The following is a 57,671-nucleotide window of genomic DNA, read 5'->3' as shown; positions in this document are numbered from 1 at the left end:
GTTGGCTTACCGAAATCCACCGTATCATCGGATTCAGCAGTATCATCAACAGGGTTATCAGAATCTGCCGTACCATCAAACCCAGCTGAATAGGCATCGTCATTAGAATCATTCGTATTCAGAGAATCGGCAGAATCCTCATCCGCACTTGAATCCAGATTTTCTTCATCGCTAGAATTTGAACAAGACGCTAAAATGAGTAAAAGCAGAATTGCCAAAGCAATGTTATATTTACTGAACATCATTCTTTTCATATTTTCTTTATTCATGAATCCTCCTTAGTAAAATGATGGTTTCTCCCAATCCGTTCCCGGTTCACTTACGCCGACACTTTTGTCAATAAACTGATCGCTTGTATCAGTTAAAATATCGACAATCAATCGAGCTACAGCTTCTCGAGTAACCTGCGCACCAATGAACTCTTCCCCTTTTTGAGTAAGGCTGTATTTTTCATTACCTTCTTCATTATAAAGCCAGGTTAATCGGAGTAAGGTATAATCTAGGTCCGAATTTTCCACTGCTTCTGCGGAGTCCTTCTGCGCTTGCATTCTTGGACTGCTGCCAATCATTGCCTGATTCCATTCTCCAAAAGCTCCGCAAACTTCATTATAAATTCCTAAAATAGATGCACCAATGAAGCGTTTTACTTGGGATGCTTTCATTGCTTTGATAACGGTTTTTACAGCTTCTGTATTTCCCATATCATTTAGGTAGACTGCGTCTACGCCAGTTAGGACTTCTTTTAATGCTTTTTCATTTAAGAAATCCCCTTCTACGATTTCCTCCCTTGTTTCGACTTTCAAAGTTAAACGTTGATGGGCATTTCTTGCATAGAGCACCAAAGAATTATCCGTTTCCTTTAATAAATTATCACGTAACAGATCTGCTATTTGTCCGGCAGCTCCTAAGATTAATACTTTCATCATTTTTCCGCCTTTCTATTACATACTAAACTTGGTACAGATAGAAGTAGATTGTATTTTTAGAGGAATCACACTTTCTTCTGAATGTTTCAGTAGAAAGTGTGATTCCTCTATCCTGTGGTCATATTAAATATCTAATTTCCGAGTGCTGAGCGATTTTACCATTTCAGGATCGCGGTGGGAGAAGAACAAACTTTCTTTCTGATTTAATGTAGCAACCCTGTCCATGTCTTCTCCGTTTAGTTCAAAATCAAAGATATTAAAGTTCTCTGCCATTCTTTCTTTACGAACAGATTTTGGAATAGCAATTACTTCTCGTTGTGTCAACCAGCGCAATACGACTTGAGCTACAGACTTATTATACTTTTCACCGATGGATACTAATGTCTCATTCTGAAACATATTATTTTTACCTTCCGCAAATGGTCCCCAAGCTTCTATTTGAACATTGTTTTCTTTCATGAATGCTGCATTTTCAATCTGTTGATAAAATGGATGTGTTTCCACTTGGTTGACGGCAGGAGTTACTTCATTTTGGACAATGATATCCATTAAACGATCCTCCTGAAAGTTACTCACGCCGATGGCTCTCACTTTTCCTTCACGATACAATTCTTCCATTGCCCGCCATGAACCGTGTACATCACCATAAGGCTGATGAATTAAATATAAATCTAAATAATCTAACTGTAGTCTTTTCAATGAATTTTCAAATGCTTTCTTGGTAGCTTCATAACCCGTATCCTGTACCCAAAGTTTTGTTGTGATAAATAATTCTTCTCTTGGTACGCTGCTTCGTTTAATTCCTTTCCCAACTGCTGCTTCATTTAAATAAGAAGCAGCGGTATCAATTAAGCGATAGCCTGTATCAATCGCATCGTATACAACCTGTTCACATTCTTCCTCATCCGGAATTTGGAATACACCAAACCCTAAGATTGGCATCTCTACACCATTGTTTAATTTTACATACTGCACCTTTTATTCCTCCTCAACATTAATTATTTCATTATTTACCCACTCAATTTTTTACATACTTTATTAATTACTTACCTACTCTATTTGCGAATTCTGCCGGATAGCGATCTCCTGCAATTTCAATTTTCGAAAGTGCGTCATTTAAATCAGTCAAATCCTGAGTAGTCAGTTCAACCTCTGCTGCTCCAAGATTTTCTTCCAATCGCTCCAACTTCCTTGTACCTGGAATAGGAACAATCCATGGTTTTTGAGCAAGTACCCATGCCAATGCGATTTGAGCCGATGTTACTCCTTTATCCATCGCAATCTTTTCGATTAAATCAATTAACACCTGATTCGCTTCTATATTCTCTGGTTTAAAACGTGGAACAATGCTTCGGAAATCAGTGTCACCGAATGTTGCATGCTTATCTATTTTACCGGTTAGAAATCCTTTTCCTAATGGACTGAACGGAACAAAACCAATCCCTAATTCTTCAAGGACTGGAAACAACTCTTCTTCAGGAGTTCGCCACATCATGGAATACTCACTTTGAATGGCTGTGAGCGGATGAACCTGATGCGCCCGCCGAATTGTTTGAACGCCAGCTTCCGAAAGCCCCCAATACTTTACTTTTCCCTCTTTGATTAAGTCTTGTACTACTCCAGCAACTTCTTCAATCGGTACTTCAGGATCTACACGATGCTGATAGTAAAGATCAATCGTATCGATTTGCAGACGTTTGAGCGATCCTTCTACCGATTGTTTAATTTGATCTGGTCTGCTATTTAGTATCTGGTTGCCATTTTCCATTTGGATACCAAATTTAGTCGCAATTGCTACCTTTCCTTTATATGGAGCAAGTGCTTCTCCTACTAACTCTTCATTGATATATGGGCCATACACCTCGGCTGTATCGAAGAAAGTAACCCCTCGATCAATTGCCTCATGGATGAGTGAAATCATCTCTTTCTTATTTGAAGCCGGGCCGTAACCATGACTCATTCCCATGCAGCCAAGTCCAATAGCAGAAACTTCCAAATCACTTTTTCCTAATTGACGTTTTTGCATTAGAAAATGCCTTCTTTCTTTGATTATTAATAACACCTCAGTTTCAAATCATTTATATTCCATTAATTATTCGTTTCATTATTTTTTAATGCATTAAACCATGCATCATCTACTGGATCAAACCATTCTGTTTCTCCAGGTGTAATGGCTAGATGAACAAACCAACTATCATTAGTAGCGCCATGCCAATGTTTTACGTGGGGAGGGATGTTCACTACATCTCCTGATGTAAGTAATTTGGCAGCTTTTCCTTCTTCTTGGTACCACCCTTGACCACCTGTAACTAATAGTACTTGCCCCACATTATGAGAGTGCCAATTATTACGAGATTTTGGAGCAAAGGTTACATTTCCAATTCGAGCGTTAAGTGGAGTTTTATCCATAAATATCATTTGTAAATAGGCGTCTCCGATAAAATTTGCTTCTACTTTTTCTCCCAAAGGGAAAATTGTACTCTTGCTTAATTCTTCGTATGCCATATTTATCCTCTACTTTCTTTCATCTTTTTAGATTTCTTTTGCGATGTTAAATGCTGACCATGCCTTGGGCCAACCAGTATAAAAAGCTAAATGAGTTATCAGCTCCACAATTTCCTCTTTCAATACACCATTTTGTTTAGCAAGTTTCATATGAGATTTCAATTGAGGAAAAGCTCCCTGAGTTAGCAGACTTGAGCAAGTAATCATACTTCGATCACGTGGGGATGGCTCCTTCCTCTCTAGACCATACTTCATCGAATAAAACATCATCATTAAGTTCAGCAAACTTTGGAGCAAATTCACCTAACCGATCACGTCCTGTTGTTTGCTTTTTCCCCATTTGCTATCCTCTCCTTTATTCTCTTTTTTTATTTACATCATATAATGTAAAACTTAAAATGAATTTAAGTACAAAAAGAAGTAAAGCCTATTTTGAGATGTTTAAAAGGTTATTATTTAACCATAAATACATTATGCAACATATGGGAAAGTAACAGGTAGCCTATTCCTTTCAAATGATTGCCTAATCCTTTCATAATTATTTGCATTGCAGAGAAATAGCCATTTCAATGCTATTATTTATAATGAACGAAATAGGAAGGAGTTTTCTTATGTCAGAACATATTAATAGGAAACAGAATATAATTGCTAACATTATCGAGCGTTATTCCACACAAGATGGCACACATAGAACGGCTATTCCATCTTTATTTTTCACACGTTTATCTAAAACGAGTGGACCTAATTACGGGACTTACAACACATCTTTATGTTTCATCGCCCAAGGTGTAAAGGAAGTATTGTTAGTAGAAGATCGCTTTATATACAGCCCAGAAGATTACCTGATTGCTTCTGTTGATTTACCAGCTAGTGTTAAAGTTGTAGAAGCCTCTCCTGATATTCCTTACCTGGCTCTTAAAATTGAATTTACACCAAGTGACATTTTAGAAGTATTACGTGAATTCCAAATGGGATCTAGTAAAAAGAAAAAAGCTGAACGGGGTATGTATGTTAACAAAATAGAAGCCCCTTTGTTAGATGCAATCAGCCGTTTAGTTCACTTGCTGGATACCCCGGAGGACATCCCGATACTTGCTCCGTTAATTACAAAAGAAATCATCTACAGAGTACTGCAAGGAAATCATGGAGAGTCACTCAGACAATTAGCCTTAGAAGGAAGCTCTACGCATCAAATTAATCATGCGATTAAACATATGATGCATAACTATACCAACGCTTTTAAAATCGAGAAACTTGCAGAAATAGCAAATATGAGTGTATCGTCTTTCCATCGACACTTTAAAGAAGTAACTGGCATGAGTCCAATCCAATTCCAAAAACAACTCCGCTTACAGGAAGCTCGAAATTTATTATTATCTGAGTCAGCGGATGCAGCAGATGTTGCATTTCGTGTAGGGTACGAAAGTCCTTCCCAATTTAGCCGGGAATATGTTCGTATGTTTGGATTACCACCAAAAGAAGATATACAACGTTTGAAGGTAACATAAACAATTTACACCCTCCTAAGTTCATCAAAAAAGTGCATAAGCCAAATTAAGGTTCATGCACTTCTTTGATGAACTTTTTCTACTTGTTAACCAGTAGGGGAAAAACTAAGCATTTGCTGATTAGTTACTCTTATATAAACGAATACTTATTAACTCATGGCATTACCGCATTATACAGTATCTTTCAGACTACGATTTCATGCCAAAACATAAGTGAGAATAGACCATATTTTTAAATTAATTTATTCCTTGAAAATACTACAGATTATTAGAATATAGAGAGAACTAATCCGTTTACGTTCGGTTACTTCTCTCTTGTACTGGAAAGTATCACCATTGTAATTTGTTTAAAAAAGATAAAATGTCAGCTTGAATCTCTTCTTGATCCTCACCTAATGTCATTAAATGTCTCGAATTAGGATATCCCTTTACATTTTTATTTTCTGAAGATACATTTTGATAGAGATAATCAGCACTTTCTTTATATAAAGTTTCATCTAATTCACCATACAGAATACGTATAGGCTTCTGAATTTCAGGCAATTCTCTCATTGTTAAGTCAATGTATTCTTTAAACAGCAATAAACTACTAAACGAAGATGCTTTTATATAATCCAACTCATCAGATATTTGCTGCTTACCTTTTCCTTCTAATTGTTTATAAGTTAGTGCATATTTCAGAACACGGCTTTTTAACGCATCAACATCTCTTTTATAAGGAACAGACATCGTAACTATTCCATTAACATTTAATTTTTGACCTGCTTTTAGAGCAAAAATTCCTCCTAATGATACCCCAATAACCGCAATAGTTTGGTACCCCTCCTTCTTTAAAAACTGATAACCTCCTTCTACAGTTTTCCACCAATCACTAGGATTTGTAAGAAGTAATTGTTCGCCAGATAATCCATGACCTTCAAGTAATGGAGCAAAACAGGTATAATTTTCTTGTTTTAGGAATCTGCCTAATTTTTTCACATCCACTGTATTGCTAGTAAAGGAATGCAATAGTAAAACTGCATTTCTCCCACTTTTTAAGAAGAAAGACTTTGGTTGAACCACTTTCCCCATTTATTCTCACCCCTTTTAATTTATTAGAATTTCTTTAGTTATGCTTGTAATCACTATATTTCTCTTTAGATGTTCAAAGTTATTATAATGATACCAAAAGTTTATGAGTTTTTACTGTAAATAGTTGTGGAACTAATTATCTGAATTTAATGTACTTCAAAAATTCTCTCGTTGGATTCATGCTAACTTTAGTATTCTATCTATAATCATAATCCGTATTGTGATAGGAACTCTTTACTTCATTATGTAGATATTAACTTAAAAATGATTCCAATCATCAAAAAACGATGACCAGAACCATTTTTAAGTTAATTTTGACTATTTATATCCTAGCCTCAGCTATTTTAGTTTTATCTGCTTTTATTATTAAAATGATGGATCCCTCTATTGTTTTCTAATTGATCCTCAATCACTCCACTTTGATAGCTTTCATTCAATTGATTTTGTACTGCTTGAATGCCTTTGTTATCTTCAAAAAATTGATTTTTCTTGTTTTTATTTTTTTTACTCATTGCTAACACCTCCTTATCCTTTAGTATGCGCAAAAAAATGTAGCAACCTTACGATAAATACTTCCAAATGAAGGTTGATAAATTTACTATTTGGATAAAAAGAATTCTCAATTAAGGCATGGTTAATATTTCAATGCTTTTTACTTATTCCCTTACATACTTTATCATCTTTTCCATATTTTGATTTTTACTTACATAGTGATAATCTGAAAATGGACATCCTATTTCACGTATTCTGTCCACAACATTTCCAATTGTAAATGCAGTCGGATTCAGATCTTTATTTACTTCGTGCCAGTAAAGAGGTGCAGAAACCGTGCCTTCCTTTGTTATTCTTGGAGAATAGGGTGCAATTAATGTTTTATCTTTACTGTGCTGCATATAGTCAATGTATAAACGTTCTTTTCTATTTTTCTTTAACCGTTCGGTAGTAAAATCATTGTGGTATGATTTTTCCAAAGTTTTTGCAATAGCTTCTGTAAATATAGAGGTTTCATCATATGTCATACTGCCTTCCTTTATAGGAATATAAATTTGCAAACCTTTCTTTCCAGAAGTTTTTATGAAGGAAACAAGTTCTAAATCGTCTAATATTTGCTTCAATAATTTCGCTGCTTTTACCGCAAGAGAAAAGTATTCCTGACCTGGTGGATCAAGATCAAAAACAATTTCTAAAGGAGTCGTATGACCAATTTTTTGAAAAGGTATATGGTATTCGATAGAGCCATGATTTGCCAGCCATACTAATCCTTCTATATTATTACATACTATATCATCATCTTTCGTGTCATTAGCTGATAAAAAATCCGGTGCATATTCAGGAAGACTTTTTTGAAAAAATGATTCTTTATCTATCCCATCCGGGCAGCGAATAATCGTTAAAGCCCTTTGTTTTAAAAACGGCAGCATCCAAGGAGATATTTCTCTTATATAAATTAGGAGGTCCTTCTTCATATAAACATCAGGCCATAAATATTTATTCGTATTTGAGACTTCGATTGGTAATTGAGCCATATCCAGTTGTAAATTATCCAGTGTACATTCTGTGTAAGGTGTATTGGGAGTAATCCTCTTAAAACTAGGCTCCCTTAACTCGTTTCCATATATATCCAATGAGTTAATCGTACTGGTTATGGCAGGCGGCAGTTGATATATTCCCCTGACAAAATCCCCCTGCTCTTTAAAAAGTTTTTTTACAGTTTCTGCTGAATCTTTTGATAAGCCATGCTGGCACGTTCCAATTTTTATTAGATTATTGTTATCAAGTACATTTATTGAAAAATATTCATTGCTTGGGTTATATTCTGTTAATATTCCCTGAATCACTCTCCAATTTTTTATCTTAAACCAGTCATGGTGATTTTTCTCCTTTTGATAAGTGCTATCTTTTCGCTTTGCAATGATTCCTTCACACTTAAATGCTGTAACAACCTTTTGGATTTCTTCCATAGATGTAAATGCTTCTACACATTTTAAAACTTTATTATCAGTAATTGGCTCCAAAGCTTGATGCAGCATTTCTTTTCGCAGGAGCAAATTATCCTGATGCAGCTTTTTCCCTTTTATTTCAGTGATATCAAATGCCATGAATGTTGCTGGTCTTCTGTTTGAATGCTCCTCTACCCTTTTACTACTTTGCATTCTTCCACGAGTTTGTATTTGAGCAAAATTAGCCTGATAACGATGATTTAAAATAGCAAGCTCACCGTCTATATTTATTGGCAGCTTATTTTTAAAGTAATCATAATTTTCTTCACACCATTTGATGATCTCCGGAAAATTCCTTGAAATATTATGGTCGTTTTTGCTTATTAAAGCAATATTTTTATTATCATACATTCTTAATTCGCAGCGAAAACCATCATATTTAACCTCATACAGCCATTCATCGCCCTTTGGAATGTCCTCCCTCTCTATTGGTTTCATCCAATCCATACATCATCACCTCTAATAATAGGTTGCCTAGTTTTAATTGATTTACTACATTTGTATAAAAATTACGCAAATCAGCAAAATAAATTCAAAAAGGAGTGTCGGATATGCACACAATGTGGAAAGGAACCATCAGCTTCGGCCTGGTCAATATCCCTGTAAAGATGCATGCTGCAACCGAAAATAAAGACATTAAACTGCGGCAGCTGCATAAAAAATGTAAAACACCTATAAAGTACGAAAAGACTTGTCCAAATTGCGATGAAGACGTGAAAAGTGAAGATATCGTTAAAGCATTTGAATATGCCAAAAATAAATTTGTAATATTGGATGAAGAAGAGCTTGAGGCATTAAAGAAAGAACAGGAAGATAAAGCTGTAGAAATAATTGACTTTGTTCAGCTTGAAGAAATTGATCCTGTTTACTTTGAAAAAAGTTATTATTTATCACCTAATGATGGCGGTTCAAAAGCATATGCCTTATTACGGGAGGCTTTAACGGACTCCGGGAAAATAGGAATCGCCAAAATGATGATTCGTTCCAAAGAACAGCTTGCGATTATACGTGTTTATAAAAATGCCATAGTAGTTGAGACAATCCATTACCCTGATGAGGTAAGGGCTGTTAGTGACGTTCCCAATGTGCCTGATCAAGAGAAGATTGGGCAAAAGGAATTGGATACTGCTAAGCTTCTTATTGATCAATTGACTACTAAATTTGAGCCTGAGAAGTATAAGGATGATTATCGAACAGCGCTTATGGAATTAATTGAAGCTAAGAAAAACAACGAAGAAGTTGAAATTGGCAGGGAGACTAAGGAGAAGCCGGATAATGTGGTGAGCCTTATGGATGCCCTTCAAGAATCTCTGAATCGAGCAAAAAGTAATAAGCCAACATCCACGAAGCCGAAAACGACTGCAAAAAAGTCTGCCAAAACCAAGTCTTCTGCAAAAAAGAAAAAAGCTACATCATAAAATAAATGGAACCTCTGGCATCCAAGCGAGAGGTTTTTATATCTTTAATATTCAAATATCGATAAAAACAACCGGGCTGTATGGCAACCAGTTCCATTAGTAAATATCATTATCTTACCTTAAAAGTACCTTCCTCTTATAAAAGAGCAGGAATCTCTATCAAGTCTCTATATGTTGGTTGAGGGGTAACACAATGAGTAATCTGATTAATTCACAGAACAATTTGATAGAGAAACCTCTTCCTTTAATGATAATGATAATCATTATCATTAAAGATGTCAATACCTAATTACAATATTATTTATTTTAATAAATGTATTTATTACAATTTCACGGGAATTATTATTCAATATTGACAAATATATCCTCAATGTTTGGAATTTCTTCAATCACTCCATTTTCTTTTAACCAATCTGCTGTTTCTTCCCATGAAGCTTTTTCCTGTGAACCAAAGCCTTGCTCTGATTTCATTTTTGGCAATAAAATAGATAAGCTCTCTGCTTCTATTTCTTTTTCTAAAGGAAAGTTTACTTCATCCTGATAATCAAGCAGGAATTCTAGCGCTTCCTCCTCATTCTCAATCATGAAATCATACCCTTTACGTGCAGCCCGCCAAAACGCTTCAATATTCTCCTGTTCTTTCTCCCATGTCTCATCACTGGTTACAGCGACAATTTCATAAAAATCAGGCACCCCATAGTCTACTGGATTAATAAAATCAACGGTATAGCCTTCGCTGCGTAAAACTGGCACTTCATGATTTACATACATACCACTTACTGCATCAACCTGTTCGGAAATAAGCGAAGAACCTAATTCAAATTCTACATTTATCATATCCACTTTTTCGTAATCTCCACCGTCATATTCGACCATTGTTTTAACAATTGCTTCATTAACAGGAATTCCAGGGTAGCCTACCCGCTTCCCTTCTAATTCTTTTGGTGAATTTATCGGATCATCGGATCGGTAAACAATGCGATTTAACGGCTCCCGGACAATAGCAGCAACGGACTTAACAGGAATATCTTCATTTGCTCTTGCTGCAATCACATCGGGCTGGTAATATAACCCCATTGTCACATTACCTGAAGCTGCAAGGGTCAGAGGATCTGTTGGATTTGCTGGAAATTGGATATCAACATCGATTCCTTCTTCTTCAAAATAGCCTTTCTCTTCTGCTACATATAGATAACTATGTACAGCATTCGGATACCAGTCAAGCATAATAGAAACAGTGTTTGTTTCGTTTGCATTTTTATTATCCTCTGTTATTGCTTCTTCATTTCCACAAGCGCTTAAAATCATAAAACCCATTAGAATACGAACTATTACCGATAATTTATTCATACTAAGATCTTCTCCATTTCAATATAAATTTTTCTAACAAAACAACGGAAGTAAATAATAAAATTCCAATTAGAGAGAGAACAACAATGGGAGCAAAGACACCCGCTCCATTAAATTGTGTCATCATCCGCCGGCTGAAATAGCCTAAACCTGCCTGGGCCCCGAGCCATTCTCCAATTGCAGATCCAATCACACTCATTGGTACGGCTACTTTTAACCCCGAAAAGAAAGAAGGTAGTGCAGATGGGACTTCTAACTTGAAAAAAAGCTGTCTTTTTGATGCACCAAGTGTTTGAAATAACTCTTTCAGCTCTTTACTTGCTGATCGAAAACCATCGAATGTACTGACGGTGATAGGAAAAAAAGTAATAATAATTGTGACGATAACTTTACTCCAGATGGAATATCCGAACCAAAGTACAAAAATAGGCGCCAGTGCAATAATAGGAATGGTTTGTGATGTTATTAAAACAGGATAAATGGCTTGCTCTAATGTTTTGGATATATTCATACTGGTCGCTAAGATAATTCCAAGTACCAATGAAATCCCAAGGCCAATTGCAATAACAGCAAGTGTAATAGGAAGATGGTGCAGCAAGAGCTCTGCTTTCAGCTCCCATATCTTCATCGCAATTTCAGCTGGTGCCGGTAAAATAAACGATGTATCGACAAATCGTGCTCCTGCTTCCCATATAAATAAAAATATCGTGATTAAAATAATGGAATAAAGATAATTTTTCATTGATTACACCCTCATCCGAAACTGCTCCAGCAGATTATTTTTTAGCTCTGCCACTTCTTTTTTGTCTAAATCGTGTTGTCGTCTTGGCCGTTCTAAAGGCACTTCGATTTCTTTTAATGTTGTAAAGGGGGTTTCGGTAATAACAAAAATGCGGTCAGACAAAAATAATGCTTCTGAAATATCGTGTGTTATAAACAAAATAGTTGATTGCTGCTGCTCCCATTGTTCCAATAACCATTCCTGCATAAATAGCTTCGTCATCGCATCCAGAGCTGAAAAAGGTTCATCCAGCAATAACACATTAGAACCGGATAAAGTGGCTCTTAAGAAGGAAACACGTTGACGCATCCCACCGGATAATTCATGTGGGTACTTATCCTCGTATCCTTTTAACCCAAATGCCTCCAGTAAGTTTTGAACAGTTCCTCTATCGAGATGATTTTCTTTTTGCAGCTCTAACGGAAGAGCTGCATTTTGGAGAACAGTCCGCCATGGCATTAATAAATCCTGTTGGGGCATATATCCAACTTTTCCCGGACGATCGGCTACTTGTTTTTCATTTAAATAGATAGATCCTCCAGTCCGTTCTTCCAGCCCAACAATAAGACGAAAGATTGTCGACTTTCCTGACCCGCTTGCCCCGATAATACTTACGAATCCACCATCCGCCACAGAAAGATTCATATTTTTTAAAATGGGAATTTCCCCTGCAGCATTTCTATAATGAAAATCAACGTTTTTAAATTGAAGTGCTAGTTTTTTATTTTGTTCTCCGTTCATTAGTTTTCACCCTCTTTCTAATAAAAAGTGTAATTTTATTTCTTAGCCGCATTCATTAACTGATGGAATATGTAATCCTCCTCCCAAATAAAAAATACCCCGGACACGAAGCCCAGGGTACATGAATTTCCTCATTATAATAGAAATTACTTTGTATGTTCCCTACGCTGGTCTCAACCAGATCAGGTTCTAAGGGTCTATATCTTACGGATAGTATCTCAACCAGCAACACTGGTCCCCCTACACTCACTCTTATTAAATTGGCAGCTCTTACTACTTGAACCTACTGTAAGAGCATTAAAAAACCCATTCAACAAATATTGATGAATGGGAAATGAATACATAACTAGATTATTACCTACTTAAGTAAGTCATCACTTCCCTACGCCAGTGTTAACTAGATCAGGTTCTAAGAGTCAAGTTTCCTTTCTCAGCGATAAAAATCGCTCCCCTAGTGATAATTAAAATATGAAATTTTTGATTCAATAAATTACCTATTAATGTGAGTTCAAAATGTACAATGAATTTTATAACATTATTTTTATCGGCATCCTTTATAACCGGACTGTATAACTTTTGCTTTTAAAACAAATACTCTATACTATAGTACGCTATAAAAAGGAAGTAAAATACTTAAAGCTTATTTAAGCATACATTATTTGAAAATGCAAATCATTCTGGATAAAAATGCTATCATAATTAGGCTAGAGAATTCCCAAAGGCATCAAAATAAGACCAATAGGATAGAGTACATCCACCAGAACTTTAAAATTGACAACATCAGATAGTTCAGTTAGTGAGCTGTAAATTCCATCAAGAATAATTACCTTGGAGGGCTCTTTCGTGACAAAAGACGATGACAACCGATTTTCAGAAAAAAGGAGAAAGGATGATATTGAACGTTCTCTCCTGCCAGAAGTGGTAACAATACCTCCCTGCGCATACGCTGCCAGTCAATACACCTGCGACACTTCAGCTCTGATGTATAACTGTCCCATTCATCGTCAGAAATCGTTGCTGCAAAGAATTCATCACACTGAATGACAGTTGCTCCCATGTGTGAAGCAACGTCAGCAGCTAATGTAGATTTTCCTGCACCGCTCCCTCCGTCCAGGGATACTACCAAAGGATTGGTTCGTCCTTTCAGACGTGCTTTTATAGCAGAAACTATTTGCTGTGCAGCTGCCTTTGTTATTTGGCTGTTTTTCACGATTATCACTCCTCTTGATCCGATAGAAATATTTATCAGGAAAATCATAAATTATTCTGCCGCTTGTCACTTCTAAAAGAGCTTCACGGAATTCTTTTTCTGCCAGTTTCCGTTGTAAATCAGAAACATATCCTGCTAACATATAACGGCTTCACCTCATAATATTTTAACCATTTCCGTTCAAGCCATAATAGAAGACCTTCAAATCTTTCAAATGGCTCTTTACAATATTGGGAGATAATCTTCATATTAGAATCAACTATTACAAAAGAAGTGCAGGTCTTTTCCTCCTTCAAAAACCACTACCTGTCAAAATACTTATACATTATAACATAATTAAATTTGACTACATCACGTTTTCTACAAAATTACACAGTTGCAAAATAATAAAATAAATAACTTTTCCATCCAACAAAAATGAGCTCTCAAATAAATGAAAATGCTTTAAAAACGAACTAATTATTCACTCGATACGAGAGGATATGTTATATAAAATAATGCGAGAAGATTTATCTGGATAAAGATAGATCTTCTCGCATTTCTTTTTATTATCTATTCAAAATCAGCATGTCTTTCAAACATACTATCTGTAGTTTCTCCGAATCGATTCATTAAGGCAAGTACAATTGCATCATATGTTAACATACTAATTTGTTCATAAGCTGAGCCCATTGGCTGAATAGATATTATATCACTTAAACCAGATACTTTTGGGGAAACTCCAGGTAATTGAACAACAATATCCGCAACTTGAGCAATGGTTGAATCTGAATTCATTGTCAATAAAGATACTTCCACATTATTAGTCTCTTTTGCCTTTTTTGCTAAAGAAACTAAGCTATTCGTTTCTCCTGATCCCGAATTTATAATTACTAAATCTCCTTGCTTCGAGTGCGGACTTGTAATATCCCCCACCACGCTAACCGAAAAACCCAGGTGCAAAAGACGGTTAGCAAATCCTTGAATCATAACACCTGATCGTCCTGCGCCGGCAAGATAAATATGGTTTGCTTTGATAATTGATTCAACAAAATACGTTAGTTGTTCATTATCTACAAACTTCAAATTAGAAGTTAATTCAGAAACTATATCTGTTAAATACTGTTTAGGCTTCATCTTAATCTCCACTCCTATTGATATTCCGTTAACGATTCCTGCAATTTAGTTATTTGGCCACCAATGTTTTCCGAATTAAAAATATAGCCTCCAGATACAAAGAGATCTGCTCCAGCTTTCGCACAATCTTTTATCGTATTATCATCTATTTTTCCATCGACTTCAATTTGATAATGGTATCCGCATTCTTTTCTTAATTGATTTAATTGGACTATTTTTTCAAGCGTTTCTGAAATAAAATGTGTATTATTCGTACCTGGATTAATAATCATAACTAAAACTTGATCCAAAAATCCCAAAACAGGCTTTATTAATTCCACTGAGGTTGCAGGATTAATTGCTATTCCAACTTTAACACCTTTCAGATTTCCCTAAATGAAGCAGCCGATTTCCAAATGAACGAATTGCCAAACCAGAGCGTCCAGCTCCTGTTATAAAAATACGTTTACTATTATAAAGCGTTTCAATGATTTCGGCTATATCATTGAAATCAATCTCTGACATACTCTGGCTGATTTCATTTAGAATTTCCTGCATATATCCTAATGTTTTTGTCATTCTGATACACGCTCACCTTCTGGATACATAATTACTTTTCCAAAAGTCTCCAATTTCTCCGCTAATTTTTCAAAAATTTCAGGTCCATCTTGAAGATCAACACGATGTGTAATCATTTTTTCCGTATTTAAACGTTTATTATTCATAAAATGCACCGTAGTATGCCATTCTTTACCGGGAAAAGGAGCAGAAACACAGCTCCAGGAGCCCCATACAGTTAGTTCACTGCGAAGGATTTTTTCAAAGTAAAAGCGTTCCATCGAAATATCTGCATAAGGGATTCCCAAGAACAGAACGCCCCCACCTTTTTTTGCATACCCAAATACAGTCGCTGCCGTAATGGGACTCCCTGCTGCCTCCACGACAATATCTGCATTCATGCCACCTGTATATTTACTAACCTTATCTAATACGTCTTCATGAAGAGAATTAATGGTGTAGTCTGCACCTAATGATTTCGCTGTTTCCAGCTTTTGATCATCAATGTCAATCGCAATCACTTTTTTTGCACCAAATATTTTTGCCCATTGTACCGCAAATAGTCCAATCGTTCCTCCAGCACCGGTGATCACAACATCATCACCGGCTGTCAGTTTTGTCTGATAGTAGCCGTGCAATACAACTGTTGAGGGCTCTACCATTGCTGCTGCATCAAAATCTAATTCTTTTGGTACTTTCACAACATTTCTTGACGGTAACGTGATATATTCTGCGAATCCACCCGGCTCTATAGCGCCAATTGCCTGTAATGAATCTGCACGAGCCGGCTGACCAGCTTTATAATAATCATCATCCTCGTCAATCAATGCAGGGCAACCTGCAATATGATCGCCAACCTGAACATTAGTAACATTTATACCAACAGCTTCAACTACTCCTGAAAATTCATGCCCCCAAATTTGGCCTGGGCTATGGGGTTCCAGTTTTGTATATCTTGAAGTATCTGAACCACATATACCACATGCTTTAACCTGAATCAGTACATCATCCTCTGATTGAATAACAGGTTCCTCTGCATCTTCAAATCGGATATCTCTATTTCCATAAAGCTTCAATGCTTTCATGTCAGTTCAACTCCTTTTCTTCTTCCAACCGTTTTAATTGAGTAAAGTTTTTTTGGTTGTCAGCAAATAGATAAGATCCAATGACTATCATTGATGCTCCTGTACCAATACATTTTTTCGCTATGGTATCATTTACAGAGCCATCTACTTCAATATCTATATTTCGGGCACCGATTAATTCTTTTACTTCTTTAATTCTATCAATGGTCTCTTCTATAAATTTCTGATTTGGGCGTCCAGGGTTAATAGACATTAAAAGGACATAATCTACTGTGTTTAATAATGGCTTAATAAGCGTTGTATCAGTCCCCGGGTTAAGAACCACACCTGCTTTCCGCCCGCTCTTTTTTATCTCTTCCAGAACAAAGCGGATATGTGGTGTTGATTCCATATGGACAGAAATCATTTCTACTCCTATTTCAATTAATTCAGTTATCTTCTGCTCTGGTTCTTCTACCATAAGATGTACATCTAATTCCATATTTACTGCTTGCTTCACATGTTTAATCTGTTCGGTACCAAATGCGATATGCGGAACGAACTGACCATCCATCATGTCCACATGCAGTTTCTTAAATCCTTCTGCTTCTAAATCTTTACATGTTTGCTGCAAATTCATAATATTTGCAGCAAATAAAGAAGGTAAAATCTCAGGCATTTTTCAAAATCCTTTCATTAATTAAATTTTAAATCGTGCTAAACCAATAAATAAACAAATTCCAAAGTGTAGAAAAAGTTACATCTGTACCCAATCCTTCTAAACCGACACCAGCACTATTCAACATTTCTGTTGCTCCTGGAGCTACAAATCCAGCTAAGTAAAATGTAATAATACAAAATACTACAGTGGATGTAATGGAGCGGAACAGGTTTCCTTTACTAGCCATGGCACACATAACAGATATATATGTGACAGACATTAACAAACCGATAGGGAAAAATTGTACGCCAGGTAAAATAATCGCAAATAACATAACTAACGGAATAGAAATAACCGTTGTTGTAATTGTTGTTGGATCACCTAAACCTAAAGCAATATCCATCCCAACGTTTAACTTTGAGTCCTTTCCCATCTTCTTTACCATAAAATTTTTGGCAGCTTTTCCAATTGGAGATAGGCCATCCATCATGACGCCGACCATCTTCGGCATCAATACCATAACTCCGGCAATTCCAATTGCCATCGTAATCACTTCCGGCATGGAGCGCTTGGTAATTAAGCCCAGTATCAAACCTACAATAAATCCAATAATTGCAGGATCACCAATTACGCCTAATTTACGGTTCAGTTTATCTAAAGAAAGATTCCATTTATTCACTCCTGGAATTAAGTCAATCACTTTATTCACAGCCCAAGCAATCGGATAACCCCAAGCTGAATAAATAATCGTTGTATTGGTTGTACCTTCTAAACCAAAATACTTCTGCCATTTTGGAGCAATCCAGTCACCAACAAACAGGGCGATTATAGACATTAACAGGGTTACAACAAGGCCCATCCAAAAGCTTCCAAACAGAAAGTAAACTAAAGCCCCTGGAATTAAGAAGTGCATATAATTCCAGATATCTACGTTTAATGTTTTTGTCCATTTCAAACGAACAAGTAATAGGTTGGCTAATAACCCCAACGGAATGGAAAGAGCTGCAAAAGGAGCGACCCATGAGGCAGCACCAACTGCCGGCCAACCAATATCTGCAATCGTAAATCCAGATCCTAGATCAGCATAATAACTTACTGCAGGCTCTAAAGAAGTGTTTAATAAATCAACTACCAATGTCAGTCCTAAGAAACCGATACCTACTAATAGCCCTGATTTGATGGCGTTCCCAATTTTCATCCGGAATACAATTCCAAGAATCGTTATAATAATTGGTAATATAGCAGTAGCACCCATTTCGGTAATCGTTCTGACAATATTATATAAAGTCTCCATATTGATTACCTTCCTTTACCTATAATGATTTTAATAGTTCAGCTAATTTCTCTTTTAATTCATCCTCATTCATACCAGTTACAAATCCCATAATATTTAAATGAGGTTTTTCATCTGTTTCATAATTATTAGTTGTTAACACAATATCTACTTGATCAATAATATTAGGCAATTCCGTCATACTCGTTTTGATAATTTTATAATCAGAAATGTTTTCTTCCTCCAGTACTTCTTTCACTGCATCAGCAGCTATCGTTGATGTTGCAATCCCGCTTCCACAAGCTACAGCAATATTAATTTTTGACATATTAAATTCCTCCTAATGGTTTTATATTAATGTTTGTAATTCTTTTCCCATTTTTATTTGTTCCATGGTTTCTTTATTTTGAATAATTCCCATAAGCTGACGCAAAGCAGTTAAGTGAAGATCACTGCTTCCAAAGCCTAAAATAAATAATGTATCGACAGTTAATGTCTCTTCCGGATTGTCCATCCGATTCATTACAATTGGATTTTTCAATGTAACGACAGAGATAAAATCTTTTTTCACAAATTCTGCACCACCGTGTGGAATTGCTGCTGCATATCCTTCTAACTGCAAGCCTGTCGGATAATCCTTCTCCCGAATCAGTAATGCTTTTTCAAATTCCTTACTGGCAAAGTCCAACTCGACCAGCTTATTACTGATGATGGCAAGTACATCTTTGAAACTTTTACATTCTATATTTTTAAATACAAGATTGCTTTCTAAATATTCTTTTAACACATCTTCACCCTTCCAACTTCTTCAAATTATTCTAAAGAGTAGTGTTTCAACAATTTTGCTATTTCCTTTTGATCTCGTGCTGCAATCAATCGATTTAAACGCTCTTCGTCTTTTGCAATTGAAGTTAATTGATTTAAAGCACGTAAATGTTGTTTATTATCCCAGGATGCCAAGACAACAAATAAATGAATAGAAAATCCGAATAGATCAACTGGTTCTTCTAGGCGTAACAGGCTCATCCCTGTTTCATTTACTCCGTCTGCAGAATTAGCATGAGGTAACGCTAAACGCTTGGAGAGAACAACATAAGGACCATAATGGTTCATATTTTCAATCATTTTATTTACATAGTTTTCATTAATAAATTGATTCTTTATTAACGGATTGGCTGCAACCTCAACCGCTTCTTTCCAGTCTCTCACAGTATGCTGCAACTGAATTCTGCCTAAAGGTATTAAGTCACTTAAAGAAGGTTTTCTTTCACTTTCAATTGCTAAAGGGACTTGTAAATATTTTTTAAATTCTTCTCTTAATCCCTCTTCATCATGTATATCTGCATAATGCTTCACAATGTCTACAACAGCATCCATTGAATACGAATTTCCTGATTTATTTTCTTTAGTTAATCGGTTTATTTTTTTTAACAGCAGTTCCTTATCTTTGTTATCCAAAATAGGGTTCACAACTAAGACAGGAATTTCATCTTCCGCAAGTGGAACAGTTGAAACGATAAAATCCACTGATTTAGCATATTGCTGATAGTCTCTTAAAGACTTTGTCGCAACAATGTCCACTTCAGTTAATAAACCTTCTAACTGAGATTCCAAAATTTTTGAAGTCCCTATCCCGCTTGTGCAAACAATTAAAATTCGTAACCGATTTTGATTGAGAACAATCCCTTCTCGTCTAAGCCATCCTCCAAAATGCATTGCAATAAAAGCGATTTCATTCTCTCCAATCGAGTTTTGAACAAATTTTTCAAAATGGTGAATCACCATTTTTGTCAAATGGTAAACTTCAGGATAATTTTTCATAACAGATGTATGAAGCTTGGTATCAATTTTTATATCATACTTGGAACGATAATAAGCCGGTTTTAAATGAACGATTAAGTTTTGGATCATTTTATCCTTTTCTGTAAATTCAATCGCAGCATGTAACTGAAAATCAGCTATCATTGCTTCAATAACTGCCTCTAACTGCTTTAATTTACTTCTATCATCATAAGAAGGAATTTCATAATTGACTTTTGCACTTAATAAATATCTGGCAAGAAAATAGATTTCTGCTTTTGGAATAAAAAATTGATATTGTTCCATCAACTCCTGACATAGCTTTGTAACTCCTTTAAAGGCTTCTGTCGAACTGATTACACTTTCTTCAACTGGATCGATATCTACATATTTTTTATTTTCCATCCTTTTCATGAATAAATAAATCCATATTACTAAATCTGCAAAAATGTCATCCGTAAATTCTAAATGCTGACTAGCTTCATAAGTATGCAGACCCTTTTTTATTTGAAGCAATCGATTTAAATCAAATAATTGGTATGCCTCTAAGTTATCCTTCCCTCCTTCCCCTTCTTGATTGGACTCATTAATGATGCTATGCCATCCATTTAACGGAATAATAAAAGGGAGATAATAAAATAATGCATTTCTGATTCGAGCTTCCTCTCCAAGAGGAAGATATCCTTCGTAGCGTTCAGATATAATTTCAATGTGAAACGTTTTCAATTCTTTTTTCAACTTTTTAACATCTTCAAGAATTGTATTTCGGCTCACTTCAAAGAGTTTTTGATAGTCCTCCAAGTACATGGGGTTATCATATGTTGTCATATAGAGATAAATCCATGCTTTTCTCTCATTTGGAGAATATTCATAATAAGGATAATCGGAAACACCTATTTCTAATTTCAATTGCTCTTTAAGAGAGGAATCTAAAAATAAACCCTTCTCACGTATCTGCCCAATTTCTTTAAAACCGTTTTCTTTTAACCAATCATTCGTTCTGGCTAAATCATTATAAATTGTGCTCCGAGATACATTGAAGCTATTAGCGAGTTCATTTATAGCCAAGTATCCATCTGAATGAATTAATTGATTCAGCAAAGCTAAAATTCTTTGATTCAACACATAACACCACCTAAAAAACATAATAAAATGATTTGTATTATGTTCTATTTGCATTATAGATAACTCTAGTAGTCAAAATAAGACCAAATTCTTAACAAAGCTAATTACAAAGTTGTACCTGCATGAAAATATTATTAAATATCTCCTTTTTAGTTTCAGATGTTACTAATGACTTCGATACTCTTAAAACAATCACATTAAAAGATATTACAAAAGGAAATTCTTTATATTTCATTATAGTTAACATTCCTTCAAATACGTTTTATAGCAACTACTTATATTATCAAATACTAAAGTAATTCATGAAAAAAGTTCTCTTGTGTAGCTTGTTTTGTTTCATATCACCCATTTTCTAAAATTATTTTTGCGAGTTTTTGAAGGTGAATAACTTGTTTCATATGATTATAGCGATACCGATAAAAAACAACAGTGCGGCTAACTGTCAATCTACAGACAATAGAAAAGACATATGGAATGGGATAAAGAAATGTAGCCATAACCCAAATAATCGAAAGAATACAAATTGAAAAACGAGGGGAACACCTTTTCTCGAATGCGTTTCTCTCGTTTTTTGAAAGCTTTCATATCTATTTGTCCTTATCTGGTGGAATTTTTGCTGGCTTATCTCCTACTTGTGTTGCTTTTCCCTTTAATACTAAGTCATCTATTATCGTTCCAACTGTTGCGTAAAAATATCTTATTGACTATGTAAATAAGTATCAAATGCACTTACTTACACAGTCAGCAAAAGCATTTTTCCATTATAATATATAAGGTGCTACTGCAATTCCTTCTAATTTTTCATCATGTTTGCCATTTCTTTATACGACAAGGGGGTTTGTAACGACTGTGCAACAGATTCACCTTGCATAATATCTGTGCCCACTTCATTCAATTTGGCATATACTACTCGAAAGAGACCAGAGCCACAGCTTAATCGATTAATACCAATTTGAGAAAGTGTTGCTATAGATGGCGTGCCAGGTCCAGCTAAGAGATTGATTGGACTGGCTATTCCTTTTCTAAGCCTTTGAATCGTTTTTTCATCCTCTACACCAGGAATGAAAATACAATCTGCGCCTGCCTCACGATATGCCTTTGCTCGTTCCATTGTTGCTTGCAATCTTTCCTTTTCATGACCAATAAGCCTCCAAAAAAGATCAATACGGGCATTAACGAATATTGGAATCTTCAACGAGCGAGCCAATTCTTTTATGGCTACAATTTTTTCTACTTGTAAATTCAAAGGATAAATAGCTTTTTTATCGTCAACGACTCCATCTTCGAGATTTATACCGACACATCCAACGGAAATTGCCTGATGGACGGTTTTCAGCACCTCAGGTATTGTCTTTCCATATCCAGCCTCTAAATCAACACTTATGGGTATTGGAACAGAATTGGCAATACCTGCAACGGATTCCAACATTTCTTTTCGGGAAATTTTTTGCCCGTCTTTATAGCCCAGAGAAGCAGCAATACCAGCACTAGTTGTACCGATTGCCTTAAAACCACAGGAAGCAAGTATTTTGGAACTGGCTACATCCCAAGCATTAGGCAGTACAAAGGTGCTGCTGGACATATGCATTTGGCGGAATGCTTTCTCCTTTTCGATATATGCCTGTAAATCTTTCATAAAATCCACTCTCCTAAATTTTTTATTCTTTTTGATTGTAAATCAATTAAGTTTCCATTATCATCGAAATATGGAATGCATATAGGAGTGAGATAAATGCTTATCAACCCAAATCCAAATATTGCTGAAGTTGCTGCGCTTTTAAGTGAACCGTCAAGGGCGATTATTTTAACCACTCTGCTGGATGGACGATTTCATACAGCAGGAGAGCTGGCCCGTATGGCCGCCATTCAACCACAAACTGCCAGCCATCACTTGACGAAGCTGGAGCAAAATAATCTAATTACAATGGAAAAGCATGGACGTTATCGATATTATCAATTAGTTAATGAGGATATTGCACAGATCATTGAAGGTTTTTTAACCATTTCCCGGCCTGCCGAGATACGTTCTTTTTCACAATCTAAACAAGCAAAAGCGTTACAAAGAGCTCGAACTTGCTATGATCACCTGGCTGGAAATTTAGGAGTTATGGTGACCGAAGCGATGGTTCAAGCTGATTACTTGGATAAAACAGATAAAGATTTTATTGTAACCGAGCATGGCGAACGATTTTTTTATGACTTTGGTCTTGATTTGTCATCAATAAAAAAGAAACGAAGAGCTTTTTCCAGAATGTGTTTAGACTGGAGTGAACGAAAACACCATTTAGCAGGAGCTTTAGGTTGTGCTTTTACAACACAACTTTTTGAATTAGGATGGATTGAACGCGTACCCTCTATTCGAGCAGTAGAAGTAACACAAAAGGGCGCAGCTGGATTTAAAAAATACTTGTCACTTGATGTGTAAACGAATATAAAAGTAAAACAAATTTGCGTTTCATTTAGTTCATTTTCCACCATTCCATCTGTTATTTCTAATTAAACACCAAAAGATTTTATGTATTTCATTTCCTATCGCACGGAAATAGCATTAGCATTACGATCAACACTTTCAATTAAATAAAGAGAATACGTCATAAGCATATCAAACCTGCTATTAGTGTGATGCTTTTCTAAGTTCACTCCCTTCTTCATTTAGTTGGTGATATATTTGGAGTCCTTGATTCAAAATAGCACTATATGTCTCCACTTAATTTCTTTCCTTTGAGGTGCATAGAACAATCTATTTTTTAAATCGTAATGATTACTATTATAATACAAATTAAGTTTCTGCTGGATGATACGATTGTTTCAATTTAGACTGGGAAAATAAAAAATATTTTCTCTAACAAAACTAGCTTAAAATTTCGATGACCTTGTCACTCACCCTATCAAAGAAAGGAGAAAATTCATACATGACAACCAATTCATGGGATAAACGTTTTAATAAACAGGAGTATATATACGGAAAAGAACCAAATGTCTTTATTCAATCTATGCTGCACAAACACCCTAGTTGTGATGTACTAACCATCGCAGAAGGAGAAGGTCGCAACGCAGTATATGCTGCAGAATTAGGGCACAGTGTTACTGCTTGGGATTATTCATCTGTCGGTTTAGATAAATTGCATCAATTTGCCGGTTCAAGAAACGTTAAGGTTAAAACGGAATTAGTTGATTTAACTCAAAAAATTGCTTTCAAAGAAGATCAATGGGATATGGTTATAAGTGTTTTTGGTCATATTGGAGATGCTCCTGTTCGTCAATATTTAATGGATGGAATCAAAAAAATACTGCGCCCTGGTGGAGTCTATATTATGGAAGTTTACTCCGGTCGTCAGCTTCCTTATCGAAGTGGTGGCGGAAAAGATATTCGCCTTTTGTACACCCCATTTGAAGTACTTCATATTTTTGCAGATGGGGAAATCAAGCATTTTTATTATGGGGAAGTCGAGCGTCATGAGGGAAAGTTACATAATGGCTTAGGTCATGTCATTCAACTCGTAGCTTATAAACCTCATTAATTGGCATTCTGTTTATAAGGCTTGTCTTTATAATGAATGTTAATCTTCATATTAAGAAGACAAAAAGACACAAATGTAACTGCTAAATTAAATCAGATCAAATAGACAAGTATGTAAAATATCTATGTTCAAGTGCCATCACTACTTCCTTGAATCAAGGTAGTAGTGATGGTTTTATTTTATAGAGTAAAAACTTACATTAACAATGCTATTTTTCCTGTTCATCCTGATTTATTTGTCTGTGCTCTATTCAAGATTAGCATGTTTTCCATACATCTTATTTGAATCTAAGCCTTTTTTCTCCATACAACGCAGGATTAAAGCATCGTAAAATAACAACGTCGATTGTTCAAAAAGGGAGCCCATGGGCTGAATCGTATTATAGTTACCTTCAGACTGATCCTTCGTTACTCCTGGTAATTCAATCGTAATATCAGCCAGCTTGCCAATGGTTGATTGAGGAGAAATGGTTACAGCTGCAACTACTCCTCCTAAGCTTTTCGCTTTTTCAGCAATGGCACCTAACGTTTTTGTTTCCCCTGATCCTGATCCGATAACTAATAGATCACCCTTCTCCAAGTTAGCTGTTACGGTTTCACCAACGGCATACGCATCAATACCCATATGCATCATTCGCATGACAAAGGATTTTGCCATGAATCCGGATCTTCCAGCACCAGCTACAAAGACTTTCTTGGATTCTAAAATCTGATCTACTAATTTCTCTGTTTCTGAATCAGAAATAAGCGCAGCTGTTTGACTTAGTTCTTGAACGATTTTGGCTAAATATTGGGTTGTCTTCATCATGACATTACCCTTGTTTAATTAATTCTTTCATTTCGCTGGCAGTGGCTTTTTTATCTTCTTTACTTGTAATTCCTCCACCAACGATAACTAAATCCGGCTGATGTTTAATGACTTCAGCAAGTGATTCTAATTTGATCCCGCCTGCAATAGCAGTTTTCGCATTCTTTACAACGCCCTTAATTGTGTGTAAATCCTCAAATGAATTTTGCCCTACAGCTTGCAGATCATATCCTGTATGAACGCAGATATAATCAGCACCAAGTTCATCCAGCTCTTTTGCGCGGGCTGCGATATCTTTTACAGCAATCATATCCACAAGGATTTGTTTGCCTTGCTTTTTCGCCTCTTCTACAGCCCCTTTAATGGACTCATCTTCTGCTGCACCAAGAATTGTGATGATGTCAGCACCTGCAGCAGCTGCTTGGCTTACCTCGTAGCCAGCCGCATCCATAATTTTCAAGTCTGCTAATACAGTTAAGTCAGGAAATGCTGCCTTTACTTCTTTAACTGCTTTTAGGCCTTCATTAATGACGACAGGGGTTCCAATCTCTACCACATCGACATACTCTTCTACCTCTTTTACTAATTCAATTGCTCCCGGAATATCGACAAGATCTAACGCTAATTGTAATTTCATTATCTTCGCTCCCTTTCAAGTTTTTTGATTTTATTGTGCTAAACGATTTTTATAAGTCAAGCTTGCATGTTTCCGCTTGAAACCCTATTTACTCATCAGCATGTCATCAAGTATACTGAGTATATCCCAAAATGAGAAGTACGCACTTTTACCCCATATAGTGCTAAAAAGTATACTATTGGATGAAATAAAGCGGAGGTGAAGGAAATGCCAAATTTAGGAGAGAAAACATTTAATTGTGAAAAGGAATTAACACTTGCAGTCATTGGCGGAAAGTGGAAAATGTTAATTTTGTGGCATCTGGGCAAGGAAGGGACAAAACGTTTTGGTGAACTAAAGGCGCTGATGCCCGGCATTACCCAAAGAATGCTTGTTAATCAATTACGCGAGCTAGAAGACCATTTAATTGTCCATCGTGAAGTGTATCCAGTTGTTCCGCCCAAAGTTGAGTATTCACTTACAGAGCACGGCGAAAGGCTTTTACCGATTTTAGATGCGATGTATGAATGGGGCAAGGATTATATTGAGAATGTTTTAGAAAAAGAAACAGCGGATCAGTCCGTTATGAATTAAACAGCTCCCTTTTCACGGGCTATGAGCAAGCTGTTTTGTTTACTGGCAGCCCATCAATAGAAATATATGGTATAGCCTTGAACGGTAATTTTCACATCCGTTCAAGGCTTTTTATTTTATTTTGACAGTATTATTTTTTATAGTCTGTTCTCTCCATGTAACTATTTGCAAATAAAGGGCGTACTTTTGTCAATTAGACAATGTAAGTGGATGAAAACGATTAATTATTGAGAAACCCTTTTTTCTCATAAATACTTATCGCTTTTTTATTACCAGATAAAACTTCTAAACATAAAAAATTTTTTTCATTTCTTTAGCAACGTTCTCGACATATTGCATAAATGTTGAGCCAGCGCCCAGACCTTTGTATTGATTTAAAATATATACTCGTTCCATATTTAACATAGGAGCAGTTGAAAAGGCAGCAATATATGCCTCTCTCCAATTTTTTAAACTTTGTACTTGCCCTGAAGTCAGGTTTAGGCGCTATTATAGTAGTGTATTCAAAAATAAATGTCAAATAGACCAAAGGAGATACACAATGAAAAAAGATTTAAATATTACTCAAGAGTGGGATAAAGTTTTTCCAAAAAGTGATGAAGTCAATCATCGTAAGGTAACTTTTCCTAACCGTTACGGCATAACATTAGTTGCTGATTTATATGAGCCAAAAAACATGGAAGGGAAACTTTCAGCAATTGCTGTATCCGGACCGTTTGGGGCAGTTAAAGAGCAATCATCAGGGCTATATGCTCAAACAATGGCGGAAAGGGGATTTTTAACTATTGCCTTCGACCTGTTGCATCTCCCGATATTAATACAGAAGATTTCCAGGCAGCTGTAGATTTCTTATCTACTCAGGATATTGTCGATCCTGAAAAAATTGGAATTATTGGAATCTGTGGCTGGGGTGGAATGGCTTTAAACGCTGCAGCTATTGATACAAGAATCAAAGCTACAGTCACATCTACAATGTATGATATGTCCCGTGTGAATGCAGAAGGATATTTTAACGCGATGGATGAAGATGCTCGATATGAAGCGCGAAAAAGCTTAAATGCACAAAGAATTGTGGATTTTAAAAATGGAGACTACGCGAGAGCCGGGGGAGTTGTTGATCCACTTCCAGAAGATGCACCACAATTCGTAAAAGATTATTATGATTACTATAAAACAGATCGCGGGTATCACAAAAGATCATTAAATTCAAATGATGGGTGGAATATTACTTTATCATTATCATTTATGAATATGCCCATTTTACAATACAGCAACGAAATTCGTAATGCCGTTTTTATGATTCATGGTGAAAAAGCACATTCTTGTTATTTTAGTCAGGATGCATTTAAGAAATTGAAAGGTGATAATAAAGAACTTAAGATTATTCCTGATGCATCTCATACTGACTTGTATGATAAGGCAGAAATCATCCCGTTTGATGAGATAACAGAATTTTTCACAAAAAATATGAATTAGTAATTGATCTCCATAAGATTAGTCGTGAATTTGGGGAATTCTACACCTCCTCTTGAGGATATCACCTAAACTCTATTATATAATTTACAATGATAAGCAGCATGTCTCTGATTAAATTTCCATTACTACTGTATACTAAACCTATCATGGAATATATTAAGTTTATTGGCTTAGAGCATTTGAATCAGGAATACAATAGCTATTCCGCAATCAAAATACCAAATCACTCTAATAATAAGTGATCTGGTATTTTTTTGCTCAATATCTTCATACCGGTGATATAAGAGAAATCTTTTCTAAATTTACAAATAAAGTGTCCGTTTTCATTTCTTCTGCTTTAATAATTTGTGCGGCCGGACCATAACAATGAAATTTGAACCTTAAAATCGACAACATCAGATAGTTCAGGCAGCGAGGTGTAAATTCTGTCAAGAAACAATTACCATTGAAGGCTCTTTCGTTACTAAGGATGTTTTTAAAGCAACTCTCTTATATGCTCTCTATATTACCTCCTCGCTTCCTCATGCCTTTCTTTGTACAAATTCTTACGTTTTCTTATATATTCTCTATGTAGCTCTTTCATCTTTTCATTATATTCTTTGTACATCTCTTTCGCTTTCTCATTGTATTCAGAATCAACAGTACTTTTAATTGTTTTTGCACACACTCCATATTTCTTTGCCAAATTCTTCATTGTTACATCTCTATTCGAATATTCTTTTCTAATATTTTCCTTATCTTCTGGCGACAGCTTTACGCTTCTATCAAGATTCAACTTTCCGCAAGCAGCAAGTAACATAAACAACAAAATGAGTACAATCACTTTCAAATTTTTAAAAATAAAAATCCCCCCACTAAAAGCTTATTCTGCCTATAACGTAACACAAAATTAATATTGAAAAAACTAAAATCTACAGGGATATTCATTATAAAGTTACTTTCTACTATTGTTTATATGATGTTATCCTTAAATAGTAACCATCCGGATCTATCATACGAAAATCGGTCATCCCCCAAGACTGGCGTTTAAGTGGGGATTCCACTGGATAATTTTTTTCCTGGACATTCCGATATAACTGTTCGATATTATCAGAAAACAAGATAATCTCCGCACCCTTACCTTTGGGTTTAAGCCCTCCGCCACTTCTAAAATAATGGTTTTCTTCAAGAATATCATCTGCAGTCAGCAATAAAGAGAAATTCCCCTTTTTAATGATTGCTCCAGCCTCACTTTTTCTTGTGAATGTAAGGCCAAGGATTTCCTCATAGAATAATATCGATTTTTGCAGATTTTCAACAAATAATTCCAGACGAAAATCCATTACCTCTCTCCCCTTTCATCTTACTTTATAATTAAAGCTTACGATTTCATCCGTTCCCACTCTATTACTCCAATAACTTCTTCTGTATTTTAATTTTACACTGTTTTCTCATCTCCTTCATTATTTTTCGTATTAAATGAATTGAACTGCAGATCTTAGGCAATATATTCTTCTGAATAGACTTCAGGCACTCGCTTTGATCAATAATTTTGTTTGTATAATTAGAGATTCCCTGTTTTTTGAACTACTTTTACTATACTGGCTCCAATCTAATCAATAATTGGTTTCGTCTTATTCAACTAAAAATCTCAATATAAAACCCGCCCGGGGCTTTAACATAGAATGTCCAACGATGAGCTCTTTTTGGGGGCTTCACATCAAATCCATCTTTCTTCAGGTGTCGATTGATCTCATTTACCTGTTCTTCGCTCTCCTGCTCAAAACCAATATGAAATGAATTAGGATAGCTCACCTGCTTACCTTTCGTCAAAGCAAGTAATAATCTGTCCTCGTCTACCAGAATAGCAAATGTATCCTTATGAATACTTCTAGTTTGAAGGTTAAAATATTTCTCCAAGAACGCCCGAGTTTCATGAACATCAGTGACCGTAAGATTAATATGGTTTAGTTTCATAGTTTACACTCCCTCATACGAATGATTCATCCAATGTAAGAACAATTTTTCCGTGGCCATGGCCAGCCTCTACCACTCTATGAGCTTCAGAAGCTTGGTACAGCGGGAAGGATTGTGATATAACGATACGAAGTCGACCTTGTTCGTACAAGTGAGTAAGCTCAGACAGCCTGGATATACTTCGCTGACTTCGAATTGGAGTAGTTCCCAAAGATTCGGAAAGGTCAAAAGAAACAATGGTACCAATCCTTTTTTTGTCCTGGACAAGCTCTACAGAAGCCCGCAGTGCATCTTCACCTGCTGCGTCCAAGGCCGCATCAATTCCTCCCGGGGCAATTTTGCGAATTTGTTCAACAAGTCCCTTTCCATATAAAACCGGAGCAGCTCCTAATGATTTTAAATAGTCATGGTTCCGCAAACTAGCAGTACCAATAACATTTGCTCCCCATGCTTTGGCTAATTGAACAGCAAATGTGCCAACTCCTCCTGCGGCTGCGTGGATAAGGACAGTATCCCCTTTACCAATTCCAAGCTCCCTTAATGCAGTATGCGCCGTTTGTCCTGAAGCGGTGAGTACCCCAGCTTCTTCCCATGGCATCATTTGAGGTTTTCTAACAATTTGAGAGGTTGGGACAACCACGTATTCAGCATAGCTTGATAGAAGTGACCAGCCAATCACTTCACTGCCAATATAATAGTCTTCTACTTCCTCGCCAATCATGTCAATCACACCAGAAAATTCATTTCCAAGTATTTGAGGATATTGAATTTCCACTCCAGGTTGAGTAAATCCATATCCGCGGATTGCGCAGTCAATAGGCTGTACTCCGGCTGCTTTTACCTTTACCCGGACTTGACCATTTTTTGGAATGGGGTTTTCGAAATCCATTATTTGCAAAACATCAGGAGGTCCTGGTGAATGAAATGCTGCTGCTTTCATATTTCTCATCTCCCCTTAGGATATATTGTAAAAACCATTGTTCGAATGAAGATCTACTGAAAAGCTATGACGATCGCTGCTGTGACTTTGCGTAACTTTACTCATATTTTCCCCACCCATGTGTAACATTTCTTAATCTAAGTGGCATTGTCTTCTGACAATATTCATTATATAATCATGTAAAAATAATAAAAAATACATCTTTTGCTATACTTCCATATACTCAATGTAATGATTAAGGAGGGAAAGTGGATGGAACTGCTGCAACTTAAATATTTTTTAACGGTGGCAAGATTAGAACATATGACCCGTGCTGCCGAGGAACTTCATATCGCTCAGCCTGCTTTAAGCAGAACAATTCAGCGATTAGAAGAGGACTTGGGGGTTCCATTATTCGATCGTAAACCGCGTCAAATTCGTTTGAATCCATATGGAAAAGCTTTTGAAGCAAAAGCAAAAGCTGCAATTCATTTGCTTGAAGAAGGACGCCGGGAAGTAGAGGATTTATCAGGCTTAAAACAAGGTCGGCTCCATTTAGCACTTATGAATATGGAGCAGGTCAAAGAACCATTACAAAACTTTTTATCTGAATATCAAGACATTAATATACAAATATACCAATTTTCCACTGAGGATTTCAAAAATCTGAAAAAAACCCAGGAAATTGATTTTCATTTAACTTCACTGCCAATTCAACTGGAAGGATATAGCGAAATTCCATTGATTCGCGAAAAGCTCTATCTTGCAGTCCCACACGAACATAAATATGCAGACAGAGAATCGATTCATCTCAATGATGTATCAGAGGAACCTTTTGTTGGTTATAAAGAAAATTCACCTTTACGGATGATGAATGATGAACTATGCCGGCAAGCTGGATTTCGTCCAAAAATGGTATGTGAAACGGAGGAACCGGCAAGTATCGCTGATTTAGTGCGTTCTGGATTTGGGATTGCTATTGTTGGCGGCTGTAAAAGCGGAGAAGAGCTGAACTTAGTAAAAATACCGATCGAGGATCCAACAGGTGAGCGGATTTTTCGAATAGCCTGGCAGGAAAATCGTTATTTATCAAAAGCGGCGATTGCATTTCGAGAATTTATCGTTAATCATTTTAAAGAGGAAGCAGCGGCAGGTATTGAAGTTAGAAAGGCTTTGATGCTGCGTTAATGGATAACAATAAAAAGAATGCAAAAAGTATTTTAATAGCTGGTTCATATTTTAAACCATTTTCATACATCCTGTTCCTTATATAAGGAACAGGACGAATGAAAATGGTTCATTATTTGAACCGTCTATCTTCTTCAGCGCCCCTTCGAAAGAACATCCTGCTTCCTATGTTCGCGGAATATCATATTTCTAGTGGTAAATATATCCAATATAGCCAAGGGATAAATCTTCTCTTTATTTCATGACAATAGAAAGGGTGTAAAATCTGTCTCTTCTATTGTCTTTCGCGGGAAAATAAGATACAATTAATGTTTTATTTTTACTATGTGTACATAATTAATATCTAAACAAATTATTTCGCTTCATTTTCATACGCTCATTCATGAAATTATTTAGTCAAGCTTTTTTCTTTGTTTTTACAATTGTTTTACTGAAGATTGTAGTCTCCTCGCATGGAACACTACCTTCGCAAATGTGAATATATGCTGGCAAACAATTATTTCTAGTTATTTTCACAACGGTTCCTCTTATCAAATTTATTTCAGTTTTTTAGAACGTTTATGAAGATAATGATCCGAATATTATATATACCTTTCTCTGAGTATCATAAATTGATTTAGTATATTCTCCTATAGGAATATAATTGATAGTGAAATATCATAATGACTGGTATGCAATTTATACCAAATTTCGAGCATCCTATTCCTTTTATAAGGAATAGGATGCTCTGATTTCGGTACATTTTTTATACCGTGTATCCCGACAGCTTTGATCACTTATGCGATAATCTCCACTGCCTAATCAAACACTATTCATGTAGCGTCTTTTTTCCATTCTGTATTTTCTTCTTCATCTTCTGTATTGGATGCATCTTCAGATGAGTTATCATCATCTGTAGCAGTATTCGTAGTGTCATCTATTTCCTCCAGCAATGGAAAAATAGAAATAACCCGGTCTGTTTCATTCACAAGCTTGAATGCTTCTACCTGAAAATCAAGTACAGCTAACTGAAGAACCTGGTCAAAATCTTCACGCTCTTGTTGTGACGCTTCTGCTTCGTCATTGATATGGTTAACAATCGCTTGATTTCCAACAATCATTGCTTCTTCGATTTCCAAACCCTCGTAAATTCCAGAGTAGTAATCTCTTTCCTTGTTTTCAGCGCAGCTTCAGATATACAATAAAGCCACCTATTAATAGAAGTATGACAGCTATCAATAATATTACATTTGTATTTGGTTTTTCCCCATTATCCCCGTCATTGTTTATACCGTAAACTACTGCACCGTGAGTTTGTAAATATTGGATAGCCTCATCACTAATAGGATTACCCGCTAACCGGATATGCAATTCGGACAATGGCAAACCTTGAAATGCATCGACATCTGAAAGTTTATTATTTTCTAAATGTAAACGTTCAAGGCTTTCTAATCCCTCCAATGCTGTAATGTCAGTTAATTGATTGTTACTTAAATACAGCCTCGTCAAATTTTCCAGCCCCGACAAACTCGTAATATCTGTAATTAGATTATTATTTAAATCCAGAAAATTTAAGCTGCTTAGTTCTTCTAATGCTGTAATGTCTGCAATTTGATTATTTGCTAAACTAAGCTCTTCCAGGTTCTTTAGCTCTGACAAGCTCGTAATGTTATTGATTTCATTACCATCCAGCTCTAGGTATAGTAAATTCTCCAGTCTTGCCAAAGATGTAATATCTCTGATGTTATTATTACTTAAAATTAAAATTTTTAAATTCTCTAAGCCGGCTAACAATGTTATATCCTCGATATCGGCTTCCAACAATCTTAGTTCTTCTAAATTTTCTGCATATTGCAGTCCTTCCAATGATGTTAATTCTCCCTCAAAATATAAACTTGTTAATCCGGCAATATCTGCCTCTGTTATTGTCTGTCCTGTAAGATCCTCAAGATTTAGGTTGTGAGCAATTTCTTGTGCTAATCGATCATCTTCAAAATAAATTTCAGATAATTCATGGCTCTCTTCAGCGTGAATGATTTGCATCGGTATCATCAAAATAGTAAGGAGCACCGCAATCAAAGAGAAAGAAGTTCTTTTACAATTTTTCAACACAATATAACCTCCAAATGTGTAAATTAAGGAATCCATGCTGCTGATTTCAATACTTAATTATACCATTCATTCTGAGGGTTTCCGGGAGAAAATTTATCTTCATTGATAACCAGCTATAGAATCACGCTCCGTTTTTTTGATTAGCACGTCAATCTAAATATAAATACGGCAATCGAAAGTTTTGGCGTCGAGAGTACTATGTATATGCAGATACAGTGTGCAGAAATAAAAAGAAAATCCAAGAATATATTCGGAATCAGCTAAGAGAAGACTAAATGGGAGACCAATTAAATCATTTTAGGAAGCTCACTCTTTATGGAATATCAAACTAATCTATCAGGAAACAAGCAGTCTATTGAAATCAATCGCTTCATTGACTGCTCAAACCAGATGATGTAAAGAAAGTTTAGCCAGTGCTTGCTTCTCTTGGGACCAGCAGACATAGCTTTAAGAGTATGCTTCATGAAAAATAATTTCAAATTAAAAATTTATGCATATGAAAACCCATTTTGAGCAATTCTCAAAATGGGTTCTTTATGTTAATTTTAAATTCCATCTTTCACACACTTTTTTCAAAGCCAATGAAAATCTTTCGACTTCATAAAGAGATAAATATCACACCAATAGAATATAATATTCACTCCATACTTATTGCTTCATCCACATCGGTTCTAACATATTTCCATCAATATCAGATACCTCTAAGCCATACATTTGTTCTTCCGGCATCCCCATGTCGACATGGTAAGCATCGCCGCCATTTGCTTTCGCTAATCGCCCGAATTCTTTAACCGCCTCTGCGCTCTCCATGCTAAAACAGATTAAGGCAGCATTTTCTTTTTGTGTATCAGCAATCTTTTTATCTTTGAGGAATTGCTGATAAAAAGCATGTTCTAACAGCATAATATAAAAATTTTCGTCCCAAACCATACAGCTTGCATGGGCATCAGAGAAGTCATCGTTCTTCGTAAATCCTAGCTTCTCGTAAAAAACAGTGGCATCAGCAACATTTTTGACTGGAAAGTTAACAAAAATCATTGTACTCATTAAAAACGCCTCCTTTTCATTAGTTTACTATAAGCGGGCAAAAAAAGCTTCTTTTCGATTGCTCAAATTTCTTTCTTTTATTTAACAAATTCTTAGGGAAAGCCCTTTTCTCATCTTCTTTTCCAAATTTAATAAGGCTTCTTGATTTTTTCTGGCATGATTTCCACTGCATCTTATAGTGGATATTTAACTAATATTGATATTCCTTGCTTAATAGGTAAAAATACATTAAAATGACCATAGGTCAAAATTGACTTATGGTCAAATAAAGGAGGTTTATTCATGTCACAAAGAATGGATAAAATATTTCATGATAGAAATACTACCATTCTAAATAATGCAGAGACATTATTTAGATTAAAAGGTTTCGATAAAGTAACTATGAATGACATAGCGAAGGAATCTGATGTTGCCAAGGGCACTTTATATTTGCATTTTAAATCAAAGGAGGAATTACTTTTTAATATTTTGATACCTAAATTAGAAGAATTTAATGACAAAGTGGAACTTATTGATAAAAAAGAAGATCTTACAAGCGATAAAATCAAAAAAATAATCACCTATGGATTTGATAGTGACTTTTTTGATTTTACTAAGAACCATTTTCTTTATATGCATCAATTATTTAATGTACAATACCATGATGAATTAAATGCAATTATTGATAAGGTCATAAAGAATTTTTCTCTAATCATACAAAATGGAAAAGAAAAAAAAGAGGTAAACTCTTCTTTGCCTAATAACTATTTATCCCATCAATTGATGCACGTTTTTGATCCTCAAATTTATTTTAGTTTAGTTGAAATTGAAAAAAATACAAAAGAAAGTTTTGTACGTAACACGATTACTTTTTACTTAAATGTATTACATGTGGCTAATAAAGGAGACTAATAGTATGGATTTAAAATTAAAAAATAAAAAAGCACTTATTACCGGGTCAACGAAAGGAATAGGAAAGGCGATAGCTTATGAACTTGCAAAAGAAGGTGTGGATGTTTTAGTCAACGGCAGAAGCAATGAGGAAGCAGAAATTGTTGTTCATGACATAAAGCAAAAATATCCAGAAACTAATCCTCAAAATGCTTTTGGTAATCTATTGAACAAGGATGATAGAGAAAATATCTGCAATAATCATCCTGATGTAGATATTCTTGTGAATAATTTAGGCGTATACGAAATGATGAACTATGAAGAAATCACTGATGAAGTCTGGAAAAAATATTTCGATACCAATTTCCTCGTTGCTGATAATATGTCCAGATTTTATTTAGAAAAAATGCAAAGTAGAAATTTTGGCAGAATTATTTTTATTGCCAGCGAAGAAGCTGTTATGCCTTCAGGAAATATGCCACAGTATGCTGTGACTAAATCAATGATTTTATCTTTATCTAAATCATTATCCCTTTTAACCAAAGGCAAAGAAGTGACAATTAATACTATTATGCCCGGGCCCACATTATCAGAGAATGTTGAAAATATACTCAAAGATATGAACGATACCTCCAAATCTTTCGAACAAATTGAAAAAGACTTTGTATTGTCTAATTTACCTGATTCATATATTGAAAGGTTTATCCGTCCTTTTGAGATAGGACGAATGGTAGCATTTTTAAGCAGCCCATACTCCGGAGCTATGAAAGGTACAGCAGTTCGAATGGATGGTGGTTTAATACCTGCTATTTATTAATTCAACAGTAAAAGGAGCAGCATTACACTGCTCCTTTTATTGTTGATTTTCCAGACGTTATTTTAATAATAAAAGCGAATCAATTCATCACAGCGTTAATGAAGGAAATACGCCAATTACGCTTAAGAAAAAGCAAAGAGTTAGATTTGTTGATTAAAAAGCTGTTTTACTCCCCAGATTCAGCAAAACGTTTGATTCTGTCACCTATTTCATCGCGAACCCGTTGAAATACAGCCCATTTTTCAACTTCATTTCCTTGAGCTTTGGCCGGGTCATCAAATCCCCAATGATCGCGTTTTACTTGCGGCGGTGTCATTGGACATTTATCTGCAGCATCCCCACATAAAGTTACTACAAAGTCCGCATTGTTTAAGATTTCCGGGTCAATAATATCGGATGTCTGGTTAGAAATATCAATATCAGCTTCATGCATTGCTTTTACTGCATTTGGATTTAAGCCATGCGCCTCAATGCCTGCACTTTTAACCGTCCATGTATCTCCAAGATATTTTTTCGCCCAGCCTTCAGCCATCTGGCTTCTACAAGAGTTTCCGGTACATAAGAAATAAATTGTTTTTTTAGACATCATCATTCTCCTTTTTAAAATAGAATCAGTGTCAGATATAGACCTGCCAATGTAATCAATAAGATGGGGAGGGTTAAAATAATACCTGTTTTAAAATACGTTCCCCATGCAATCTTAACGCCTTTTTGTGATAATACATAGAGCCATACTAATGTTGCCAAAGAACCAATCGGTGTAATTTTGGGCCCTAAATCTGAGCCGACGACATTTGCATAAATAAGAGCCTCGCGTAACACACCAGATGTGTTTGTTTCCGCAATGGCTAATGCATCTATCATCACTGTGGGCATATTATTCATAATGGATGATAGAAAAGCAGCAATGAATCCCATGCCAACCGTTGCAACAAATAACCCTTGATCAGCAACTGTTTGGATCATACCTGCTAATGCAGATGTCAGTCCGGCATTTCCCAACCCATAGACCACCACATACATGCCGATAGAGAAGAATACAATATTCCATGGTGCTCCTTTAACAACTGCTTTTGTATTAACAGCCGGACTGCGCCTTGCCATGATGATAAAGCAAGTCGCAATGATTCCAGCGATAAAAGAAACCGGTACGTTGATAAATTCGCTCATAAAGTAGCCAATGACTAATAAACTGAGCACAAACCATGATAGATGAAACATTTTCAGGTCCTTAATCGCTTCACCTGGATGTTTTAGTTTCGACACATCATAATTTTTAGGTATATTTTTCCGAAAATAAATGAATAATACCGAAATCGTTGCAGCTAATGAAAATAAATTGGGAATAATCATTCTGGACGCATATTCAACGAATCCAATACCAAAGAAATCGGCTGAAACGATATTAACTAAGTTACTAACGATAAATGGCAGTGATGTTGTATCAGCGATAAACCCGCTCGCCATGATAAATGGAAAAATCATTTTTTCTTTGAAATTCAAATGGCGTACCATCGCAAGTACAATTGGTGTCAGAATTAATGCTGCACCATCATTCGCAAATAAAGCTGCGACAATCGCACCTAAAATGCTGATATATATAAACATTTTTATTCCATGCCCTTTTGCTATCCTTGCCATATGTAATGCTGCCCATTCAAATAATCCAATTTCATCTAATACTAATGAAATAAGGATGATGGCGACAAATGATAATGTGGCATTCCACGTGATGCCAATGACTTCAAGTACATCACTAAACCCCACTACTCCTGCAAATAAAGCTATAACAGCTCCTCCCATGGCAGACCAGCCAATATTTAAATTCTTCGGCTGCCAAATGACAAGAACCAGGGTTAATACAAATATGAAAATTGCAAGTATAAGCATTGCTGACAAAATAAGACCTCCAAACCTAACAACAAGAAATGCGTGTACCTTTTTCTTCCAGTTCTTTTAATTTATCATCTTGATCCGGTAATTGATCCAAAATCGGTTTGATGAATGAATAATATTCACTCTTATTATTAATCGAATAAAATATCCATTGTCCCTTTCTTTCTTCCTTCACTAATCCTAAATCTTTCAGTTTGCGTAAATGCTGGCTGATGGATGGTTGGCTGGATTGAAATATTTGAACGAACTCACAAACACAGCAAGTTTGTTCATCCATTAGCTTCAGCATAGTCAGCCTGGTTTTATCACCGAGTAATTTTAATATGACAGCAGCTTTTTCTATTTCCATCTTTGTTTGCTGCATGTAAATCCTCCCCTTTTTAGTCAAATATCAATATAAGTATATAGTTATTTGCTTATATATGCAAATGGAAAATTTAGTTCCAGCTTTTCTTACTATTCTTTCGATTTCTGCTAAGCTTCGGTAAAGTACAAAAAAAGAGAAAGTAACTAATACTTCCCCTTGTATCCCATGCCAATCACGATATTTTCGCTAAGACATAGTCGCTTGTTTATTCCCATCAGGAGTAACGAAATGAACATTTTCTATGTTAACAAAAAGCTATAGCCAAACCCCAAACCGGTCTGTCCTCAATGATTATGACATCATGCTCCATGAAATTTCTCATTTTTTTATCCGTAATAATCGTAAACTGTTTAACGTTACAAGTAATGTTGCTCCTATGTCAGCAAATATTGCTATCCATAATGTTAACCAGCCGGGGACAACTAACCATAATGCAACAGCTTTTATTCCCAGCGAGAAGGTAATATTTTGTTTGATAATGGTCAGTGCTTTTCGGCTTAATTGAATGGTGTATGGCAGCTTATTTAGATCATCAGACATCAGAGCGATATCCGCTGTTTCTAATGCTGTGTCCGTTCCTGCACCACCCATTGCCACTCCTGCTGTAGAAGCTGCCAGTGCGGGAGCGTCATTGACACCATCCCCAACCATTGCTACATGTTGATGCGTTCCTCGAAATTCTTTGATGAACGCCAGCTTATCTGCTGGCAGTAAATCCGCTTCAACATTCGTAACACCAATTTGCTGTCCAATAGCTTTCGCTGTTCGTTGATTATCGCCTGTCAGCATGACGGTTTCTATTCCATGACGATTTAATTGGCTGATGACTGCTTTAGAGGATTCCCTTATTTCATCCGCTACGGCAATAAGAGCAAGGATTTCTGTTGCTGTTCCTAAGACCATGACCGTTTTTCCTGCAGCTTGTAAATCGTCCACTATTACTTTCTGATCACTTTTTATTTGCTGATGCAGCGCTTCAAAAAAGCTTGGACTTCCTACATAATAGATTTCGTTATTTACGCTTGCTTTGATACCTTTTCCTGTCATCGATTGAAAGGCCTCCACAGATATATCATTGAAAGGTAATCCTTTTTCTTCAGCCTTTTTGATAATAGCTGAAGCAAGAGGGTGCTGTGATCCTTTTTCCATTGCTGCTGTAAGGCTGATTAATTCATCTTCGTTTCCAAGAAACGTGACAATATCAGTGACAGCCGGAATTCCTTTTGTTAATGTTCCTGTTTTATCAAAAGCAATGGCTTTCAGTTTTCCGATCTCTTCTAAATAAACACCGCCTTTTATTAACACACCATTCTTGGCAGCGTTCCCTATCGCAGTAACGACAGCAACTGGGGTTGAAATAACCAAAGCACAGGGACAGCCGACTACGAGAACAGCTAACCCCTGATAAATCCATGTACTCCAATCTTCACTGAAAAATATTGGTGGAATAACCGCAATGAACATAGCTAACATCACAATAGCCGGGGTATAATATTTTGCGAATTTGTCAACGAATGCCTGAGAAGGTGCACGCTCTGCCTGAGCTTCTTCCACAAGATGAATGATTTTTGAAAGTGTGGTATCTTCCACCCGTCTGGTTACCCGAACCTCCAGTAAGCCCTCTTCATTTAATGTCCCGGCAAATACCTCATCATTGATTGTTTTCGTAACAGGGACACTTTCACCTGTGATAGCAGCCTGATTTAATGTGGAAGCCCCTTTGATAACCGTTCCATCCATTGCTAATTTCTGCCCTGGCTTTACAATCATTATATCTCCAATTTGAATATCCTCTACATGGATACGTATTTCTTCATTTTCCCGACGAATCAGTGCTTCTTTTGGTGCAATATCCATTAACGATTCAATGGATTGACGGGCTTTATCCATGGAGTAACGCTCCAGTGCTTCACTAATCGCAAAAAGGATAACAACCGCTGCTCCTTCCACCCACTCGCCGATGATTGCTGCACCGATAATTGCAATGGTCATCAGTGTATTCATATCGAATTGTAGTCTGCTCAGGTTTCTAAGACCTTTGATAAAAAGCGTATAACCGCCGATTAAAATAGATGCACCATATCCAATTGTTGAAAGCAAATGTCCTTCCCCTGATTGTTTTCCTAAAACCCAACCAGTCACAAGTAATATTACAGCAATATAAGCCTTTATGTTTTCTTTGTGTTTCCAAAAAGGCTTATGCTCTATTTTTTGTTCTTTTTCATCCCGAACCTTTAAATTTTCGAAGGCTCCTGCTTTTTCTAATTCCTCAAGGCTTGTTTGTCCTTTAACATAAACCTTGGATGCTCCAAAGTTTACTTTAGCATCCTCCACCCCTTGTAATCTCTTCACATTATTTTCAAATATATTTGCACAGCTTGCACAACTGAACCCTTGCACACGGTAGGCTTTCATTTCTTCCTTCATGAATGATTCAGACATTTACCTTCTCTTCTTTCTGATCAGTTAATGTCATCGAAATTAATTGTTTAATGAGTTCATTATCGAGTGAATAAAAAGCAAGCTTCCCTTCTTTTCTATACTTCACAACCTCTTGTTTGTGCAGTGTTCGTAAATGGTGGGAGGCTGTTGCAACAGAGGAACCAATAATATTGGCGATGTCACAGACACATAATTCCTCGTCTACACATAGTGCGTAGGAGATTTTTGCTCTATTTTCATCTGCGAGCACTTTAAATAACTGAGAAACGAGCGAAAAATCTTCTTTTTGTAATTCCGCCTGGATTCGATTGACTTTTTCCTCGTCATAGCAATAAATTTCACACGTATCTTTCGTTGCCATTTATATCACTCCACATTCATTCAAATATGTATTTGATTGTATAATACCTTAATTTCTATTTTCATTCAAGGATGTATTTGATTGTATAATACCTTAATTTCTATTTTCATTCAAGGATATATTTGAATAATTGTAATTTCAAAATTATCATATTGGCAAAGATGAGTATGATGTATTCTGTCTTCTCCGTCGATTTTCTATTTGATAGAATTCATTTGGCTGTTAAAGACAGGTGTACATTTAACCCTTTAAACAACTTTTGGTGTAGCTTATCACTTATTTTTCCAACAAAAAGCAGGGGTTACCCTGCTTAATATCTTTCACAATCCTTATTTGCACATTTATAGTAATATTTCTTTTTATTCTTGCTCCATAATCTTATTTCTTTCCCCTTTCCACAGAAAGAGCAAGTTCTTTTTATTGATTGAAGTGTCTCATTATATAATATCTCTCCAAATTCTTCACTAAAATAACGAGGGAGCAAATTATACAAATCCCTGCGATCAATCAATATTATTTTGTCATCTTCCTGTTCTGCGATAGCTGGCTTTGAAAAATAATGAGAGGTGATAAATAAACCTTTCTCATACTCCTCTGATAATACGTTCGCTTTAAAAGCAAGTACATCTTGTTTAGTTATAATACCGGTATTTACTTTTGGATTCCAAGCTTTGCATTGTACAGCAAGCACCTTTTTTTGTCCTTTAAAACCAATAATATCAATCCCTTTATCATTAACACCATCAATAATTTGGTGCTTGTAGCCCATTTTAGATAAAAGCTGTCCTATTAGAAAATTAAAATCAGCTGAGGAACATTCGTCTACATTTTTAATAATTTCAAGGAGTTTATTATCTAGTTTCACTTGATTATTTAAATTCAATTGCTCTTTTAAATCCGATTCTTTTTTCAAAAAACTAAATACCATCTGCTTCACTCCTAACTTATTCTGTATTCCTTTACGGTATATAACTCCCTATAAGTCTGGACTTCCATATTTGACCATCTCTATTATCCTAATTATAGACAATAAACGATAATTTTTGTAGTCAAAAATCCTAAATTTCCGATAATCTAAAGAAATAATAAATTTCTGTATCTGCATTTATCTTATATTTATTCAATAAATGTCATTTTCTAATAGCACTTTTATCAATAACTATAAAATTCAAAAAAACCAATTGACTATAAAATAATCAATTGGTTTTCCTGTCAGGAGCTTTTTTTGTGTATTCTTTATCAGCCCGTATTCATTAACCCTGCAGCCACTCCATTGATGGTCAGCAACACCTCTGTCACCAGCTCATCAGAAGGATCTGCTGTTTCTCTCAGTTTATGGATTAAATCCACCTGAAGGAAATTAAGCGGGTCAACATATGGATTACGAAGATGAACAGACTCCCGTATATTCGGCGTGTGGCTAAGCAGCTCTTCATTGCCGGAAATTTGCAGCAATGCTTTTTTGGTCCGCTCATATTCATCGATAATGTCTTCAGATATCCGTTTCGCTACATCAGGATCTTCCACTAATGCTAAATATTCCTTCGCCGTTTGCATATCTGCTTTCATCAGTGCCATTTGTAAATTATTAATCGTCACTTGGAAGAAAGGCCATTTTTTATACATTGTTTGCAGCGTTTCTAAATGACTGTCATCTTCCTCAATAAAAGCTTGCAGGCCTGTTCCGGCTGCATACCAGGCAGGCAGCATATATCTGGATTGTGTCCACGCAAATACCCAGGGAATCGCCCGCAAGTCTTCAAATTGCTGGCTGTTTTTTCTGCTCATTGGCCGTGATCCGATATTTAAAGCGCCTAATTCCGTTAATGGTGTTCCCTGATGGAAAAACGTCAGAAAATCCGGGTCGCCAAACACAAGCGATTGATATTTTTTCAGTGATTTTTCTGAAATAGCTTCCATTGCCTGTTCCCATTCTTTTTGGCGCAATTCCTCTTGATTCGGTGTATTGGAAACCTTGGCAGATCTGATAAATAAAGCAGAGGCTGCCTGTTCCAGATTCCGGTAAGCAATATCTTCAAGCAGATATCTGGAAGAAAGCACTTCTCCCTGTTCCGTGATCTTTACACCATCCTCTAACGTCTCTGCCGGCTGGGAGAGAATGCTGGTACTCAACGAACCGCCTCCCCGGCCAAGTGAGCCGCCGCGACCATGGAAAAATTTCAGACGGATATGGTATTGCCTTGCTATATTATGGATTTCCTCCTGCGCTTTAAACAGGTTCCAGTTGGCGCTTAACGTACCGCCATCTTTGCTTCCGTCTGAATAGCCGAGCATGATTTCCTGATGATCCTTACGTGCTTCCAGCTGTTTACGGTATACTTCTGTTTCAAATAAGGTCTTCATAATAGCCGGTCCTGCGATTAAGTCATCAATGGTTTCCAGTAGTGGAGCGACATCGAGATCACTTTCCACTGTGCCATCTGGATAAAGGCGATAAAGCCCCGTTTCTTTAGCGAGCACTAAAACTTCTAAAAGATCACTTGGTGATTCCGACATGCTGATTAAATAGACTTCAATCGCACGTTTACCAAACTCTTCATGCGCTTTTTTAATCGTTCGGAAGACATTTAAAATCTTTTGCGTTTCTTCGGAATAACCGCCATCGAAAAGCAACAGAGGTCTTGGATCATTCAGTGCTTCACACAATATTTTCTGTTTGTCTTCCTCGGTAAGAGCAGTATAGTCATCGGTAAGGCGAGCGGCTGTTAAAATCTCATGGACAGCTGCTTCATGTTCTCCACTGTGGTTTCGTATATCCAGCGTCGCTAAGTGGAAACCAAATATCTCTGCTTGCCGGATGACCTTCCGGATCGCTTTCAACTTTTTCGTCTCTGGCAAATGTGCCTCTGCACTTTCCCTGATTTCCTTAAGGTCATGAACCAGCTCGTCCGCATGACGATAACCATGAGATGTTTTCCCCGTTTCACGCAGTCGCTTTAGAATAATGGCAAATTTACGTCGATATACTTCCGATTTGATCGGCCATCTGTTGTTCTCATCTAAATATTTATTTTCTTCTTTTTCCATTCTGTCAATAAATTGCTGATTGATCGATATACGATCGCTCGATTGACTAAATCGCCTCATCAGCTCAACAATGGAGGCTTCATATTTCTTTAAAATTAATTCCCGCTGCATCTCCAATGTCTTCCAAGTAATTTCCGGTGTTACATTTGGGTTGCCATCCCGGTCTCCTCCAATCCAGGAGCCGAAACGGATAAAATTCGGTACCTGCCAGTCCTCCCCTGGAATTTGTTCCTGCAGCTGTGTTTCCAGCTCCTGAAAAATATTAGGTAATGTTTCAAATAATGTTTGATCAAAATAATAAAGACCGTTTTTCACTTCATCCAATACTTTTGGTTTTCTTTGCCGCAGCTCATTGGTGTGCCATAAAGCGGTAACCTCATTAAACAGACTCTCTTCAACATCTTCTTTCTCTCTTTGGGTGGTCAGCGGGTTATCTAACTTTTGCAGATGTGCCGATATCCGTTTCTGTATTTCCAACACGGTCCGCTTCGTCGCTTCTGTCGGATGCGCAGTTATAATCAGTTCAATAGATAATTCATCAAGCATTTCCTGAATTATATCATTTTTTAGATTTTTTTGTTTCACTTTATGGACTGCTCTTTCAATCGAAAAAGATTGACTGACTCCCTCTTCCAGTAAGTACTGACGTTTGCGCCTGATTCGATGATTTTGTTCCGCAATATTTATTAAATAAAAATAAATAGAAAAAGCGCGGATTACTTGCTGACGCAAAGGCGGCTTTAAATCGCTGATTTCCTTTTTTAAGGCATGATATGTATCTTCATCAAATGTTTTACGGATACTTTTCGTCATTTCCCGAATCGACTCAACCTTATCAAATAGTTCTTTACCGCCATGCAGCAGTAAAACTTCTCCTAATATATTCCCAAGCATATTAACATCATTTCGCAATAAAGCGTGTTTATCTGTTGTTGCTGTCATTCTATTTTCTCTCCTTTTCCACATAGCGTAAGATTATCATATCATTCTTTGTTAATTTTGACCCATCTCTTGTTCGGAAGTCAGGATTTTCCAGCCAAGTAACCTGCGATTATTTTTTTGAAACAACAGGGTTTCCTTTCTATTTTGAAGCATTTCTATGAAAACAGCAATTTTTTTGTCACTTTTATTGTGAATTTCAGCTATTGAACCTTGCTCCTTCTAATTCCCATTTAAAAAAATATAAAACATAGAAGCGTTGAACAGCCGCAAAAAAAGACTAAGAGAAATTCTCTTAGCTGACCTGTTTCAGGTATAAAATGAGGCAAATATTTTATTTCAAAAATGTACTCGGCATCACAACAAGAACGACCTCTCCACGGGCACAGAGAAGATTATTCGCATATATTTCTGTATGAACTTTCCACCTTTTTGGATGGATTTCCCCCACCGTTCCAATTGCTTTTAACGGAACATCCTGCGGCGTCGGTTTAAGGAATTCCACATGGAGACTTGCAGTGACAAATCTGGGCGGCACGGAGCCGTCACCGATTTCATGCCCATTCTTCCTGTGTAAGGCGAGCGCGGCAGATCCTGATCCATGACAATCCATTAACGAAGCTATCAGTCCGCCATAAATAAAACCCGGTATTCCCATATACTTTGATTCCGGTGTAAAGATTGTAACTGTCTTATCACCCTGCCAGCCCGTTCGAAGGTGATGACCGTCTTTATTTAACCGGCCACACCCGTAACACCAGGCAAAATCATCGGGATAGATATCTTGTATTGCTTTTTCAATGCTTTCCTCCATCATTCATCCTCCTTGTATTATCCGCTTTAGTAAATTCAATGTCATATAAGCGAGCGTTTGATCATATTGTACGTACTTTAAATATATACAAGTTCTTCCTGGAGTACAACTCTGCCTTGATAACGCTGGTCAGATAAAGGAAACTGCAGTCAGTTCCAAATAAGCGCTTTAATCTTGTAATTATTGTTTCAGAAACAACATTTTTGAAAAGCGAAAGGATTTACTTATCGTACATCTTTTTTACGCTTTCTTTCATTTCTGGTTTGATTTCGATTTTAGATCGTATAGATTTTGCTTTCTCTTCAGCTTCCTCTATGTCTTTTGCCAAGTTTAATTCAAGTAAAGTACCAATTGCTACTGTACCAGTACGATTTCTCCCCGCAGAACAGTGGAAAAACACATTTTTATCTTCATTATATGCTTTAGTAACACTATCAATAGCCTTTTTTACAGATTCATCTTGATTTTCGGTATCATCAAGGATAGGTTGGTGAATCGTTAGATGCTTTGAATCATTATTCAACTTATTCGTTTCAGATACTGGATGAGGGTGAACCATTCCGCACTGTTAATTCTAAGAATAGAAAGGTTTTATTTTCTAACTCTCATAGAAGCTCCCTTTATTTTCTCTAGGTATTAGACAAAAAGAAGTTGATAAGGTTACGCATCAACTGTAAAATATCCCCTTCCACAATATGGCCCTAAAATAAAATTGAGCGCTAAATCCTTGTTCCAGATTTGCGCCCGTTAACGGAACAACACTTTATCGTTATTTTCGAAATTATAAAACGCTAACTCTCGAAAAATAGGTTTCAGACTGGTCAACCGCTACCATGTAAAATTTTTTTATTTGTTGAATTTTTTATTTAATACGTGTCATTACAAAATTATAGCCGCCTGGCCATTCCCAAGCACCGCTTAAGGTATTGCCATCTTCACTAAAAGTCGCTCTCGAGAATGCTGGAGAACCTTTTGGACCGCCCCAGATTGTTAACGTATCACCGTCCATTTCATATGTATAGTCAAGCGTATCCCCACTATCGGTATAGGATCGTGACGTAATAGTTTCATTCGGTTTATCAGCCCCAAATGGCTTCTCGCAACCAATGATTTCAAGCGCTTTATGCATAACGCCATTCTGCTCAATTAGACCGTGCTGCATAAGGAAAAAGCCACCTTCCATCCACTCGAAAGTTGCTTCACCGTTAGCACCTCCTGATATCTTCCACGTACCAACCATACGCTCAAGTGCCTTCATCCCCGGAAGAACTGATTCGTTGACTGCATTTTTCATAGTATTACTCCCTTCTTACGTTTTCTTAATTATATCACTTATGACGACTCATGATTTCTTCTCGATTGCTCAAAAACCGTTCTTTTATTCCATTAAATGGCCCTTTAATGGAATAAGTAAATCAAAGTTTTTAAACAACTTTATTGTGACTTAAACGACTTTATTTGTAATTAAAGAACTATATTGTTACTCAACAAAAGCACTTGTTACCAGCTCACAGCTTGGATTAATCTCCTGTACTTTTCATCCTTATCCCCTCCCCAGTTACGGAAAAGTTGATTGTTCTCAATACTTCGCGCCACTAATTGTTATATCTAGTCGATGTAAATAATATACAAGAATAATTTTGTAAACGATCACTTTCACTTTGAGGAGATTTATTGGCTGCTATTAAACATCATTACAACATTTTTCAGAAGAAGAATCACGTGCCATTTTTCCGGATGTCATCGTACAACGATGTATCGTTCATTTGATTCGTAATTCCATCGAATACGTTCCCAGTAAGGATTATAAAACATTTACCAAAGCGTTAAAGAAAGTCTACGGGGCACAAGCCTCAGGCTTGCCTAAGTGCTTTCGAATCCTTTCAGCAACAATGAGCTGCCTATCCAGGAGCTATTGACGTTTGGATAAGAAACTTCCACCATGTCGAACAGCTTTATGATTATGGAAGTGCCGTTCGTAAAGTTATGTACACAACCAACGCTGTAGAAAGTATCCATTCCAGCTTCAGAAAAGTAACCAAAAAAGGAGCATCCCTCAACAAGAACGCTCGCCTTAATAAAGGAGGATGCTAAAGTGAAACCTAACAAACTTACCTCAGGATCTAATTTGTTGTGGGAGTCAAGCCGTATGATGTTACCTGAACATAAAGAGGTACTTCAACGTCATAAAAAGGAGTTAAACAAAAGAATAAAACCTATTCTTGATGAACAGCAAGTTGAATTATTTTCACAGAGTATTGCTGAGGCAATGAAACAAAATAAAAAAGTTAAAATCCAAATTTCCCAGCAATATATCAAGATAGCTATATTGCTGGGAAGGTACAGAAAATATCACCCGAACGTGATAAAGTACAAATAAAATCCAAAGACAATAACGAGTGGATTTATTCCGATGAAATTTTAGATATTTCTCTTCATTAAATTGATGAGACATCGAATTAATCGATGTCTCATCATCCAATGATTGATTCATAAATTCTGAGGTATCTACACCAAGTATATGTAGTTTACGGAGCGGCTGACATTACTTAATCCATATCTTTTTTTAAGTTCCGGTGACGCTGCAAGAACAATGCTGCCCGGACGATCCGGATCACCAACTACCGCCAGCAAAGCCTTCATCGGGTTGAACCCGAGCCGCACCGCTTCTACACTGGCATAAAAAGAACGTATATCGATGCAAAGCACATCATGACGGGGATATTTCGAATAATCCATGTTAACCACCTCACTAAAAGAACGTTCGTTCCTATTCTATGTCGAAACAGTTCACAATAACAGTGGTAAATGTTAACAGTACATATGTTCCTGTTTTTGTGGTAATATAGAACAAACGTTTCTAAAAGGAGTGATATTCTTATGAAATGGTTACATGCAATGATCGCTGAAAAAGGAATATTCGAAATGATTTATCTTGCTGCGGATCAAAGGGTGACACAACGTTTTATCAGAGTGATTGAGGTACATGAAAAGGATATCCTGGCCTACTGTTATTACCGCAAGCAGCTAAGGCTATTTAAATTAGAAAATATATTATCCATACAAAAAGTGAACAGGAGGGCAGGTGCATGACAAATGACCGCGGATCAAAAAAATGGACGGCAATGATGCTCCCTGAACATGTTGCGCTGTTAAAAGAAGTTAAAAAGGAATACTATCATGAAGCTAAACCGATATTGGACGAACAGCAATTAGAGGAGATTCATTTAAAGCTGATGCTTGCGCAAAAAGATTCCCTTCCTGTGCAAGTAAAATACTTTACAGATGGAAAATCTGTTCATATCAAAGGATATATCCATGCGATTAATTATATAAGCAAATACATTATCATCAATGAGGTAAGATTGGAATCAAGTGAGATCATTGATGTTGAAATCGGATAATGGCTGTTTATTAATTTACACCAGATTCCCATCGAAGCTGAGACAAAAGTGGTTTCATCTGGCAAAATCCGGCCATAGCATGTGCAAATGCCCGCTCTGGAAATATACTTCGCTTCTGCGGGCTTGTCCTCAGCCTCCTCTAAAGAAAACAAACAATAAATCAATGACAGGTTGTTATATGCACATCTAAAATCTAAAAGAGCTCAGGTTATATCATATAACATAAGCTCTTGTCTCTGTATAATTCATTATTGCTTTTCATCATCTTCCACAACAATATAAGGCCGCATCATATCATAATCTTCATGCTCTAAAATATGACAGTGCCACACAAATTCTCCGCTATATGGCGCAAATTTGGCAATGACTCTGGTTATGTTAGCAGCAGGTACCTCGATAGTATCTTTCCAGCCGCGGTTATTTGCCGCTGGTGCTTCAGGCGATCCTGTAAATATAATTTTTCCATCTATATTATATTGTTCCAGATCGAATGGCTGATGATCCAGCACCTGGAATTGGACAAGATGAATGTGTATTGGATGAGAGAAACTGGTTGTATTGGTGAAAGCCCAAATCTCTGTTGCTCCAAGACGTGGATTCTCTGTAACCGGATCATGCCAATGCTTCTTGTTTAGAAGCAATAAAGGACGGTCAAATTCATCAGAGTCTCCAACTAATTTTAAATAGCGAATCACAGAAATGCTATTTTGTTTTAACGAAGGAATAACAGATAAAGCTGCAGGCAAAAGGCTTCTATCTTTATCTTTTAATGGCTTTGTAACGCGAAACTGCATAATACTCCCCGTATCATCATTGGGATCAGCGTTTGGTCCTAAATCGTTTTTTAATACAATGGACTGACCAGCTGCTTTTGAAAAATCAATAATGACATCGATTCGTTCTGCCGGTTGGAAGCGGATTGTTTCCATTTCGACGGTATTTCTGAGAAGTCCTCCATCGGAACCAATTTGCTGGAATAATATATTGGAGTCCAGCTGTAGCCGGTAGGATCTTGTATTCGAAGCATTCAAAATCCGGAAACGATACTTTCTTGGTTCCACCTCCAAGTATGGCCATACCTTCCCGTTAACTAATATCGTATCCCCAGTAAAGGCAGGCAGAATAGAAGGATGCGGCAGATTCTCGGCTGCATCATCAGGCTGTACCGGATAAAACAATGACCCATCCGCATGAAAGCTTCGGTCTGTAATCATCAGTGGAATCTCATAATCTCCGGATGGCAGGTTTAATAATTTCTCCTGCTTATCCCGAAGAACATACATACCCGCAAGCCCGGCATACACATTCAATCGTGTAATTCCCATCGCATGATCATGATACCAAAACAGACTTCCACGCTGATGATTCGGGTATGTGAACGTTTTTCTTGAGAAGACAGGTCCGGTTTCCTGGAAATTATTTGTGTACCACGCTTCCGGATGTCCATCACTGTCCGGCTTCGTTTCTATACCATGTAAATGTACAACAGTGCGTACAGCGGGAAGCTGGTCAAGTCCATGGATCGATACATCAACAGGAAGCAGATGTTTATTGGGCAGTTGGTTAAGCCATGTCACGTGAACTGGCTCATCACGAAGTGCTTCAATCATTGGTCCGGGAAACTGGCCATTATATCCCCATAAGGTGGTTGCTGGTAAATCACGATGCAGCTTCTTCCTGAATTGCTTCATCGTCATTTCATAATGAGCTCCGTCCTTTGTTTTTTTGTAAGGCTTTAAAACCTCGATGCCTGGAAGCGGATCAACAAACTTTTCTAGCTTACGTCGCATTCGTATTCACCCCATTTCTTTCCTAAGATTAGTAAATGTAACTGGAAGCAGAAAGTGCAAGGCTAATGCCCTCTATAAACGAAATTAATTATAGGGACAAGCACCATAATGAAAGTAAAATATGCGATATGGCTTTGGGTCATTTTTTCATCTTAATGATTGATTGCTTCTAAAAATCCATTTAGGCGCAAAAAAATAGAACAGAAAAAAACTGCTCGGAAAATAAATTTTAAGGCGGTGTTCATGTGAAAATGTGCCTGTATTGCTTAAACACTTCAAATAAAATATTTATACGATGCCCCGCTCTTGTAAAGCTAATTAGTTTCTTTTATCATACCAATCCATGATATTCATCCATTCTACATTTCTGATTTCCTCCAGTGTACAATTGGTAAAGCGTTCATCTTTTAAAATGAAGTAGATCCGATTTTCAACATAACCGGATACTTTACATGCTACATCCTTATAATAGTTCCCATTTCTCATCACATTCGCTTGAATTAAAATGGGCGACCCGGTTACAAACGCCTTGTATAGCACCATTGCAATTTCTGCTTCTGTCATCTCTTCTTTTGCTTCAATGTCTATCAGCTGGTCATTCATTTCTTCTTTTTTGAGTGCTTCGGAATGGTCACTTAGCATCATCCCTAACCATTTAACAATCCCTCGGTCCTTATAACCGAATTGTTCAGGTGTAATTCGTGTAATCGATATTTTTTCCATTTCACTCTTCCTTTCCGGAGCGATGACCTCCAAGCAATTTCGCACGATACCTTGCCATGCCGCCTTCAAGTAAACTGGAGGCGTGCAGCAGTGAAGTATAACCATATTTTCTTCTGACCAGATCAATAGCCACATCCAGCTCTTCATGTTCTGCCGTTACTTCCACCGGCTCAAACAAATCCAGCTGCAATGACTGCTTTGCTTGAAGGCTCCCAAAGGTAATGTTAATAATTCTTACAGGTGCATTTTCCTGATAATATTTATGAAAGATAAGCAGCATATACTCCTTTAGTCTTTTGGATGAATCCGTTGCTTCAATCTTCATCTGATGATTAAATCCACCCTGTGCTTTATTCCTGGAATATCCAATTGCCAGCTTTACTACTCCAGTTATTAAATGGTTCTTTCTTAATCTCGCTGTATTCTCATCCGTCATTTCCCGGATAACTGTCTCAATGTCATATTTCACCGTATAATCTCTGGTTAATATCTGGTTTCTGCTGAATGATGTACTTTTAGGCATATACGTATCCGATAAAACTGTCCGGTCGATTCCATGTGCATGAAAAAAGAGCTGTTCTCCAATCACACCAAATTTTTTCTTTAGGAGGTGAATATCATATTGAGCCAAATCATACATATTCCGAATCCCGATTCGATGAAGATTTGCTTCCATTTTTTGTCCTATTCCCCAAAAAGACACTAACGATTTTATTTTCCATAATTTACGCGGTACATCTTCATACCGCCACGCACCCATAAAACGATTTTGTTCATCGCGTTTTGCCTGGTGATCAAGTGCTAATTTGGCTAAAAGCGGGTTATCTCCTATTCCCACAGTCAACACTAAGCCTAACTCATTCCATACATCCATCTGGATTTTCTTCGCTATATCATGTGCGCTGCCAAAAAGTTTATGCGATTTAGACACATCCATAAACGATTCATCGATCGAATAAACAAGCAAATCCTCCGCTGCTACATAACGTTTAAAGATACGTAATATTTCTAAATTTTTTTCTAAATACAATGCCATACGAGGTTCAACAATTTCTATCTTTGCGTTAAGCGGGATCTCGTAGATTCTTGTTCCAGTTTTAATTCCATATTCTTTTTTTACCAGAGGGGACGAGGCTAAAACTAAGCCCCCTTGATTATCCGGTTTTGATACAACCGCGATCCGTGATTTTAAAGGATGCTGCTTACGCTCAGCAGCTTCTACGCTTGCAAAAAAAGATTTTACATCAATACACATAATATCCCGACGCGGTTCATTAGAATAATCCATCATCATAATATTTTTCATCGTACTCTCTCCTAATACGAATATATGTTTGTTTTTTTCAATTATACGAACTTACATTCGCATAGTCAAGATGAATACGATCAAATAGGTGTGTTAATATATGGAAAGTGAAAATGGTACGAACAGTGTGCGCGTTTCATTAACAATGGCAAATTTGTCTAAGACCGCAATGAAGTCGGTTGGTAAATGCAGGAGCAAACGTACGCCCTCCGAATTCGGTAAATAGGATATATTTTTGCTAATCCAAAATAGATTATGTTTATTCATTTATTTTTTATATAAACGACTTGAAAATGTAAAATGATAGGGTTATTATAAACACATTGAAAACCCTTTCAAGAAAAAATCCTGAATGATCCACAATCTGTTACAGCAAACTTAATCCACAGCAGATTATCAGATCGAAAGGAAATCTATTGAACAGTAATCAGAAAGGAGCATACGTATATGCCCAATAGTCCCGCAAATTATTTAACGATAGAAGAAATAATAGCTTTACCAACATTTCAGGATGTTGCCATCAGTGAGGATGGACAGCGCGTGGCTTATGTAAGACAAGCAGCTGACTGGGACAAAAATACATACCCTCAGCATGTCTGGGTTTATGATAAACATATCGATAAAAGCTATCCTATAACGATTGGTGAAAACGAAAGCATGCAGCCGTGCTGGTCACCAGATGGACAAATTCTTGCATTTCTCAGCCCGGCTTGTAAAGGAGACAAAAAAACAAAGCAGATTTTTATCCAGACTGACCAGGAAACAACAGCAATACAGCTTTCTCATGCCGATCATAGTATCGATCATTTTAAATGGGCTCCAAACGGAAAAGGTCTCTTTTACATCGCAAAGCGTCCTGAATCAGAAAAATTGAAACGCCGCAGTGAAATGTACGGTGAGTTTTCCTATATGGATCAAGATTTTCATTATAATGCATTGTACTTTCTGGATCTTGATAAAGCGAAACAAAATGCCAAAGTACTTGACAAGCTTCCAAAAGATTTAAGGAAAGCAGCGGATGAAAACGATAAAGATAACAAGGATAAAGTAAGTACACCATTGACAGAATCAATGAACAGGCAGATTTATCATTATGATATTTCACCGGACAGCGGGAAGATTATCTTCAATTCCGCCCCTACTCCCAGATTAACTGATATATTAAATCAGGAAACCTACTTGTTGGATCTGAAAACCAATGAATGTGTGAAATTAGATATTACCCCTTTGCAAGCAGGACCTGTTCTATTTTCCTATGATGGATCAAAAATTTGCTACAGTCGTTACAGGAAGGAAAAAATATCCACAAACATTATACTCGAAATCTATGATTTAAAATCAAAACAGACCAAACAGCCTGTGCTAGACATAGATGAAAATGTTTTCCCTGTTCGCTGGACTGAAAATGGTATTCTTGTTACCTGGCAGGAAAGAACCAATTACACCACCGGACTTATCACAGAAGATGGCACTTTAACACCACTTGCAGATCCAGTTGACATCGTAATCACTTCTCCGGTTATTACGTCGGATGGCAAGCATACTGCATATGTTAAAGCAACTTCACAAGCAGCTGCTGAAGTATATCTTGATAATAACCGGCTGACCAAACAATATCAGCTTTATGAAGGAAAAACGAAGAGTAAAAAGGAAATCATTTCCTGGCAAACAGAAGACGGACTGGAAATTGAAGGCGTATTATCAAAACCGGCAGATTACGATGCTGCGAAAATCTATCCGCTTGTGCTCGCTGTTCATGGCGGACCAACAGGCACATCAATAGCAACCCCGACTACAAATAGATATCAGCCAATCGAACAATTTGTAGAGAAAGGGTTTCTTGTTCTGGAGCCTAATTACAGAGGCAGTGCAGGCTATGGAGAAGCCTTTCGTACGGCAAATCTCCGAAAATTGGGGCTGGGAGACTATGAAGATATTATTTCCGGAGTCAACTTTTTGGTTGACAGTAAGATAGCAGACCCGGAAAAGATCGGTATTCTGGGCTGGAGTCAGGGCGGCTATATATCTGCCTTTTGTGCGACATACAGCAACCGGTTTAAGGCCATTTCAGTTGGAGCCGGTATTTCCAACTGGATGACCTACTATGTCAATACGGACATTACTCATTTTACGCGCTATTATTTAGGAGATACACCATGGAATGATGAGGAAATCTATCGAAAGACATCTCCTATGACTTATATTAATAATGCTTCAACGCCAACTTTGATTCAGCATGGTGAAAAGGATCCCCGGGTTCCTGTTCCAAATGCCTATGAACTCTATCGCGGCTTGAAGGATGTCGGTATAGAAACAGAGCTGGTCATTTTCAAAGACATGCTGCATGGTACAGACAAGCCAGGCATCCATCGTGCCATTCTCAAACAAAATCTGGATTGGTTCGCTCATCATATTTTAGAAGAACAACTGGATGAAGACCGGGTATATTAATCTTTTCATTCATTATAAAGCAAACACTTCCCAATGATAGAATAAAATCGAGTAGAGGGAAAAGCTAAATAACTTTTCGCCCCTCTCACACCACCGTACGTCAGACTGTCTAACAAATATTTAGATTTTAGAACTTGAACGTATTATTTCTTCAATTTACTTGTAAACTTACTGAAATTGAAAATTTTTAAAGGGGTTTGGTATTGGCTAAGCTACTAGTAGCTTTACAATTTCCGAAACCCTTTTGATTTTTGTTAACCTTTTAAAGTTATAGGCAACACCAATTAGAGCTGCCTCCGCGTTTACAGAGTCCAGCCCTTAGCTATGACAAATTTTTAGCAATCGAGAAGAAGCCCTTAGCAATTGTGTGTGATAAACTTAAGAAAACAAAGAAAAGGGGATTATTTATATGACAATGAACGACAAAACCCAAGATCCACAGCAACTACCCAGTCCTGGTCCCGAGCACAAACTTCTAGAGATATTTGTCGGTAAGTGGAATACGGAAGGGCTAATTAAAGCTACTTCATCCAGCCCTGCAGGCAGACTAAATGCAGTGGACACTTACGAATGGCTACCTGGGGGGTTTTTCCTTATTCATAAAGTGGATGGATATATGGGTAATGAAGAGGTTAAAACCACGGAGGTCATCGGCTATGATTCTTCGAAACAGGCGTATTTCACACGTTCTTTTGACAATCAAGGAAACGCAGGTGCTTACCTGGCAAATTTACGAGATCGTCTTTGGACGATTAATGGTGAATTGGAACGCTTTACGGGCGAATTCAGCAGTGATGGTAACACCATAAAGGGAAAATGGGAATTATTAAGTGACGGTTCTAATTGGCAACCTTGGATGGATATCAAGTTAACTAAAGAAAAATAGTCAGGATATTCTATTATGTAGATTTAGGAACCTAAGTATCAATGTTTCAAACCATTTTTAATCGATATTTTTTATTAAAACGACAACATAGAGATTGTTAATCGATCTTCAATTAAAGGGCGCAATTGTGTAACTATGTGGTCAAAAAATGATCAAACTTTTTATAAAATCGGTATACCATTTCATGAACAGAAAACCTGTTTTGATCAATCTTTTTTTCAAAACGAGGCTGGGACAAAACCCGGTAAAAACAGAA

Annotated in this window: 59 protein-coding genes, 5 pseudogenes and 2 riboswitches (1 of these 66 running past the window's edge); of the genes and pseudogenes, 18 read left to right on the top strand and 46 right to left on the bottom strand. The window is 36.6% G+C overall.

Annotation, left to right across the window (positions count from 1 at the left end; translation table 11 throughout):
• The 6 genes and pseudogenes from FLK20_RS00305 to FLK20_RS00280 all read right to left on the bottom strand — a co-directional run.
• Positions 1 to 269: the 5' portion of a flavodoxin family protein gene (locus FLK20_RS00305; RefSeq protein ID WP_152654565.1), read on the bottom strand. It extends 583 nt beyond the left edge of the window; only the first 269 of its 852 coding nucleotides appear in the window; its start codon is at positions 267 to 269; its stop codon lies beyond the left edge, outside the window.
• A gap of 9 nt (positions 270 to 278) precedes the next feature.
• Entirely contained in the window at positions 279 to 923 is a 645-nt protein-coding gene (locus tag FLK20_RS00300) for an NAD(P)H-binding protein (RefSeq protein WP_227994804.1), read from the bottom strand.
• Positions 924 to 1,049: 126 nt separating this feature from the next.
• On the bottom strand, positions 1,050 to 1,901 hold the full coding sequence (locus FLK20_RS00295; protein ID WP_152654563.1) for an aldo/keto reductase: 852 nt from the start codon (positions 1,899 to 1,901) through the stop codon (positions 1,050 to 1,052).
• 67 nt (positions 1,902 to 1,968) lie between these two features.
• Complete coding sequence (locus tag FLK20_RS00290; protein WP_152654562.1) at positions 1,969 to 2,952, bottom strand: aldo/keto reductase; 984 nt, start codon at positions 2,950 to 2,952, stop codon at positions 1,969 to 1,971.
• Positions 2,953 to 3,014: 62 nt separating this feature from the next.
• Complete coding sequence (locus tag FLK20_RS00285) at positions 3,015 to 3,431, bottom strand: cupin domain-containing protein (protein ID WP_152654561.1); 417 nt, start codon at positions 3,429 to 3,431, stop codon at positions 3,015 to 3,017.
• Between the two features lie 27 nt (positions 3,432 to 3,458).
• Positions 3,459 to 3,771, bottom strand: a pseudogene (locus FLK20_RS00280) (carboxymuconolactone decarboxylase family protein).
• A gap of 271 nt (positions 3,772 to 4,042) precedes the next feature.
• Between FLK20_RS00280 and FLK20_RS00275 the strand changes: the two are divergent.
• Positions 4,043 to 4,939, top strand: coding sequence for an AraC family transcriptional regulator (locus FLK20_RS00275; protein ID WP_152654560.1), 897 nt, complete (start codon positions 4,043 to 4,045; stop codon positions 4,937 to 4,939).
• A gap of 330 nt (positions 4,940 to 5,269) precedes the next feature.
• Here FLK20_RS00275 and FLK20_RS00270 read toward each other — a convergent pair whose 3' ends face one another.
• The 3 genes from FLK20_RS00270 to FLK20_RS00265 form a co-directional block, all read right to left on the bottom strand.
• A complete protein-coding gene (locus tag FLK20_RS00270) occupies positions 5,270 to 6,010 on the bottom strand; it encodes an alpha/beta hydrolase (RefSeq protein WP_152654559.1) in 741 nt (246 codons plus the stop codon).
• A 350-nt stretch (positions 6,011 to 6,360) separates the two neighbouring features.
• The gene (locus FLK20_RS21500; RefSeq protein ID WP_194165485.1) at positions 6,361 to 6,522 is read right to left on the bottom strand and encodes a hypothetical protein; all 162 of its coding nucleotides are present in this window, start codon (positions 6,520 to 6,522) and stop codon (positions 6,361 to 6,363) included.
• A gap of 144 nt (positions 6,523 to 6,666) precedes the next feature.
• Positions 6,667 to 8,457, bottom strand: a complete 1,791-nt coding sequence (locus FLK20_RS00265; protein ID WP_152654558.1) for a DNA ligase D — start codon at positions 8,455 to 8,457, stop codon at positions 6,667 to 6,669.
• Between the two features lie 104 nt (positions 8,458 to 8,561).
• Here FLK20_RS00265 and ku point away from each other — a divergent pair, with 104 nt between their 5' ends.
• Positions 8,562 to 9,428, top strand: coding sequence for a non-homologous end joining protein Ku (gene ku / locus FLK20_RS00260; protein WP_152654557.1), 867 nt, complete (start codon positions 8,562 to 8,564; stop codon positions 9,426 to 9,428).
• A 342-nt stretch (positions 9,429 to 9,770) separates the two neighbouring features.
• Here the strand turns inward: ku and FLK20_RS00255 are convergent, their stop codons facing one another.
• From FLK20_RS00255 to FLK20_RS00190, 14 genes are all read right to left on the bottom strand, one after another.
• Positions 9,771 to 10,778, bottom strand: coding sequence for an ABC transporter substrate-binding protein (locus tag FLK20_RS00255; RefSeq protein WP_152654556.1), 1,008 nt, complete (start codon positions 10,776 to 10,778; stop codon positions 9,771 to 9,773).
• Between the two features lies 1 nt (position 10,779).
• On the bottom strand, positions 10,780 to 11,520 hold the full coding sequence (locus FLK20_RS00250; protein WP_152654555.1) for an ABC transporter permease: 741 nt from the start codon (positions 11,518 to 11,520) through the stop codon (positions 10,780 to 10,782).
• Between the two features lie 3 nt (positions 11,521 to 11,523).
• A complete protein-coding gene (locus FLK20_RS00245) occupies positions 11,524 to 12,300 on the bottom strand; it encodes an ABC transporter ATP-binding protein (RefSeq protein ID WP_152654554.1) in 777 nt (258 codons plus the stop codon).
• Between the two features lie 142 nt (positions 12,301 to 12,442).
• Positions 12,443 to 12,552: riboswitch (TPP riboswitch) on the bottom strand.
• Between the two features lie 110 nt (positions 12,553 to 12,662).
• Positions 12,663 to 12,763, bottom strand: a riboswitch (TPP riboswitch).
• Between the two features lie 360 nt (positions 12,764 to 13,123).
• Positions 13,124 to 13,510 (bottom strand): nucleoside/nucleotide kinase family protein, encoded by a 387-nt coding sequence (locus FLK20_RS00240; protein ID WP_152654553.1) that lies wholly within the window; start codon positions 13,508 to 13,510, stop codon positions 13,124 to 13,126.
• Positions 13,511 to 14,062: 552 nt separating this feature from the next.
• Entirely contained in the window at positions 14,063 to 14,626 is a 564-nt protein-coding gene (hxlB, locus tag FLK20_RS00235; protein WP_152654552.1) for a 6-phospho-3-hexuloisomerase, read from the bottom strand.
• 14 nt (positions 14,627 to 14,640) lie between these two features.
• Positions 14,641 to 14,946: a beta/alpha barrel domain-containing protein gene (locus FLK20_RS00230; RefSeq protein ID WP_255473796.1), complete on the bottom strand. Its 306-nt coding sequence runs from the start codon at positions 14,944 to 14,946 to the stop codon at positions 14,641 to 14,643.
• A 31-nt stretch (positions 14,947 to 14,977) separates the two neighbouring features.
• Entirely contained in the window at positions 14,978 to 15,184 is a 207-nt protein-coding gene (locus FLK20_RS00225; protein ID WP_152654550.1) for a phosphoheptose isomerase family protein, read from the bottom strand.
• Positions 15,181 to 16,248 carry a galactitol-1-phosphate 5-dehydrogenase gene (locus FLK20_RS00220; protein ID WP_152654549.1) on the bottom strand — a complete coding sequence of 356 codons (1,068 nt, stop codon included), beginning with the start codon at positions 16,246 to 16,248 and terminating at the stop codon, positions 15,181 to 15,183. The genes FLK20_RS00225 and FLK20_RS00220 overlap by 4 nt, the downstream gene beginning before the upstream one ends.
• Before the next feature lies 1 nt (position 16,249).
• Positions 16,250 to 16,906 (bottom strand): ribulose-phosphate 3-epimerase, encoded by a 657-nt coding sequence (locus FLK20_RS00215; protein WP_152654548.1) that lies wholly within the window; start codon positions 16,904 to 16,906, stop codon positions 16,250 to 16,252.
• A gap of 28 nt (positions 16,907 to 16,934) precedes the next feature.
• Entirely contained in the window at positions 16,935 to 18,182 is a 1,248-nt protein-coding gene (locus FLK20_RS00210) for a PTS transporter subunit IIC (RefSeq protein ID WP_152654547.1), read from the bottom strand.
• A 19-nt stretch (positions 18,183 to 18,201) separates the two neighbouring features.
• Positions 18,202 to 18,489, bottom strand: a complete 288-nt coding sequence (locus tag FLK20_RS00205; protein WP_152654546.1) for a PTS sugar transporter subunit IIB — start codon at positions 18,487 to 18,489, stop codon at positions 18,202 to 18,204.
• A gap of 21 nt (positions 18,490 to 18,510) precedes the next feature.
• Positions 18,511 to 18,948, bottom strand: coding sequence for a PTS sugar transporter subunit IIA (locus FLK20_RS00200; RefSeq protein WP_152654545.1), 438 nt, complete (start codon positions 18,946 to 18,948; stop codon positions 18,511 to 18,513).
• 26 nt (positions 18,949 to 18,974) lie between these two features.
• Positions 18,975 to 21,083 carry a BglG family transcription antiterminator gene (locus FLK20_RS00195; protein WP_194165484.1) on the bottom strand — a complete coding sequence of 703 codons (2,109 nt, stop codon included), beginning with the start codon at positions 21,081 to 21,083 and terminating at the stop codon, positions 18,975 to 18,977.
• Positions 21,084 to 21,879: 796 nt separating this feature from the next.
• Positions 21,880 to 22,722, bottom strand: a complete 843-nt coding sequence (locus FLK20_RS00190) for an isocitrate lyase/PEP mutase family protein (protein ID WP_152654543.1) — start codon at positions 22,720 to 22,722, stop codon at positions 21,880 to 21,882.
• Between the two features lie 102 nt (positions 22,723 to 22,824).
• Between FLK20_RS00190 and FLK20_RS00185 the strand changes: the two genes are divergently transcribed.
• Positions 22,825 to 23,511, top strand: coding sequence for an ArsR/SmtB family transcription factor (locus FLK20_RS00185; RefSeq protein WP_152654982.1), 687 nt, complete (start codon positions 22,825 to 22,827; stop codon positions 23,509 to 23,511).
• A gap of 487 nt (positions 23,512 to 23,998) precedes the next feature.
• Entirely contained in the window at positions 23,999 to 24,607 is a 609-nt protein-coding gene (locus FLK20_RS00180) for a class I SAM-dependent methyltransferase (protein ID WP_152654542.1), read from the top strand.
• A 246-nt stretch (positions 24,608 to 24,853) separates the two neighbouring features.
• Here the strand turns inward: FLK20_RS00180 and hxlB (FLK20_RS00175) are convergent, their stop codons facing one another.
• Both hxlB (FLK20_RS00175) and hxlA read right to left on the bottom strand, forming a co-directional pair.
• On the bottom strand, positions 24,854 to 25,411 hold the full coding sequence (hxlB, locus tag FLK20_RS00175) for a 6-phospho-3-hexuloisomerase (RefSeq protein WP_152654981.1): 558 nt from the start codon (positions 25,409 to 25,411) through the stop codon (positions 24,854 to 24,856).
• 7 nt (positions 25,412 to 25,418) lie between these two features.
• Entirely contained in the window at positions 25,419 to 26,051 is a 633-nt protein-coding gene (hxlA, locus tag FLK20_RS00170; protein WP_152654541.1) for a 3-hexulose-6-phosphate synthase, read from the bottom strand.
• Between the two features lie 207 nt (positions 26,052 to 26,258).
• On the opposite strand from hxlA, the gene hxlR reads away from it, so the two are divergent.
• The 4 genes and pseudogenes from hxlR to FLK20_RS00160 all read left to right on the top strand — a co-directional run bounded on the left by hxlR (position 26,259) and on the right by FLK20_RS00160 (position 28,100).
• Positions 26,259 to 26,624 carry a transcriptional activator HxlR gene (gene hxlR / locus FLK20_RS00165; protein ID WP_152654540.1) on the top strand — a complete coding sequence of 122 codons (366 nt, stop codon included), beginning with the start codon at positions 26,259 to 26,261 and terminating at the stop codon, positions 26,622 to 26,624.
• A gap of 541 nt (positions 26,625 to 27,165) precedes the next feature.
• On the top strand, positions 27,166 to 27,468 hold the full coding sequence (locus FLK20_RS21785; protein ID WP_227994803.1) for an alpha/beta hydrolase: 303 nt from the start codon (positions 27,166 to 27,168) through the stop codon (positions 27,466 to 27,468).
• Positions 27,438 to 27,527: pseudogene (locus tag FLK20_RS22195) on the top strand (hypothetical protein); the annotation flags it as partial. The gene FLK20_RS21785 and the pseudogene FLK20_RS22195, both read left to right, overlap by 31 nt.
• Before the next feature lie 12 nt (positions 27,528 to 27,539).
• Positions 27,540 to 28,100 carry an alpha/beta hydrolase gene (locus FLK20_RS00160; RefSeq protein WP_255473795.1) on the top strand — a complete coding sequence of 187 codons (561 nt, stop codon included), beginning with the start codon at positions 27,540 to 27,542 and terminating at the stop codon, positions 28,098 to 28,100.
• Positions 28,101 to 28,605: 505 nt separating this feature from the next.
• Here FLK20_RS00160 and FLK20_RS00155 read toward each other — a convergent pair.
• The 4 genes from FLK20_RS00155 to FLK20_RS00140 form a co-directional block, all read right to left on the bottom strand.
• Entirely contained in the window at positions 28,606 to 28,908 is a 303-nt protein-coding gene (locus tag FLK20_RS00155) for a hypothetical protein (protein ID WP_152654539.1), read from the bottom strand.
• A 136-nt stretch (positions 28,909 to 29,044) separates the two neighbouring features.
• Complete coding sequence (locus FLK20_RS00150) at positions 29,045 to 29,422, bottom strand: VOC family protein (RefSeq protein ID WP_152654538.1); 378 nt, start codon at positions 29,420 to 29,422, stop codon at positions 29,045 to 29,047.
• Positions 29,423 to 29,717: 295 nt separating this feature from the next.
• The gene (locus FLK20_RS00145) at positions 29,718 to 30,056 is read right to left on the bottom strand and encodes a VOC family protein (protein WP_152654537.1); all 339 of its coding nucleotides are present in this window, start codon (positions 30,054 to 30,056) and stop codon (positions 29,718 to 29,720) included.
• 13 nt (positions 30,057 to 30,069) lie between these two features.
• On the bottom strand, positions 30,070 to 30,996 hold the full coding sequence (locus FLK20_RS00140) for an NADP-dependent oxidoreductase (protein ID WP_152654536.1): 927 nt from the start codon (positions 30,994 to 30,996) through the stop codon (positions 30,070 to 30,072).
• 252 nt (positions 30,997 to 31,248) lie between these two features.
• On the opposite strand from FLK20_RS00140, the gene FLK20_RS00135 reads away from it, so the two are divergent.
• The gene (locus tag FLK20_RS00135) at positions 31,249 to 32,163 is read left to right on the top strand and encodes a LysR family transcriptional regulator (protein ID WP_152654535.1); all 915 of its coding nucleotides are present in this window, start codon (positions 31,249 to 31,251) and stop codon (positions 32,161 to 32,163) included.
• Positions 32,164 to 32,975: 812 nt separating this feature from the next.
• On the opposite strand, the gene FLK20_RS00130 is transcribed toward FLK20_RS00135, so the two are convergent.
• The gene (locus tag FLK20_RS00130) at positions 32,976 to 33,281 is read right to left on the bottom strand and encodes a hypothetical protein (RefSeq protein ID WP_152654534.1); all 306 of its coding nucleotides are present in this window, start codon (positions 33,279 to 33,281) and stop codon (positions 32,976 to 32,978) included.
• Positions 33,282 to 33,321: 40 nt separating this feature from the next.
• Positions 33,322 to 34,254 carry a leucine-rich repeat domain-containing protein gene (locus tag FLK20_RS00125; protein ID WP_194165483.1) on the bottom strand — a complete coding sequence of 311 codons (933 nt, stop codon included), beginning with the start codon at positions 34,252 to 34,254 and terminating at the stop codon, positions 33,322 to 33,324.
• Positions 34,255 to 34,409: 155 nt separating this feature from the next.
• On the opposite strand from FLK20_RS00125, the pseudogene FLK20_RS00120 reads away from it, so the two are divergent.
• Positions 34,410 to 34,529, top strand: a pseudogene (locus FLK20_RS00120) (IS200/IS605 family transposase); the annotation flags it as partial.
• Between the two features lie 373 nt (positions 34,530 to 34,902).
• Here FLK20_RS00120 and FLK20_RS00115 read toward each other — a convergent pair.
• Positions 34,903 to 35,301, bottom strand: a complete 399-nt coding sequence (locus FLK20_RS00115; RefSeq protein ID WP_152654532.1) for a VOC family protein — start codon at positions 35,299 to 35,301, stop codon at positions 34,903 to 34,905.
• 282 nt (positions 35,302 to 35,583) lie between these two features.
• Between FLK20_RS00115 and FLK20_RS00110 the strand changes: the two genes are divergently transcribed.
• Together FLK20_RS00110 and FLK20_RS00105 are read left to right on the top strand one after the other, a co-directional pair.
• The gene (locus FLK20_RS00110) at positions 35,584 to 36,192 is read left to right on the top strand and encodes a TetR/AcrR family transcriptional regulator (protein WP_152654531.1); all 609 of its coding nucleotides are present in this window, start codon (positions 35,584 to 35,586) and stop codon (positions 36,190 to 36,192) included.
• 4 nt (positions 36,193 to 36,196) lie between these two features.
• Positions 36,197 to 36,988, top strand: a complete 792-nt coding sequence (locus FLK20_RS00105; RefSeq protein WP_152654530.1) for an SDR family NAD(P)-dependent oxidoreductase — start codon at positions 36,197 to 36,199, stop codon at positions 36,986 to 36,988.
• Positions 36,989 to 37,154: 166 nt separating this feature from the next.
• Here FLK20_RS00105 and arsC read toward each other — a convergent pair whose 3' ends face one another.
• From arsC to FLK20_RS00055, 10 genes are all read right to left on the bottom strand, one after another.
• Complete coding sequence (arsC, locus tag FLK20_RS00100; protein ID WP_152654529.1) at positions 37,155 to 37,574, bottom strand: arsenate reductase (thioredoxin); 420 nt, start codon at positions 37,572 to 37,574, stop codon at positions 37,155 to 37,157.
• A gap of 14 nt (positions 37,575 to 37,588) precedes the next feature.
• The gene (locus FLK20_RS00095) at positions 37,589 to 38,878 is read right to left on the bottom strand and encodes an arsenic transporter (protein WP_152654980.1); all 1,290 of its coding nucleotides are present in this window, start codon (positions 38,876 to 38,878) and stop codon (positions 37,589 to 37,591) included.
• A 25-nt stretch (positions 38,879 to 38,903) separates the two neighbouring features.
• Complete coding sequence (locus FLK20_RS00090; protein WP_152654528.1) at positions 38,904 to 39,248, bottom strand: ArsR/SmtB family transcription factor; 345 nt, start codon at positions 39,246 to 39,248, stop codon at positions 38,904 to 38,906.
• Between the two features lie 321 nt (positions 39,249 to 39,569).
• Entirely contained in the window at positions 39,570 to 41,693 is a 2,124-nt protein-coding gene (locus tag FLK20_RS00085) for a heavy metal translocating P-type ATPase (RefSeq protein WP_152654527.1), read from the bottom strand.
• Positions 41,686 to 42,054: an ArsR/SmtB family transcription factor gene (locus tag FLK20_RS00080; RefSeq protein WP_152654526.1), complete on the bottom strand. Its 369-nt coding sequence runs from the start codon at positions 42,052 to 42,054 to the stop codon at positions 41,686 to 41,688. The genes FLK20_RS00085 and FLK20_RS00080 overlap by 8 nt, the downstream gene beginning before the upstream one ends.
• Before the next feature lie 310 nt (positions 42,055 to 42,364).
• Positions 42,365 to 42,982, bottom strand: coding sequence for a restriction endonuclease (locus FLK20_RS00075; RefSeq protein WP_152654525.1), 618 nt, complete (start codon positions 42,980 to 42,982; stop codon positions 42,365 to 42,367).
• A gap of 311 nt (positions 42,983 to 43,293) precedes the next feature.
• A complete protein-coding gene (ppc, locus tag FLK20_RS00070; RefSeq protein ID WP_152654524.1) occupies positions 43,294 to 46,044 on the bottom strand; it encodes a phosphoenolpyruvate carboxylase in 2,751 nt (916 codons plus the stop codon).
• Between the two features lie 331 nt (positions 46,045 to 46,375).
• Complete coding sequence (locus tag FLK20_RS00065) at positions 46,376 to 46,855, bottom strand: PaaI family thioesterase (RefSeq protein WP_152654523.1); 480 nt, start codon at positions 46,853 to 46,855, stop codon at positions 46,376 to 46,378.
• Positions 46,856 to 47,075: 220 nt separating this feature from the next.
• Positions 47,076 to 47,414, bottom strand: a complete 339-nt coding sequence (locus tag FLK20_RS00060; protein ID WP_152654522.1) for a protein-tyrosine phosphatase family protein — start codon at positions 47,412 to 47,414, stop codon at positions 47,076 to 47,078.
• 303 nt (positions 47,415 to 47,717) lie between these two features.
• Positions 47,718 to 48,149: a hypothetical protein gene (locus FLK20_RS00055; RefSeq protein WP_152654521.1), complete on the bottom strand. Its 432-nt coding sequence runs from the start codon at positions 48,147 to 48,149 to the stop codon at positions 47,718 to 47,720.
• A 415-nt stretch (positions 48,150 to 48,564) separates the two neighbouring features.
• Here FLK20_RS00055 and FLK20_RS00050 point away from each other — a divergent pair.
• Both FLK20_RS00050 and FLK20_RS00045 read left to right on the top strand, forming a co-directional pair.
• A pseudogene (locus tag FLK20_RS00050) lies at positions 48,565 to 48,931 on the top strand (transposase); the annotation flags it as partial.
• A 19-nt stretch (positions 48,932 to 48,950) separates the two neighbouring features.
• Positions 48,951 to 49,235 carry a YolD-like family protein gene (locus tag FLK20_RS00045; RefSeq protein ID WP_152654520.1) on the top strand — a complete coding sequence of 95 codons (285 nt, stop codon included), beginning with the start codon at positions 48,951 to 48,953 and terminating at the stop codon, positions 49,233 to 49,235.
• Positions 49,236 to 49,390: 155 nt separating this feature from the next.
• Here the strand turns inward: FLK20_RS00045 and FLK20_RS00040 are convergent.
• A pseudogene (locus FLK20_RS00040) lies at positions 49,391 to 49,594 on the bottom strand (UV damage repair protein UvrX); the annotation flags it as partial.
• A gap of 141 nt (positions 49,595 to 49,735) precedes the next feature.
• On the opposite strand from FLK20_RS00040, the gene FLK20_RS00035 reads away from it, so the two are divergent.
• Positions 49,736 to 49,948: a hypothetical protein gene (locus tag FLK20_RS00035; RefSeq protein ID WP_152654519.1), complete on the top strand. Its 213-nt coding sequence runs from the start codon at positions 49,736 to 49,738 to the stop codon at positions 49,946 to 49,948.
• Positions 49,945 to 50,259, top strand: a complete 315-nt coding sequence (locus tag FLK20_RS00030) for a YolD-like family protein (RefSeq protein WP_152654518.1) — start codon at positions 49,945 to 49,947, stop codon at positions 50,257 to 50,259. The genes FLK20_RS00035 and FLK20_RS00030 overlap by 4 nt, the downstream gene beginning before the upstream one ends.
• 248 nt (positions 50,260 to 50,507) lie before the next feature.
• On the opposite strand, the gene FLK20_RS00025 is transcribed toward FLK20_RS00030, so the two are convergent.
• The 3 genes from FLK20_RS00025 to FLK20_RS00015 form a co-directional block, all read right to left on the bottom strand.
• Positions 50,508 to 52,049: a multicopper oxidase family protein gene (locus FLK20_RS00025; protein ID WP_152654517.1), complete on the bottom strand. Its 1,542-nt coding sequence runs from the start codon at positions 52,047 to 52,049 to the stop codon at positions 50,508 to 50,510.
• A 318-nt stretch (positions 52,050 to 52,367) separates the two neighbouring features.
• Positions 52,368 to 52,772 carry a hypothetical protein gene (locus FLK20_RS00020; RefSeq protein ID WP_152654516.1) on the bottom strand — a complete coding sequence of 135 codons (405 nt, stop codon included), beginning with the start codon at positions 52,770 to 52,772 and terminating at the stop codon, positions 52,368 to 52,370.
• Position 52,773: 1 nt separating this feature from the next.
• Positions 52,774 to 54,078 carry a Y-family DNA polymerase gene (locus tag FLK20_RS00015; RefSeq protein ID WP_227994802.1) on the bottom strand — a complete coding sequence of 435 codons (1,305 nt, stop codon included), beginning with the start codon at positions 54,076 to 54,078 and terminating at the stop codon, positions 52,774 to 52,776.
• 447 nt (positions 54,079 to 54,525) lie between these two features.
• On the opposite strand from FLK20_RS00015, the gene FLK20_RS00010 reads away from it, so the two are divergent.
• Together FLK20_RS00010 and FLK20_RS00005 are read left to right on the top strand one after the other, a co-directional pair.
• Positions 54,526 to 56,529, top strand: a complete 2,004-nt coding sequence (locus tag FLK20_RS00010) for a S9 family peptidase (protein ID WP_152654515.1) — start codon at positions 54,526 to 54,528, stop codon at positions 56,527 to 56,529.
• 409 nt (positions 56,530 to 56,938) lie between these two features.
• Complete coding sequence (locus FLK20_RS00005) at positions 56,939 to 57,415, top strand: DUF1579 family protein (protein WP_152654514.1); 477 nt, start codon at positions 56,939 to 56,941, stop codon at positions 57,413 to 57,415.
• The last annotated feature ends 256 nt before the right edge of the window (positions 57,416 to 57,671 follow it).

The organism is Oceanobacillus sp. CFH 90083, assembly GCF_009389585.1.
Taxonomy (GTDB): Bacteria; Bacillota; Bacilli; order Bacillales; family Amphibacillaceae; genus Oceanobacillus.
The sequence above is the reverse complement of the archived record's forward strand: the minus strand, read 5'-3'. Positions and strand labels throughout refer to the sequence as shown.

Excerpts from the sequence above, each read along its gene's own strand:
- FLK20_RS00300 (WP_227994804.1), bottom strand. The coding sequence starts at position 923 with ATGAAAGTATTAATCTTAGGAGCTGCCGGACAAATAGCAGATCTGTTA.
- FLK20_RS00290 (WP_152654562.1), bottom strand. The coding sequence starts at position 2,952 with ATGCAAAAACGTCAATTAGGAAAAAGTGATTTGGAAGTTTCTGCTATT.
- FLK20_RS00285 (WP_152654561.1), bottom strand. The coding sequence starts at position 3,431 with ATGGCATACGAAGAATTAAGCAAGAGTACAATTTTCCCTTTGGGAGAA.
- FLK20_RS00275 (WP_152654560.1), top strand. The coding sequence starts at position 4,043 with ATGTCAGAACATATTAATAGGAAACAGAATATAATTGCTAACATTATC.
- FLK20_RS00270 (WP_152654559.1), bottom strand. The coding sequence starts at position 6,010 with ATGGGGAAAGTGGTTCAACCAAAGTCTTTCTTCTTAAAAAGTGGGAGA.
- FLK20_RS21500 (WP_194165485.1), bottom strand. The coding sequence starts at position 6,522 with ATGAGTAAAAAAAATAAAAACAAGAAAAATCAATTTTTTGAAGATAAC.
- FLK20_RS00265 (WP_152654558.1), bottom strand. The coding sequence starts at position 8,457 with ATGGATTGGATGAAACCAATAGAGAGGGAGGACATTCCAAAGGGCGAT.
- ku (WP_152654557.1), top strand. The coding sequence starts at position 8,562 with ATGCACACAATGTGGAAAGGAACCATCAGCTTCGGCCTGGTCAATATC.
- FLK20_RS00255 (WP_152654556.1), bottom strand. The coding sequence starts at position 10,778 with ATGAATAAATTATCGGTAATAGTTCGTATTCTAATGGGTTTTATGATT.
- FLK20_RS00250 (WP_152654555.1), bottom strand. The coding sequence starts at position 11,520 with ATGAAAAATTATCTTTATTCCATTATTTTAATCACGATATTTTTATTT.
- FLK20_RS00245 (WP_152654554.1), bottom strand. The coding sequence starts at position 12,300 with ATGAACGGAGAACAAAATAAAAAACTAGCACTTCAATTTAAAAACGTT.
- hxlB (WP_152654552.1), bottom strand. The coding sequence starts at position 14,626 with ATGAAGCCTAAACAGTATTTAACAGATATAGTTTCTGAATTAACTTCT.
- FLK20_RS00225 (WP_152654550.1), bottom strand. The coding sequence starts at position 15,184 with ATGACAAAAACATTAGGATATATGCAGGAAATTCTAAATGAAATCAGC.
- FLK20_RS00220 (WP_152654549.1), bottom strand. The coding sequence starts at position 16,248 with ATGAAAGCATTGAAGCTTTATGGAAATAGAGATATCCGATTTGAAGAT.
- FLK20_RS00215 (WP_152654548.1), bottom strand. The coding sequence starts at position 16,906 with ATGCCTGAGATTTTACCTTCTTTATTTGCTGCAAATATTATGAATTTG.
- FLK20_RS00210 (WP_152654547.1), bottom strand. The coding sequence starts at position 18,182 with ATGGAGACTTTATATAATATTGTCAGAACGATTACCGAAATGGGTGCT.
- FLK20_RS00205 (WP_152654546.1), bottom strand. The coding sequence starts at position 18,489 with ATGTCAAAAATTAATATTGCTGTAGCTTGTGGAAGCGGGATTGCAACA.
- FLK20_RS00190 (WP_152654543.1), bottom strand. The coding sequence starts at position 22,722 with ATGAAAGATTTACAGGCATATATCGAAAAGGAGAAAGCATTCCGCCAA.
- FLK20_RS00180 (WP_152654542.1), top strand. The coding sequence starts at position 23,999 with ATGACAACCAATTCATGGGATAAACGTTTTAATAAACAGGAGTATATA.
- hxlB (WP_152654981.1), bottom strand. The coding sequence starts at position 25,411 with ATGAAGACAACCCAATATTTAGCCAAAATCGTTCAAGAACTAAGTCAA.
- hxlA (WP_152654541.1), bottom strand. The coding sequence starts at position 26,051 with ATGAAATTACAATTAGCGTTAGATCTTGTCGATATTCCGGGAGCAATT.
- hxlR (WP_152654540.1), top strand. The coding sequence starts at position 26,259 with ATGCCAAATTTAGGAGAGAAAACATTTAATTGTGAAAAGGAATTAACA.
- FLK20_RS21785 (WP_227994803.1), top strand. The coding sequence starts at position 27,166 with ATGAAAAAAGATTTAAATATTACTCAAGAGTGGGATAAAGTTTTTCCA.
- FLK20_RS00160 (WP_255473795.1), top strand. The coding sequence starts at position 27,540 with ATGGCTTTAAACGCTGCAGCTATTGATACAAGAATCAAAGCTACAGTC.
- FLK20_RS00150 (WP_152654538.1), bottom strand. The coding sequence starts at position 29,422 with ATGGATTTTCGTCTGGAATTATTTGTTGAAAATCTGCAAAAATCGATA.
- FLK20_RS00145 (WP_152654537.1), bottom strand. The coding sequence starts at position 30,056 with ATGAAACTAAACCATATTAATCTTACGGTCACTGATGTTCATGAAACT.
- FLK20_RS00140 (WP_152654536.1), bottom strand. The coding sequence starts at position 30,996 with ATGAAAGCAGCAGCATTTCATTCACCAGGACCTCCTGATGTTTTGCAA.
- FLK20_RS00135 (WP_152654535.1), top strand. The coding sequence starts at position 31,249 with ATGGAACTGCTGCAACTTAAATATTTTTTAACGGTGGCAAGATTAGAA.
- FLK20_RS00115 (WP_152654532.1), bottom strand. The coding sequence starts at position 35,301 with ATGAGTACAATGATTTTTGTTAACTTTCCAGTCAAAAATGTTGCTGAT.
- FLK20_RS00110 (WP_152654531.1), top strand. The coding sequence starts at position 35,584 with ATGTCACAAAGAATGGATAAAATATTTCATGATAGAAATACTACCATT.
- FLK20_RS00105 (WP_152654530.1), top strand. The coding sequence starts at position 36,197 with ATGGATTTAAAATTAAAAAATAAAAAAGCACTTATTACCGGGTCAACG.
- arsC (WP_152654529.1), bottom strand. The coding sequence starts at position 37,574 with ATGTCTAAAAAAACAATTTATTTCTTATGTACCGGAAACTCTTGTAGA.
- FLK20_RS00095 (WP_152654980.1), bottom strand. The coding sequence starts at position 38,878 with ATGCTTATACTTGCAATTTTCATATTTGTATTAACCCTGGTTCTTGTC.
- FLK20_RS00090 (WP_152654528.1), bottom strand. The coding sequence starts at position 39,248 with ATGCAGCAAACAAAGATGGAAATAGAAAAAGCTGCTGTCATATTAAAA.
- FLK20_RS00085 (WP_152654527.1), bottom strand. The coding sequence starts at position 41,693 with ATGTCTGAATCATTCATGAAGGAAGAAATGAAAGCCTACCGTGTGCAA.
- FLK20_RS00080 (WP_152654526.1), bottom strand. The coding sequence starts at position 42,054 with ATGGCAACGAAAGATACGTGTGAAATTTATTGCTATGACGAGGAAAAA.
- FLK20_RS00075 (WP_152654525.1), bottom strand. The coding sequence starts at position 42,982 with ATGGTATTTAGTTTTTTGAAAAAAGAATCGGATTTAAAAGAGCAATTG.
- ppc (WP_152654524.1), bottom strand. The coding sequence starts at position 46,044 with ATGACAGCAACAACAGATAAACACGCTTTATTGCGAAATGATGTTAAT.
- FLK20_RS00065 (WP_152654523.1), bottom strand. The coding sequence starts at position 46,855 with ATGGAGGAAAGCATTGAAAAAGCAATACAAGATATCTATCCCGATGAT.
- FLK20_RS00060 (WP_152654522.1), bottom strand. The coding sequence starts at position 47,414 with ATGGTTCACCCTCATCCAGTATCTGAAACGAATAAGTTGAATAATGAT.
- FLK20_RS00055 (WP_152654521.1), bottom strand. The coding sequence starts at position 48,149 with ATGAAAAATGCAGTCAACGAATCAGTTCTTCCGGGGATGAAGGCACTT.
- FLK20_RS00035 (WP_152654519.1), top strand. The coding sequence starts at position 49,736 with ATGAAATGGTTACATGCAATGATCGCTGAAAAAGGAATATTCGAAATG.
- FLK20_RS00030 (WP_152654518.1), top strand. The coding sequence starts at position 49,945 with ATGACAAATGACCGCGGATCAAAAAAATGGACGGCAATGATGCTCCCT.
- FLK20_RS00025 (WP_152654517.1), bottom strand. The coding sequence starts at position 52,049 with ATGCGACGTAAGCTAGAAAAGTTTGTTGATCCGCTTCCAGGCATCGAG.
- FLK20_RS00020 (WP_152654516.1), bottom strand. The coding sequence starts at position 52,772 with ATGGAAAAAATATCGATTACACGAATTACACCTGAACAATTCGGTTAT.
- FLK20_RS00015 (WP_227994802.1), bottom strand. The coding sequence starts at position 54,078 with ATGAAAAATATTATGATGATGGATTATTCTAATGAACCGCGTCGGGAT.
- FLK20_RS00010 (WP_152654515.1), top strand. The coding sequence starts at position 54,526 with ATGCCCAATAGTCCCGCAAATTATTTAACGATAGAAGAAATAATAGCT.
- FLK20_RS00005 (WP_152654514.1), top strand. The coding sequence starts at position 56,939 with ATGACAATGAACGACAAAACCCAAGATCCACAGCAACTACCCAGTCCT.